49 protein-coding genes and 1 pseudogene (1 of these 50 cut by a window edge) are annotated in these 57209 nt (G+C 72.3%); 25 read left to right on the top strand and 25 right to left on the bottom strand.

What is annotated here, in order from left to right; translation table 11 throughout:
* Nucleotides 1–307, bottom strand: partial view of a DUF2637 domain-containing protein gene (locus HDC93_RS13985; protein ID WP_185010649.1) — the start only. Its footprint begins 734 nt before the window's first position; the window shows 307 of its 1041 coding nt (coding positions 1–307); the start codon lies at nt 305–307; its stop codon lies off the left edge, out of view.
* Between the two features lie 304 nt (nt 308–611).
* Nucleotides 612–1463 carry a (2Fe-2S)-binding protein gene (locus HDC93_RS13980; RefSeq protein WP_185010647.1) on the bottom strand — a complete coding sequence of 284 codons (852 nt, stop codon included), beginning with the start codon at nt 1461–1463 and terminating at the stop codon, nt 612–614.
* 176 nt (nt 1464–1639) lie between these two features.
* Between HDC93_RS13980 and HDC93_RS13975 the strand changes: the two genes are divergently transcribed.
* Nucleotides 1640–2509, top strand: a complete 870-nt coding sequence (locus HDC93_RS13975; RefSeq protein WP_398984982.1) for a GntR family transcriptional regulator — start codon at nt 1640–1642, stop codon at nt 2507–2509.
* 415 nt (nt 2510–2924) lie between these two features.
* On the opposite strand, the gene HDC93_RS13970 is transcribed toward HDC93_RS13975, so the two are convergent.
* Together HDC93_RS13970 and HDC93_RS13965 are read right to left on the bottom strand one after the other, a co-directional pair.
* Complete coding sequence (locus HDC93_RS13970; protein WP_221516676.1) at nt 2925–3692, bottom strand: hypothetical protein; 768 nt, start codon at nt 3690–3692, stop codon at nt 2925–2927.
* Between the two features lie 164 nt (nt 3693–3856).
* A complete protein-coding gene (locus tag HDC93_RS13965; RefSeq protein WP_185010641.1) occupies nt 3857–5530 on the bottom strand; it encodes a PucR family transcriptional regulator ligand-binding domain-containing protein in 1674 nt (557 codons plus the stop codon).
* 378 nt (nt 5531–5908) lie between these two features.
* Here HDC93_RS13965 and HDC93_RS13960 point away from each other — a divergent pair, with 378 nt between their 5' ends.
* From HDC93_RS13960 to HDC93_RS13940, 5 genes are all read left to right on the top strand, one after another.
* The gene (locus tag HDC93_RS13960) at nt 5909–6799 is read left to right on the top strand and encodes a xanthine dehydrogenase family protein subunit M (RefSeq protein WP_185010639.1); all 891 of its coding nucleotides are present in this window, start codon (nt 5909–5911) and stop codon (nt 6797–6799) included.
* Nucleotides 6799–7407: a (2Fe-2S)-binding protein gene (locus tag HDC93_RS13955; RefSeq protein WP_185010637.1), complete on the top strand. Its 609-nt coding sequence runs from the start codon at nt 6799–6801 to the stop codon at nt 7405–7407. Before HDC93_RS13960 ends, HDC93_RS13955 begins: the two co-directional genes overlap by 1 nt.
* 2 nt (nt 7408–7409) lie before the next feature.
* Complete coding sequence (locus HDC93_RS13950; RefSeq protein ID WP_185010635.1) at nt 7410–9809, top strand: xanthine dehydrogenase family protein molybdopterin-binding subunit; 2400 nt, start codon at nt 7410–7412, stop codon at nt 9807–9809.
* A 109-nt stretch (nt 9810–9918) separates the two neighbouring features.
* The gene (locus HDC93_RS13945) at nt 9919–11376 is read left to right on the top strand and encodes an NCS2 family permease (protein WP_185010633.1); all 1458 of its coding nucleotides are present in this window, start codon (nt 9919–9921) and stop codon (nt 11374–11376) included.
* Between the two features lie 37 nt (nt 11377–11413).
* Entirely contained in the window at nt 11414–12565 is a 1152-nt protein-coding gene (locus HDC93_RS13940) for an XdhC/CoxI family protein (protein ID WP_185010631.1), read from the top strand.
* 33 nt (nt 12566–12598) lie between these two features.
* On the opposite strand, the gene HDC93_RS13935 is transcribed toward HDC93_RS13940, so the two are convergent.
* Entirely contained in the window at nt 12599–13039 is a 441-nt protein-coding gene (locus HDC93_RS13935; protein ID WP_185010629.1) for an SRPBCC family protein, read from the bottom strand.
* Between HDC93_RS13935 and HDC93_RS13930 the strand changes: the two genes are divergently transcribed.
* A complete protein-coding gene (locus tag HDC93_RS13930; protein ID WP_185010627.1) occupies nt 12959–13330 on the top strand; it encodes an HAD hydrolase-like protein in 372 nt (123 codons plus the stop codon). The genes HDC93_RS13935 and HDC93_RS13930 overlap by 81 nt on opposite strands.
* A gap of 9 nt (nt 13331–13339) precedes the next feature.
* On the opposite strand, the gene HDC93_RS13925 is transcribed toward HDC93_RS13930, so the two are convergent.
* From HDC93_RS13925 to HDC93_RS13915, 3 genes are all read right to left on the bottom strand, one after another.
* Entirely contained in the window at nt 13340–13660 is a 321-nt protein-coding gene (locus tag HDC93_RS13925) for a DUF3040 domain-containing protein (RefSeq protein WP_142158080.1), read from the bottom strand.
* Between the two features lie 103 nt (nt 13661–13763).
* Nucleotides 13764–14690 carry a polysaccharide pyruvyl transferase family protein gene (locus tag HDC93_RS13920; protein WP_185010625.1) on the bottom strand — a complete coding sequence of 309 codons (927 nt, stop codon included), beginning with the start codon at nt 14688–14690 and terminating at the stop codon, nt 13764–13766.
* A 61-nt stretch (nt 14691–14751) separates the two neighbouring features.
* Entirely contained in the window at nt 14752–16194 is a 1443-nt protein-coding gene (locus HDC93_RS13915) for a family 43 glycosylhydrolase (protein ID WP_185010623.1), read from the bottom strand.
* A 458-nt stretch (nt 16195–16652) separates the two neighbouring features.
* On the opposite strand from HDC93_RS13915, the gene HDC93_RS13910 reads away from it, so the two are divergent.
* The gene (locus tag HDC93_RS13910; protein ID WP_185010621.1) at nt 16653–16802 is read left to right on the top strand and encodes a hypothetical protein; all 150 of its coding nucleotides are present in this window, start codon (nt 16653–16655) and stop codon (nt 16800–16802) included.
* A gap of 9 nt (nt 16803–16811) precedes the next feature.
* On the opposite strand, the gene HDC93_RS13905 is transcribed toward HDC93_RS13910, so the two are convergent.
* Nucleotides 16812–18341, bottom strand: coding sequence for an MFS transporter (locus HDC93_RS13905; RefSeq protein ID WP_185011055.1), 1530 nt, complete (start codon nt 18339–18341; stop codon nt 16812–16814).
* 299 nt (nt 18342–18640) lie between these two features.
* Here HDC93_RS13905 and HDC93_RS13900 point away from each other — a divergent pair, with 299 nt between their 5' ends.
* The 3 genes from HDC93_RS13900 (at nt 18641) to HDC93_RS13890 (ending at nt 22044) form a co-directional block, all read left to right on the top strand.
* On the top strand, nt 18641–20197 hold the full coding sequence (locus tag HDC93_RS13900) for a Re/Si-specific NAD(P)(+) transhydrogenase subunit alpha (protein WP_185010619.1): 1557 nt from the start codon (nt 18641–18643) through the stop codon (nt 20195–20197).
* Between the two features lie 6 nt (nt 20198–20203).
* Entirely contained in the window at nt 20204–21637 is a 1434-nt protein-coding gene (pntB, locus tag HDC93_RS13895; RefSeq protein WP_185010616.1) for a Re/Si-specific NAD(P)(+) transhydrogenase subunit beta, read from the top strand.
* A gap of 65 nt (nt 21638–21702) precedes the next feature.
* A complete protein-coding gene (locus HDC93_RS13890) occupies nt 21703–22044 on the top strand; it encodes a hypothetical protein (protein ID WP_185010614.1) in 342 nt (113 codons plus the stop codon).
* Nucleotides 22045–22144: 100 nt separating this feature from the next.
* Here the strand turns inward: HDC93_RS13890 and argG are convergent, their stop codons facing one another.
* The 4 genes from argG to HDC93_RS13870 all read right to left on the bottom strand — a co-directional run bounded on the left by argG (nt 22145) and on the right by HDC93_RS13870 (nt 28647).
* Nucleotides 22145–23599 (bottom strand): argininosuccinate synthase, encoded by a 1455-nt coding sequence (argG, locus tag HDC93_RS13885; protein WP_185010612.1) that lies wholly within the window; start codon nt 23597–23599, stop codon nt 22145–22147.
* A 73-nt stretch (nt 23600–23672) separates the two neighbouring features.
* Nucleotides 23673–24665, bottom strand: coding sequence for a methylmalonyl Co-A mutase-associated GTPase MeaB (gene meaB / locus HDC93_RS13880; protein WP_185010610.1), 993 nt, complete (start codon nt 24663–24665; stop codon nt 23673–23675).
* Nucleotides 24662–26836: a methylmalonyl-CoA mutase gene (scpA, locus tag HDC93_RS13875; protein ID WP_185010608.1), complete on the bottom strand. Its 2175-nt coding sequence runs from the start codon at nt 26834–26836 to the stop codon at nt 24662–24664. The genes meaB and scpA overlap by 4 nt, the downstream gene beginning before the upstream one ends.
* Nucleotides 26836–28647, bottom strand: a complete 1812-nt coding sequence (locus HDC93_RS13870; protein WP_185010606.1) for a methylmalonyl-CoA mutase family protein — start codon at nt 28645–28647, stop codon at nt 26836–26838. Before HDC93_RS13870 ends, scpA begins: the two co-directional genes overlap by 1 nt.
* Before the next feature lie 531 nt (nt 28648–29178).
* Between HDC93_RS13870 and kdpF the strand changes: the two genes are divergently transcribed.
* From kdpF to HDC93_RS13850, 4 genes are read left to right on the top strand one after another with little or no spacing between them, the layout of a single operon-like run.
* Nucleotides 29179–29268 (top strand): K(+)-transporting ATPase subunit F, encoded by a 90-nt coding sequence (gene kdpF, locus HDC93_RS13865; RefSeq protein WP_037672136.1) that lies wholly within the window; start codon nt 29179–29181, stop codon nt 29266–29268.
* Nucleotides 29269–29276: 8 nt separating this feature from the next.
* Nucleotides 29277–30941 carry a potassium-transporting ATPase subunit KdpA gene (kdpA, locus tag HDC93_RS13860; protein ID WP_185010604.1) on the top strand — a complete coding sequence of 555 codons (1665 nt, stop codon included), beginning with the start codon at nt 29277–29279 and terminating at the stop codon, nt 30939–30941.
* Nucleotides 30938–33043 carry a potassium-transporting ATPase subunit KdpB gene (gene kdpB, locus HDC93_RS13855; protein ID WP_185010602.1) on the top strand — a complete coding sequence of 702 codons (2106 nt, stop codon included), beginning with the start codon at nt 30938–30940 and terminating at the stop codon, nt 33041–33043. The genes kdpA and kdpB overlap by 4 nt, the downstream gene beginning before the upstream one ends.
* A gap of 24 nt (nt 33044–33067) precedes the next feature.
* Nucleotides 33068–33700, top strand: coding sequence for a potassium-transporting ATPase subunit C (locus HDC93_RS13850; RefSeq protein WP_185011053.1), 633 nt, complete (start codon nt 33068–33070; stop codon nt 33698–33700).
* 11 nt (nt 33701–33711) lie between these two features.
* Here HDC93_RS13850 and HDC93_RS13845 read toward each other — a convergent pair.
* Nucleotides 33712–34308: pseudogene (locus HDC93_RS13845) on the bottom strand (DUF5937 family protein); the annotation flags it as partial.
* 51 nt (nt 34309–34359) lie between these two features.
* Between HDC93_RS13845 and HDC93_RS13840 the strand changes: the two are divergent.
* Both HDC93_RS13840 and HDC93_RS13835 read left to right on the top strand, forming a co-directional pair.
* The gene (locus tag HDC93_RS13840; protein WP_185011051.1) at nt 34360–34713 is read left to right on the top strand and encodes a hypothetical protein; all 354 of its coding nucleotides are present in this window, start codon (nt 34360–34362) and stop codon (nt 34711–34713) included.
* A gap of 165 nt (nt 34714–34878) precedes the next feature.
* Entirely contained in the window at nt 34879–35364 is a 486-nt protein-coding gene (locus HDC93_RS13835) for an ATP-binding protein (RefSeq protein WP_185010599.1), read from the top strand.
* Between the two features lie 28 nt (nt 35365–35392).
* Here HDC93_RS13835 and HDC93_RS13830 read toward each other — a convergent pair whose 3' ends face one another.
* Nucleotides 35393–36766, bottom strand: coding sequence for a hypothetical protein (locus tag HDC93_RS13830; protein ID WP_311774551.1), 1374 nt, complete (start codon nt 36764–36766; stop codon nt 35393–35395).
* Nucleotides 36767–36882: 116 nt separating this feature from the next.
* On the opposite strand from HDC93_RS13830, the gene HDC93_RS13825 reads away from it, so the two are divergent.
* Nucleotides 36883–38124, top strand: a complete 1242-nt coding sequence (locus tag HDC93_RS13825) for a molybdopterin-dependent oxidoreductase (RefSeq protein ID WP_185010597.1) — start codon at nt 36883–36885, stop codon at nt 38122–38124.
* Nucleotides 38125–38437: 313 nt separating this feature from the next.
* Here the strand turns inward: HDC93_RS13825 and HDC93_RS13820 are convergent, their stop codons facing one another.
* The 3 genes from HDC93_RS13820 to HDC93_RS13810 are packed head-to-tail and all read right to left on the bottom strand — an operon-like array spanning nt 38438 to nt 40532.
* Entirely contained in the window at nt 38438–39190 is a 753-nt protein-coding gene (locus tag HDC93_RS13820) for a bifunctional 2-polyprenyl-6-hydroxyphenol methylase/3-demethylubiquinol 3-O-methyltransferase UbiG (RefSeq protein ID WP_185010595.1), read from the bottom strand.
* Nucleotides 39187–39840, bottom strand: a complete 654-nt coding sequence (locus HDC93_RS13815) for a DUF2064 domain-containing protein (protein WP_185010593.1) — start codon at nt 39838–39840, stop codon at nt 39187–39189. Before HDC93_RS13815 ends, HDC93_RS13820 begins: the two co-directional genes overlap by 4 nt.
* On the bottom strand, nt 39837–40532 hold the full coding sequence (locus HDC93_RS13810; protein WP_185010591.1) for a glycosyltransferase family 2 protein: 696 nt from the start codon (nt 40530–40532) through the stop codon (nt 39837–39839). Before HDC93_RS13810 ends, HDC93_RS13815 begins: the two co-directional genes overlap by 4 nt.
* A gap of 122 nt (nt 40533–40654) precedes the next feature.
* Between HDC93_RS13810 and HDC93_RS13805 the strand changes: the two genes are divergently transcribed.
* Nucleotides 40655–41419, top strand: a complete 765-nt coding sequence (locus tag HDC93_RS13805; RefSeq protein WP_185010588.1) for a response regulator transcription factor — start codon at nt 40655–40657, stop codon at nt 41417–41419.
* Between the two features lie 2 nt (nt 41420–41421).
* Nucleotides 41422–42531 (top strand): sensor histidine kinase KdpD, encoded by a 1110-nt coding sequence (locus HDC93_RS13800; protein WP_185010586.1) that lies wholly within the window; start codon nt 41422–41424, stop codon nt 42529–42531.
* Between the two features lie 283 nt (nt 42532–42814).
* On the opposite strand, the gene HDC93_RS13795 is transcribed toward HDC93_RS13800, so the two are convergent.
* Nucleotides 42815–43816: an NAD(P)-dependent oxidoreductase gene (locus HDC93_RS13795; protein ID WP_185010584.1), complete on the bottom strand. Its 1002-nt coding sequence runs from the start codon at nt 43814–43816 to the stop codon at nt 42815–42817.
* Between the two features lie 124 nt (nt 43817–43940).
* Between HDC93_RS13795 and HDC93_RS13790 the strand changes: the two genes are divergently transcribed.
* Entirely contained in the window at nt 43941–44672 is a 732-nt protein-coding gene (locus HDC93_RS13790) for a flavodoxin family protein (protein WP_185010582.1), read from the top strand.
* A gap of 122 nt (nt 44673–44794) precedes the next feature.
* Nucleotides 44795–45196, top strand: a complete 402-nt coding sequence (locus HDC93_RS13785) for a hypothetical protein (RefSeq protein ID WP_185010580.1) — start codon at nt 44795–44797, stop codon at nt 45194–45196.
* A 149-nt stretch (nt 45197–45345) separates the two neighbouring features.
* Here HDC93_RS13785 and HDC93_RS13780 read toward each other — a convergent pair whose 3' ends face one another.
* On the bottom strand, nt 45346–45915 hold the full coding sequence (locus HDC93_RS13780; RefSeq protein WP_185010578.1) for a cysteine hydrolase family protein: 570 nt from the start codon (nt 45913–45915) through the stop codon (nt 45346–45348).
* A gap of 484 nt (nt 45916–46399) precedes the next feature.
* Here HDC93_RS13780 and HDC93_RS13775 point away from each other — a divergent pair, with 484 nt between their 5' ends.
* Nucleotides 46400–47515, top strand: coding sequence for a winged helix DNA-binding domain-containing protein (locus HDC93_RS13775; protein WP_185010576.1), 1116 nt, complete (start codon nt 46400–46402; stop codon nt 47513–47515).
* Between the two features lie 103 nt (nt 47516–47618).
* Here the strand turns inward: HDC93_RS13775 and HDC93_RS13770 are convergent, their stop codons facing one another.
* The 3 genes from HDC93_RS13770 to HDC93_RS13760 all read right to left on the bottom strand — a co-directional run bounded on the left by HDC93_RS13770 (nt 47619) and on the right by HDC93_RS13760 (nt 52488).
* Entirely contained in the window at nt 47619–48410 is a 792-nt protein-coding gene (locus HDC93_RS13770) for a trypsin-like serine protease (protein WP_185010574.1), read from the bottom strand.
* Between the two features lie 204 nt (nt 48411–48614).
* On the bottom strand, nt 48615–51464 hold the full coding sequence (locus HDC93_RS13765; RefSeq protein WP_185010572.1) for a LuxR family transcriptional regulator: 2850 nt from the start codon (nt 51462–51464) through the stop codon (nt 48615–48617).
* Between the two features lie 202 nt (nt 51465–51666).
* Nucleotides 51667–52488: a LuxR C-terminal-related transcriptional regulator gene (locus HDC93_RS13760; RefSeq protein ID WP_185010570.1), complete on the bottom strand. Its 822-nt coding sequence runs from the start codon at nt 52486–52488 to the stop codon at nt 51667–51669.
* Nucleotides 52489–52613: 125 nt separating this feature from the next.
* On the opposite strand from HDC93_RS13760, the gene HDC93_RS13755 reads away from it, so the two are divergent.
* Together HDC93_RS13755 and HDC93_RS13750 are read left to right on the top strand one after the other, a co-directional pair.
* Nucleotides 52614–54293 carry an AMP-binding protein gene (locus HDC93_RS13755; RefSeq protein WP_185010568.1) on the top strand — a complete coding sequence of 560 codons (1680 nt, stop codon included), beginning with the start codon at nt 52614–52616 and terminating at the stop codon, nt 54291–54293.
* Nucleotides 54290–55876 (top strand): AMP-binding protein, encoded by a 1587-nt coding sequence (locus tag HDC93_RS13750; protein WP_185010566.1) that lies wholly within the window; start codon nt 54290–54292, stop codon nt 55874–55876. The genes HDC93_RS13755 and HDC93_RS13750 overlap by 4 nt, the downstream gene beginning before the upstream one ends.
* Nucleotides 55877–55894: 18 nt before the next feature.
* Here the strand turns inward: HDC93_RS13750 and HDC93_RS13745 are convergent, their stop codons facing one another.
* A complete protein-coding gene (locus HDC93_RS13745; RefSeq protein ID WP_185010564.1) occupies nt 55895–56401 on the bottom strand; it encodes a GNAT family N-acetyltransferase in 507 nt (168 codons plus the stop codon).
* Between the two features lie 33 nt (nt 56402–56434).
* The gene (locus tag HDC93_RS38330) at nt 56435–57064 is read right to left on the bottom strand and encodes a hypothetical protein (RefSeq protein WP_311774550.1); all 630 of its coding nucleotides are present in this window, start codon (nt 57062–57064) and stop codon (nt 56435–56437) included.
* Nucleotides 57065–57209: the final 145 nt, after the last annotated feature.

Raw genomic sequence — 57209 nt, 5'->3', positions numbered from 1 at the left:
CGAACGGGACGAGGTACTGCCAGCCGCCGGAGAGCCCGAGGTTCTGCTCGCCGAAGCCGACCAGGCCGTGGAACGAGAGCAGGGCGGCGACGGCCGCACAGCAGAAGAGGAGGAGGTAAGAGAGGGTGCCGTAGAGGGCTTCCTTGCGTCTGCGGCGTTCCTCGCTGCGCTCCCAGGAGTCGTCCGCGCTCGTGTCCTTGACCGAGGAGCGCTTGCCGCGCGCGAGCACCGCCACCGCCGCCAGCATGCCCAGGAGAAGCACGGCGCCCGGAAGCAGCCAGTTCAGCGATATGTCGGTCAGTCTCATCTGGGGTCCCTTGCATTGGGATAGGGCGTAACGCCCGCCATAGTGGCCCAATCCCATCGGCCCTCAGGGGGTTTCGGGGCAAGAGGCCGCCAAGGAAGTGCAAGGGAATGCCCCAGGGCGGCGTTCTGCTCGAACTGCCGCTTGAGGGGCGGGAGTTGAGTTCGAACAAGACTACCCGTACGAGTGGTTCCCCGGAAAGTTCCCCTGACGCGTGAGGGTGATGTGAATCGCCGGTGGGCGTGCGGGTGTCCGGTTCCGTGATTATCCTACGGGACGGCGGCGGTCCATCCATCCCCGCCTGAGCTCAACTGGCCGTTGCCAGCAGCTTGGTGACGCGGTCCGTGTCGCAGGTGCGCGGGCAGGTGGCGCAGGTGTCCTCGGGGCGGAGTGTGTAGAACATGCAGCAGCTCGCGCGGTCCCGGGTGAGCAGGGGCTCGCAGCCGGGGCCGGCCAGTTCCCGGAAACCCGCCGTGCCGACGTACGGCTTGGTCGCGCCCGGCAGGAGCAGCTCCAGCTCGCGCATCGCGCGCCGCTCCTCGATCTCGCCGAGCAGCTGGGCGATGTACCAGACCCCTTCGACGATCTCGTCGGTCGCCATGCCCCACAGGGCGCGTCCGCGGCGCCGCATCCGGGGGCCGAAACCGGTCAGCACCGGCTCCAGGTGCTCGGCGACCGCCGACCGCACCTCCGCCCGCAGCGCCTCCTCGTCGGGGACGACCCGGGCGCCCGGCAGCGCGGCCGCCTCGTCGCCGGGCAGGCAGGCGAAGCCGGCGGGGCGGACGGCCATGCGTCCGAGGGCGTGGCCAGGGGCGGTGCGGTCGTACGAGACGTGCGTCACGGGGTAGCGGGGGACCCGGCGGTGCAGGAACCACGGCACGGTGATCAGCAGGCAGGCGGGCCAGGCGTAGCGGTGCAGGCCGAAGGTGGCGACGACGTCGGGGCGGGCCTGGCGGCCGTAGTCCCGTTCGATCTGGTCCACGTCCCACGCGAGGAAGCGGTCGAGGGCAGGGCCCGCGGTCGCGAGGGCGGCGGCCCTGGTCCAGCCGCCGCCGTGCGGGGTCTCGTCGTCGGCGCTCAGCTCGGTGACCGCCAGTCCCGGGAGGACCTCGGCCAGGCGGGCGTAGGCGCCGGAGACGGCCGAAACGGGCGCAGGCATGTGATCACCGATCCGTCGGATGAAACGGGGCTCTTGAAGGTAAGCCTAACCTTACTCAAAATCTCCGGAAAAAGAACGGGGATGTGAACTGGGGGCCGGGGCGCTTATGGTGCTTGACGGACGAGTAACAACCCCCCGTAATGACCCCAAGTACCGATACGTCCGGAGGAGGACCTGTGAGGCAGGGAGCGCAGGGCTCCGCGGAGGCGGGTGCTCCGTGGGCGGCGGTGGGTCGGACCGGGGCGGGTGTGCCGTCCGGGCGAGGGCAGGGCCAGGGGCAGGAGCAGGGCCGAGCGCGAGCGCAGGCTCGGGTGCCGCAGCAGGGCGGGGCGGTGCGGGGGGAGCACACGCACAGTGAGGCGCCCGTGCCGGTTGTGCCCGTCGTCCCCGTTGTTCCGCGGGCTCGGCCGGTGGTCCAGCGGGCCTCGGTGCGGGGGCAGATTCTGGACGCGCTGCGGGCCGCGCTGGTGGCGGGGGATCTTCGGCCCGGGGAGGTCTACTCGGCGCCGGTGCTGGGCGAGCGGTTCGGGGTGTCGGCGACCCCGGTGCGGGAGGCCATGCAGCAACTGGCCCTCGAGGGGGCCGTCGAGGTCGTGCCGAACCGTGGGTTCCGGGTGGTCGAGCGGGGCGCGCGGGAATTGGCGGAGCTGGCCGAGGTCCGGGCTTTGATCGAGGTGCCGGTGATGCTGCGGCTGGCCCGTACCGTGCCCGCCGAGCGCTGGGCCGAACTGCGGCCCCTCGCCGAGGCGACGGTCCGCGCGGCGTCCTCCGGCTGCCGCGCGACCTACGCGGAGTCCGACCGGGGGTTCCACCGGGCCGTGCTGTCCCTCTCGGCCAACGAGCAGCTGGTCCAGATCGCGGAGGACCTGCACCGCAGGGCGCAGTGGCCGCTGGTCGGGGGTGGGCCGGGGGTCCGGGGGCGGGCCGATCTGATCGCGGACGCGCACGAGCACACGGCGTTGCTGGACGCGTTGGTCGCCCGGGACCTGGATGTGGTGCGGGCGCTGGTGGGGGAGCACTTCGCGGGCGCGGCTGCTGCCGGCTGACGCCTGCGCCTTCGCGTGGGGTGTGGGCCGGGGCCGCGCCGGGGGTGTCCGTCCTCGGAACGGCGCGATGGGGTGCCATACCGACTGACTGTCCGTTGACGCGCCAACCGCTGCGGGCGGACACCCCCGACACGGCCCCTTACGTGGTCCGGCGGGTGCGGGCCGCCCTCGCTGCGGCATGCGTGCCGCTGGGGGCGATGGGGGTCCCCCCTGCTCGAGCGGAGCCGAGAGCTTGGGGGAGGGTGGGCGCGGCGGCACCTCGCTGCGCCGGGCTGCGGGCCCACCCGGCCCCGGCACCGAGGCAGCGGCACCTCGCTGCGCCGGGCTGCGGGCCCACCCGGCCCCGGCACCGAGGCAGCGGCACCCCAAGGCGCCGGGTCGCGGACCCACCCGCCCCCAGCCCCGACGCCGAGTGTCAAGCCGTCGCAGCCGGCGGTACCGGCGGAGCCAACTGGCGGGACAGCCACATCGGTACGCCCCCGAGCAGGCGGAACAAGCGGCGGGCCTCCTCCCGCAACCGGGACGCCTCCGGCTCCGTCTCCGTGTCGGCCAGGGACACCAACGCCGGGGCCGTGCCCACCAGATAGCCCAGCTCCTCCCGGATCCGCAGCGACTGAGCGAAACCGTGCCGCGCCTCTGCCAACTCCCCTTCCCGCAGGGCGAGTCCCGCGAGGTGACGCCACGTGAAGGACAGCAGCAGAGGGTCGGAGTGCGCCGTCGCGCCCGCGTGGGCCCGGCGGTACGCGGCGCGCGCGGCCTGGGGCGCGCTCGTCAGGTTCTCCGCCAGGAGCCCGCGACGGAAGTCCAGCAGAGCCCGCGCCGGAGCCCCCGGAGTGACCAGCGCCGCCGCCCGCCCGAGCGCGGCCCGCGCCTCGTCGGCCCGGTCCCGCACCGCGAGCAGCGTCGCCGCGTAGGCCAAGTACCCGCGTTCACAAGCGGCCGCGCCGCGTTCGTCGTCGCTGTGGGCCATCGCCTCGGCCGTGCGCAGCGCGTCCTCGGCCTCCTCCCAGCCCTGCTCGGTGTACAGACACCGTTCCACCAGCAGCGACGCGCGTTGCAGCGCCGCCGCCGGTGTGGTCGGCAGCAGCAGGGCGGCCGCGTCGGCCCAGCACCCGCGGGAGCGCAGCCGCCATACCGCGGTCTGGAGGGGATCGTCACCGGCGGTCGTTCCGTTACCAGACATGGCGGTATGCGCCACGTTGCCCTCCCCGAGCACGCCATCGAGCTGTTGAGTGGTGGCGGCATCTCAGCACGAATCGGCGGGCCGGGCCAAGGGGGTGGGTGAAGGATTTCACAAAGTCGTGGGACTCGGGGGTGGCCCGGGTTGCCGCCGGGACACCCCGCGTATCAGCTCATCCGCAGTGCCAGGAAGAAATCCAGCTTGTCCTCGAGCCGTGACAGATCACGACTCGTCAACTGCTCGATCCGGCCGACCCGGTAGCGCAGCGTGTTGACGTGCAGGTGCAGACGGGTGGCGCAGCGGGTCCAGGAGCCGTCGCAGTCGAGGAAGGCCTCCAGGGTGGGGATCAGCTCGGCGCGGTGGCGGCGGTCGTAGTCGCGCAGGGGGTCCAGGAGGCGGGCCGTGAAGGCCCGGCGCACGTCGTCCGGGACGAAGGGCAGCAGCAGGACGTGCGAGGCCAGTTCCTGGTGGCCGGCCGCGCAGACCCGGCCGGGGCGGGCCGCGGCGACGCGCCGGGCGTGGCGGGCCTCCTCCAGCGCGCCCCGCAGGCCCTCCGCCGAGTGGACGGCCGCGCTGACGCCGAGGGTGAGGCGGCCGTCGTCGTTCAGGCCGGCCGTGAGGGGCTCCCGTACCGACGCCAGGAGCGTGTCCGCGAGGACGCCCGTAGCCGAGCCGTCGTGCTCGGCGGAGACGGCCGGGAGGGGGACCAGGGCGATGGCCTCGCCGCCCGTGTGGGCCACGGCGATGCGGTCGAGGTGCTCCGGCCCGGCGACCGCGGGGTCGACGAGGACCTCCTCCAGCAGGGCCTGCGCCACCGGGCCGCCCTCGATCTCCTCGCCGTCCCAGTCGACGCGGGCCACCACGACCTGCCAGTGCGGCGCTGAGCCCAGGCCGGGCAGCAGCACCGGCGCGGCCACGCGCAGCCGGGCGGCGATCTCGGCGGGTGCCGCGCCCGTCCGGACCAGTTCCAGAACCTCCTGGGCCAGGCGGCGGCGGACCGTGCGGGCCGCGTCGCGGCGGTCCCGCTCGACGGCGATCAGCTGGGTGACGCCGTAGAGCAGGTCCAGGCGCTCTTCGGGCCAGTCCCCGGCGTCCGCCTCCACGGCCAGCAGCCAGTCCGACAGGACGGTCTCGCGGACGTCCCGGGCCGGCTGCGGGGATCGGCCCGTGGAGCGCACGGGGAACAGGGAGTACGTCGTGGCGCCCAGGGTGACGCGGTGGGGGCCGCGGCGGCCCGTGCGGGTGGCGGCCAGGTGCTCCCCGGCGAGCCGGGCACACGCCTCGGCCGGCAGGGCGGGTCCCGCCGTCTTCGAGCCGGCGATCGGGCGGCCGGTGGGGGAGAGGACCCAGGCGCGCAGGTCCAGGTCCGTGCCCAGCAGGTCCAGGACCACGTCGGGGCCACCGCCCGCGGGCCCCGAGGTCATCATCCGGCGGTGGCGGTCGACGACCGCCGCGAGATCGCCGGCGCGCTCGCCGGACACCTGCCGTACGACGTGCTCGGTGATGGTCGCGAACGCCACCGACTCGTGCACCGCGAAGAGCGGCAGACGATGCCGGGCGCAGGCCACGACCAGGTCCTCGGGGACGTCCCCGAGCTCGGCCTCGCCCGCGGCGAGGGCCGTCACGCCCGCCTGCACCAGGATCCGGACGAACGGCTCCGAGTCGTCGGCGTCCCGGCGCCAGGCCAGGCCCGTGAGCACCAGTTCGCCGCCCGTGAGGTAGCGGCTGGGGTCACGGAGGTCGGTGGTCATCACGCCCCGCACGGTGCGGTCCAGCTCGTCCTCGCCGCCGAGCAGCTTGAGGCCCAGCGCGTCGGTGTCCAGCAGTGCGCGCAGCCGCATTCTCGTCGCCGCCGTTCTTTGTCTCGAAATCTATGGTGGATCGTGGAGGGCTATGCGGAGAACGCCTGTTCGGTGGGCTGGTGAGCGATGCTCGCCGGCCTCCGGACCGTGTCCCGGCTGTGTTCCAGGTCACGCGGGTGTGTCGCGCGTTTCCACAGGAAAACGAGGAGGTTTCTGAGGACCTCCGTTCATACGAATCTACAAGATGCCTGTCCTGGCCAGCCAACTCCTTCATGGTTTCCGTGACTGACTCGCTTGGCGCAGCGCGCTGTGTACTGAGGCCACTACGCGTCAACAGCACATGAACGAGCCGGGACCGCCGCACACGGATTGGCTCAATCTGAACGCCCCACGAGAAGACGAAGAAGAGAGCCGGTCATGGACTTCCTTCGCCCCGCCAGCTGGGAGGAGGCGCTCGCCGCGAAAGCCGAGCACCCCACAGCTGTGCCGATTGCGGGTGGCACCGACGTGATGGTCGAGATCAACTTCGACCACCGCCGGCCCGAGTACCTCTTGGACCTGAACCGCATCGGCGACCTCTCCGAGTGGGAGGTCGGCGAGGACAGCGTGCGGCTCGGTGCCTCCGTGCCGTACACGAAGATCATGGAGAACCTGCGCGGCGAGCTGCCGGGTCTCGCCCTCGCCTCGCACACGGTCGCCTCCCCGCAGATCCGCAACCGCGGCGGTGTCGGCGGCAACCTCGGCACCGCCTCCCCGGCCGGTGACGCCCACCCCGCCCTGCTCGCCGCGGGCGCCGAGGTGGAGGTCGAGTCGGTGCGCGGCTCGCGCCGCATCCCGATCGACGAGTTCTACACCGGCGTGAAGCGCAACGCGCTGGCGGCCGACGAGCTGATCCGCGCCGTGCACGTGAAGAAGGCGGACGGGCCGCAGCAGTTCTCCAAGGTGGGCACCAGGAACGCGATGGTCATCGCCGTGTGCGCCTTCGGGCTCGCGCTGCACCCCGAGACGCGGACCGTGCGGACCGGCATCGGTTCGGCCGCCCCGACACCCGTCCGGGCCAGGGCCGCCGAGGAGTTCCTGAACGCCGCGCTGGAGGAGGGCGGCTTCTGGGACAACGGGCAGATCGTCACCCCGTCGGTCGCCAAGCAGTTCGCGGACCTGTGCTCGGCCGCCTGCAACCCGATCGACGACGTCCGGGGCACCGCGAGCTACCGCCGCCACGCGGTCGGCGTCATGGCCCGCCGCACCCTGACCTGGACCTGGGAGTCCTACCGCGGCACCCGCCGCCTCACCGAGGGAGCTGCGTGATGCGTGTCAACTTCACGGTCAACGGCCGTCAGCAGGAAGCCGACGACGTGTGGGAAGGCGAGTCCCTGCTGTACGTGCTGAGGGAGCGCATGGGCCTTCCCGGGTCGAAGAACGCCTGCGAGCAGGGCGAGTGCGGCTCGTGCACGGTCCGATTGGACGGTGTGCCGGTGTGTGCGTGCCTGGTTGCCGCCGGGCAGGTGGAGGGCCGCGAGGTCGTCACCGTCGAGGGCCTCGCCGACTTCGCCAGGCAGCGCGCCGAGGGCGGCTGCGCCTCCGGCGCCTGCGGTACGTCCCTGCAGAACGCCCAGCTGGGGGTCCCCCCGGGCGAAGCCCGGGGGAGGGAGGCCAAGGGCACCGACTCGCAGACCGGCGAGGGCACCGAACTGTCCGCCATCCAGCAGGCGTTCATCGACGCCGGCGCCGTCCAGTGCGGCTTCTGCACTCCCGGCCTGCTGGTCGCGGCCGACGAGATGCTGGAGCGCAATCCGACCCCGACCGACGCGGACATCCGCGAGGCCCTGTCGGGCAACCTGTGCCGCTGCACCGGCTACGAGAAGATCATGGACGCGGTCCGCCTCGCGGCCGCCAGGCAGTCAGAGGCGGTCTGATCATGGCTTCCCCCAGTGGCACCCCCACGAAGATCACCCAGGGCTCCCAGACCAAGGGCGGGATCGGCGAGTCCACGCTGCGCCCCGACGGCACCCTCAAGGTCACCGGCGAGTTCGCGTACTCGTCCGACATGTGGCACGAGGACATGCTGTGGGGGCAGATCCTCCGCTCGACCGTCGCGCACGCCGAGATCGTGTCCATCGACACGGGCGAGGCCCTGGCCATGCCGGGCGTCTACGCCGTCCTGACGTACGACGACCTGCCCACCGACGTGAAGAACTACGGCCTGGAGATCCAGGACACCCCCGTCCTCGCCCACGGCAAGGTCCGCCACCACGGCGAGCCGGTCGCCCTCGTCGCCGCCGACCACCCGGAGACCGCGCGCCGGGCCGCCGCGAAGATCAAGGTCGACTACCGCGAACTGCCCGTCATCACCGACGAGGCCTCCGCGACCGCCCCGGACGCACTTCTCGTCCACGAGAACCGCGACGACCACCACGCCGGTCACGTCCCGCACCCCAACATCGTGCACCGTCAGCCGATCGTCCGTGGGGACGTCACGGCCGCCCGGGAGCGGGCCGACGTCATCGTCGAGGGCGAGTACACCTTCGGCATGCAGGACCAGGCCTTCCTCGGCCCCGAGTCCGGCCTCGCCGTGCCGGAGGAGGACGGCGGCGTCCACCTCTACATCGCCACCCAGTGGCTGCACAGCGACCTGCGCCAGATCGCGCCCGTGCTCGGCCTGCCCGAGGACAAGGTGCGGATGACGCTCTCCGGCGTCGGCGGCGCCTTCGGCGGCCGCGAGGACCTGTCGATGCAGATCCACGCCTGCCTGCTGGCCCTGCGCACCGGCAAGCCCGTCAAGATCGTCTACAACCGGTTCGAGTCGTTCTTCGGGCACGTCCACCGCCACCCCGCGAAGCTGTACTACGAGCACGGCGCCACCAAGGACGGCAAGCTCACCCACCTGAAGTGCCGGATCGTGCTGGACGGCGGCGCCTACGCCTCCGCCTCCCCGGCGGTCGTCGGCAACGCCTCCTCCCTGTCCGTCGGCCCGTACGTGGTCGAGGACGTGGACATCGAGGCCATCGCCCTCTACACCAACAACCCGCCCTGCGGCGCGATGCGCGGCTTCGGCGCGGTCCAGGCGTGCTTCGCCTACGAGGCGCAGATGGACAAGCTCGCCGCGAAGCTCGGCATGGACCCGGTGGAGTTCCGCCGGCTCAACGCCATGGAGCAGGGCACCCTCCTGCCGACCGGGCAGCCCGTCGACTCCCCGGCCCCCGTCGCCGAACTGCTGCGCCGCGTCAAGGCGATGCCGATGCCGCCGGAGCGCCAGTGGGAGTCCAGCGAGGGCGCCGACGTACGGCAGTTGCCGGGCGGTCTGTCCAACACCACGCACGGCGAGGGCGTCGTCCGCGGGGTCGGCTACGCGGTCGGCATCAAGAACGTCGGCTTCTCCGAGGGGTTCGACGACTACTCCACCGCCAAGGTCCGCATGGAGGTCGTCGCCGGCGAGCCCGTCGCCACCGTGCACACCGCCATGGCGGAGGTCGGCCAGGGCGGCGTGACCGTCCACGCGCAGATCGCCCGCACCGAGCTGGGCGTCACGCAGGTGACGATCCACCCGGCCGACACCCAGGTGGGCAGCGCCGGTTCGACGTCGGCCTCCCGGCAGACCTACGTCACCGGCGGCGCGGTGAAGAACTCCTGCGAGCTGGTCCGCGAGAAGGTCCTGGAGATCGGGCGCCGCAAGTTCGGCTCCTACCACCCGGCCTGGGCGACGGCCGAGCTGCTCCTGGAGGGCGGCAAGGTCGTCACCGACGGCGGTGAGGTCCTCGGCGACCTGGCCGACGTGCTGGAGGGCGAGACCGTGGAGGTCGAGGCGGAGTGGCGGCACCGGCCGACCGAGCCCTTCGACCTGCGCACCGGGCAGGGCAACGGGCACGTGCAGTACTCCTTCGCCGCGCACCGGGCCGTCGTCGAGGTCGACACCGAACTCGGCCTGGTGAAGGTCATCGAGCTGGCCTGCGCCCAGGACGTCGGCAAGGCGCTCAACCCGCTGTCGGTGCTCGGCCAGATCCAGGGCGGCACCACACAGGGTCTGGGCGTGGCCGTCATGGAGGAGATCGTCGTCGACCCGAAGACGGCGAAGGTCAAGAACCCCTCCTTCACCGACTACCTGATCCCGACCATCCTCGACACGCCGACCATCCCGGTCGACGTCCTCGAACTCGCCGACGAGCACGCCCCGTACGGGCTGCGCGGCATCGGTGAGGCACCGACCCTGTCGTCGACCCCGGCCGTCCTCGCGGCGATCCGGAACGCGACCGGGCTCGAGCTGAACCGGACTCCGGTGAGGCCCGAGCACCTGACGGGCACCCAGCTCTCCGAGGGCTGAGCAGTCACGCCCCCTGGGGGCTTCGTCCCCCAGGGCCCCTTGTTCGTCTCGGGCCGTCCCCCGGGTCGTGAACATCCCAACCCCCTTTGAAACTTGGGAGACGGCACCCATGACCCAGCAATCACTGGAGCCGAGGGCCACGGCCGACGACGCGGGCGAAGGCACCCGCGTCCCGGCCGGACGGTCCTGGCTCGACCGGTACTTCCACATATCCCACAGAGGGTCCACGGTCGCCCGTGAAGTGCGCGGCGGCATCACGACCTTCATGGCGATGGCGTACATCCTGCTGCTCAACCCCCTGATCCTGTCCGGCAAGGACGCGGCCGGGGCCACCCTCGCCCAGCCGGCCCTCATCACCGCGACCGCTTTCGCGGCGGCCTTCACCACCCTGCTGATGGGCCTCGTCGGCAAGGTCCCCCTGGCCCTCGCCGCCGGCCTGTCCGTCTCCGGAGTCCTCGCCTCCCAGGTCGCACCCGAGATGACCTGGCCGCAGGCGATGGGCATGTGCGTGATGTACGGCGTGGTCATCATGCTGCTGGTCGTCACCGGCCTGCGCGAGATGATCATGAACGCGATTCCGCTCGCGCTCAAGCACGGCATCACCATGGGCATCGGCCTGTTCATCGCCCTCATCGGTTTCTACAAGTCGGGCTTCGTGCACCAGGGCAAGGCCACGCCCCTCGCACTCGGCCCGGCGGGCGAACTGGCCGGCTGGCCCGTGCTGCTGTTCGCCGGGACCCTGCTGCTGATCTTCATGCTCCAGGCCCGGAACATCCCGGGCGCCATCCTCGTCGGCATCGTCAGCGGCACGGTCGTCGCGGCGGTCCTGAACGCGGCGGGCGTCATCGACCCCCGGCAGTGGTCGGGTGGCGCACCCGAACTGCACGGCGGCGCGGTGTCCATGCCCGACTTCTCGCTCTTCGGGGACGTGCGGTTCGGCGGCTGGGGCGAGGTCGGCGCGATGACGGTCGGGATGATCGTCTTCACGCTGGTGCTCGCCGGGTTCTTCGACGCGATGGCCACCATCATCGGCGTCGGCACCGAGGCCAAGCTCGCCGACGACAAGGGCCGCATGCCGGGCCTGTCCAAGGCGCTGTTCATCGACGGGGCCGGCGGCGCGATCGGAGGCGTGTCCGGCGGTTCCGGCCAGACGGTGTTCATCGAGTCGGCCACGGGGGTCGGCGAGGGCGCCCGCACCGGTCTGGCCTCCGTGGTCACGGGCCTGTTCTTCGCGGCCTGCCTGTTCTTCACCCCGCTCACGGCGATCGTGCCGTCGGAGGTCGCGGCCGCCGCCCTGGTCGTCATCGGCGCCATGATGCTGATGAACGCCCGGCACGTGGACTGGGCCGACCGGGCCACCGCCATCCCGGTGTTCCTCACGGTCGTGCTGATGCCGTTCACGTACACCATCACCACCGGTGTCGCGGCGGGCGTCATCTCCTACGTCGCCATCAAGACCGCGCAGGGCAAGGGGCGCGAGATCGGCGCCTTCATGTGGATCCTCACGGCGGTGTTCGTCGTCTACTTCGCCCTCAACCCGATCGAGAGCTGGCTGGGCGTCCACTGACGCCCCGTCCGCCGCAACCCCGAGGAGACCGAGACAGATGCTGGACATCGCCGAGGAGCTGAACCGGTGGGTCGAGCAGGGCCGTGACTTCGCCGTGGCCACCGTGGTGGCCGTCGGCGGCAGCGCGCCCCGCGGGCCCGGCGCCGCGCTCGCGGTGGACACCGAGGGCACGGCGATCGGCTCGGTCTCCGGCGGCTGCGTCGAGGGCGCGGTCTACGAACTGTGCGAACAGGCGCTGCGGGACGGAGAAACCGTCCTGGAGCGCTTCGGGTACAGCGACGACGACGCTTTTGCCGTGGGCCTGACCTGCGGCGGCGTCATCGACATCCTGGTCACGCCGGTACGGGCCGCCGATCCGGTCCGCCCGGTGGTCGAGGCCGCGCTCACCGCCGCCGTACTGGGGGAGGCGGCGGCGGTGGCGCGGATCGTGTCGGGCCCGCGCGAACTGACGGGCCGGGCCCTCGTGGTCCGCCCCGACGGCTCCCGCGAGGGCGGCTTCGGCGCCCACCCGGAACTGGACCGCACGGTCGCCGCCGAGGCCGGCGCCTTCCTGGACGCCGGGCGCACCGGCACCCTGGAGATCGGCGAGCAGGGCTCTCGCTGCGGAGCGCCCCTCACGGTCCTGGTCGAGTCCTCGGTCCCGGCACCCCGCATGATCGTCTTCGGGGCGATCGACTTCGCCTCCGCTCTGGTCCGCATGGGCAAGTTCCTCGGCTACCACGTCACCGTGTGCGACGCCCGCCCCGTCTTCGCGACCCGGACGCGCTTCCCGGACGCCGACGAGATCGTCGTCGAGTGGCCCCACCGCTACCTGGAACGCACGGACGTCGACGCCCGTACGGTGTTGTGCGTCCTCACCCACGACGCCAAGTTCGACGTGCCCCTGCTGCGGCTGGCGCTGCGCCTGCCGGTGGCGTACGTCGGTGCCATGGGCTCCCGGCGCACCCACCTGGACCGCAACGCCCGCCTGCGTGAAGTGGGCGTCACCGAACTGGAGTTGAGTCGGCTGCGCTCGCCGATCGGCCTGGACCTCGGGGCCCGGACGCCCGAGGAGACGGCCCTGTCGATCGCGTCGGAGATCGTCGCCGGGAAGCGCGGCGGCAGCGGGGTCTCGCTGACCGGGGCGCACACGCCGATCCACCACGAGCCGGAGTCGAAGGCGGTCGGGCGGATCGGGTCGGTGGCCTGAGGTCCCGGGAACCGTCCCGGCCGCGGCGGCTCGTCAGGGCTGTCTGAGCAGGCGGTTCAGGGCCCGGCCGAACACGTACCGCGACGAGCCCCGCACCACGCCGTCGAAGAGCGACGGCAGGAACCGGATCCGGATCTCCTCCCGCCAGATCACCCGCGTACGGCCCCCCGGCCCCGGCCGTACTTCGAGTTCGGCCCACCCGAGCACCACACGGCCCCGCTTCTCCAGCCGGCACACCCCCGCGGTCCCGTCCTCCGGCGGCTGCCACACCGTGACCTCCATCGGGTCGTCGAAGACCAGCGGCCCGGCGCCCGAGCGGGCCACGACGAGCGATCCCTCACGCGTCGGGCCGGGCGGCTCCACCCTGACCACCGTCAACGGGACCGCCTCGCCGTGTCGCGGCCACCGTGTGATCCGCCGCCACGCCTCGTCGAGGGGGAGCGGGACGGTGCGTTCGAGCAGGAAGTTCGCCACCCCCCGATCGTAGGGAACCGGCGGGGAGTTATCGGCCGGATCTGCACCGGGCCCGCCGAACTCGTCGTGGTCGGCTCCACCGCCGCCGGCGCGGAGGCCGCGCGCCGGGCGGGCGCCCACGACATCCTCGTCCCGAACGGGCACACCCGCCCCGCGGAGACCGTCCGGGCCGACCACGTCGCCCCGGACCTGCTCACCGCCGTCCGCGCGGTGCTGGACGGACCGCCGAAGGGCCGTGTCCTCGCCGACGAACGCCCCATCCGGGAGGCGTTCACGGCCGACCCGGAGTGAAGGGGTGGCTCAGCTTCCGCACCACCGGCACATCAGCCGGAACGCGGCGAACATCGTCAGGGGCCATATCGCGGCGAACGCCCAGATCACACCCGGCTCGGACGTGACGATCCCGGCGACCATCAGCCCGGCCGACACCGCGACCAGGACCGCCACGGTCCAGACGCGGGGGCGGTAGGCGGCAAGGCGGGCCAGGACGCGGGCGGGGTCGGGGCGGCGGCTCACCCGGTGGGTGCGCAGCTTGCGGTCGAGGCGGCGGTCGCGGCGCAGCGCGCGTTCCATCTCGTCGAGGATGCGCTGCTCGTTCTCGGGAAGTCTGCCGATGGACACGCTCTCTCCTTCCGGGCAGCCGGACCGTCTCTCCTTCGGGGGGACGTGCGGCGGGGGAAGTACGGCGGGGACGTACAAGCGGGTGCCCCGTGGGGCCTCCGCGCTAACCGGGCACGGGCCGTGCCAGCGCCTCGACGAGCCGGTCCGCGCTGTCCGGCACGGTGCCCTCGCGGAACCCGTCACGGATCTGCCGCGCGGCCACCCTGCCGCCGGTCAGGCACCAGTCCCACCAGCGGTCCAACTGGCGCACGTCCAGCCGCTCGGCGGGCACCAGCGCCGGCCAGCCGCAGGCACGGGCCTGCGCGGTCAGTTTGGCACCGCCCGCGACCGGGTCGACGGCCAGCACCGGTGTCCCGACCCGCAGCGCGATCACCAGCCCGTGCAGCCGGTCGGTGACGACGAGGTCCAGCCGGGCCAGCACGGACTGCAGCTGTGCGGGCGTCGCGCTCAGGTGCCAGTCGTGCGTGTCCAGCCGGGTCTCCAGCTCCAGGCGGCCGCAGTCCTTCGCCGCCAGCCAGCGCGTCACCTTCTCGGCGACCTGCCCGTGCCGCCGCAGCTGCCCGTACTCGTGCTGCCCGTGCGCGAGGATCACCCCGACGACGGGCCGCGCCGGTACGTCCGGGGCGCGGGCCGCGAGGTCCTCCACCGGCTCGCTGTCCGGCCCGTCCCGGGGCAGCACCCGGTGGAAGCCGGTCACCGCCGAGCTGCCGGGGTCGATCACGGAGGTGCCGACGGCGATCCGCACGCAGTGCGCGAACCGCCGGTGCAGCTCCTCCACCTGCGGCCCGTGCAGCGGGCCGCACACGAACACCAGGTGGGTGTAGTCCTCGGGCCAGAGCCGGTCCAGGTGCAGCGCCTCCGGACGGAAACGGGGACTCCAGGCGACGTCGTAGGGGATGCCCGTCCCCCGCATGACGTCCTCCACCCGGCGCAGGGCCAGCACGTCCCCGGCGGTCGCCTCCCTGCCCCGGAAGCTGAACCACCCGGTGAGCAGCACCCTGCGCGGTCGCTTGCCCTCTTGTGTGTGCACATGCCCTGAGTGCCCGTCCCTCGGCAGGATATTCAGGGCATTACACGCATTTACCGTGCTGTCACTGGGCGTGGAAGGTGGCGTCCGCCCGGTCGCTCGCGGTGCTCACCGCCTGCAGATTCAGCAGGTACTCCCAGTGGCGGACGTATCGCCCCGGGTAGTTGGAGGACTCGTACGACACCCCGGCCGGGTCCGCAAGTCCGGCCCGCTGCCAGAAGGTCGCGTCGTTCGCGAACCGCGTGCTGCCGTCGTGCTTCTCCAGCCACACCTCGAAGTTCTTGTGCCGCAGGTAGAAGCCGGGGAAGTTGGCCGACTCCAGGGAGACGGTCCCGCTGCCGGCGAGGCCCGGCACCACGCGGAACTGCGAGTCGGCGAGCTTGGTGACACCGGCCTCGATCCGCGCCCGGTAGTCGTAGTGGCGCACGAAGCGGTCCGGGAAGTTGTACGAGGAGAAGCGCTGCGGAGTGACCCCGTCCGCCACGGGGATCCCGAAGTTCGGGGTGCCGTCGGCGTTCCAGTAGACCTTCTGCACGCGGGTGCGGCGGTTGGGGTCGTCGAGCGGGTCGCCGCTGATGTCCTTGTAGCCGCGGTCGTGGTAGACGAGGATGTCGCTCTTTCCGTCCTCGGAGACGGTGAAGGAGTTGTGCCCCGGACCGTACTGGCCGGTCGCAGCGCTGCTCGTGAACACCGGGGTGGCGCTCTTGCTCCACGACGCCTGGCTGAGCAGGTTCGCGCTCGCGGAGGCGGTGAGCATGCCCAGGCAGTAGTTGGCGTCGGTGGCGCTCGCGGAGTACGTCAGGAACACCTTGCCGCCGTGCTGGATGACGGCCGGGCCCTCGTTGACCTTGTAGCCGACGGTCTCCCAGGAGTGGGTGGGCCGCGACAGCATCACCGGAGTGCCGGTGATGGTCCAGGGGTTGGCCATCTTCGCGAGGTAGACGTCGGTGTTGTTGTTCACCGACGGGTCGCGCTGCGCCCAGGCCAGATAGCGCACGCCGTTCACGACGAACGTCGTGGCGTCCAGGGAGAAGCTCTCCCACTGGGTCCTGATCTGCCCCTTCTCGGTCCAGGCGGCGGTGAGCGGGTCGGCGCCCGTGCCCTCCAGGACGTACATCCGGATCGCCCACACGTCGTCGGTGGCGCCGGCGGCGAAGTACACGTACCACTTGCCGTCGATGAAGTGGATCTCCGGTGCCCAGATGTGGGCACCCATCACACCGCTGGTGTGCTTGGTCCAGATGGTCGTCTCGGGGGCCGACTTCAGCCCCTGGATGGTGGTCGCCCGGCGCAGCACGATGCGGTCGTACTCGGGGACGGTCGCGGTGAAGTAGTAGTAGCCGTCGGCGTGTTTGACGATGTGCGGGTCGGCCCGCTTCTCCGCGATCGGGTTGGTGTGGGTGACGGCGGGGGAGTCGGGCGCGGCGGCCTGCGCGGGCGCGCCCGTCAGACAGGTCGCGAGGGTCACGAGGACGGCCAGGAGCAGCCGTACGGGCACACGTCTCAAGGGATTTCCTGTCCGTTATTTCGAACGCAGTTCGTGTTCTCGGTCGTCAAGTGGGTCAGAAGATAGGGCGGGCTCCTGCCGTCGTCAACGGTCCGGGCGATGGTGCGCGGTCGTAGGCTGGCCGTATGGCTCGTACGGCTGGGGAGTCGCCCGTCGTGCTCACGATGCGGCCCTCGGTGCCCGCACCCGGGGCGGTGATCGGTGCGATGGGCTGTGTCGAGGCGCGGTTCGCGCACTCCGCCGAGCCGGCCCTGCCCACCGGCGGGGCGCAGCTGCTGGTGAACCCGGAGGGGGACGCCCTGTCCTCGTCGCCGGGGCGGCGTCGCGATCGCGGTCAAGGACGCCGACACCGCCGACCCGGCGCCGCCGTCCCTCGGCGGCGGCACGGTGATCATGGCGCTCGACGTGCCCGACGCCGACGCCGTGGCCGTGGCCATGCTGGGGGGGGCGGGGCGACGGTGGTGTACCCCGTCGCCGACCAGCACTACGGGCAGCGCGGGGGCCGCCTCGCCGACTCGTTCGGCCACCTCTGGAGGATCTCGCAGACCAGCGAGGACCTGACGCCGCAGCAGATCCAGGAGCGCACGGACGAGTCGTCCGCCTCCTGACGGGCGGCGTCAGTGGGCCTGGGTGGCCGGCTCCTCCACCTTCGCGTTCCCGTCCGCCTTGCCGCCCGGGTGCCGCAGGGCGCACAGGAAGCCGATGCCCAGGGCGATGGCCATGCCGTAGAACACCCACTGGTTCGCCTCGGCGAAGTCCATGCGGATCGCGGACATCGCGTCCCGGGTCGCCTCGGCCGCGGGGCCGGTGCCGGTGGGCGGCCGGGCGTCGCCGTTGCCCATGACCGATTCGGTGACGTCGCGCGCCGTGCTCTCCGCCGTCCCGGCGGGCACGCCGCGGGACTCCAGGGTGCCCGTGACGTTGTCGGTCGTGACATGCGTCAGGATCGTGCCGTAGATCGCCATGCCCACGCTGGCCGCGAAGTTGCGCACGGTCTGGGTGATGCCGGTGACCTCGCCGTAGGAGGTGCCGATGGCCCGGTTCACGGCGTCCGTCGACGCCGGCGCCAGGATGAAACCGATACCGGCCCCGGCGAGCGCCGCGTAGAGCCACTGGTCGTGCATGGTCAGGTTGGTGAGTTCGCCCGCCCAGAGCGCGAACCCGACGGCGCCCACCACCCCGCCCATTTTCAGCGCGGGCCTGGCGCCCTTCTTGTCGAGGATCCGGCCGCCCCACTGGGAGGCGATCGCGAAGCCCACGAAGATGTACAGCAGGAACAGCGCCGCCTGGTTCGGCGAGGCGCTCAGCGACACCTGGGCGTAGACGGAGGCGAAGAAGAACAGCGGGACGAACGCGAGCATCGCGAAGAACAACACCAGCGCGTCCACGCTGAACGCCTTGTCGCGGAAGACCCGCAGATCGATCAGCGGATGCTCCACCCCGCGCTCGAAGCGCACGAACCCGGCCAGCACCGCCAGGCCGCCCGCGATGCACACCCAGGTCGCCCAGCTGTCCCAGCCCCAGGACCATGCCTGCTGGAAGCCGAGCACGCTCAGCCCCATACCGGCCGCGATCAGGACTGCGCCCGGGACGTCCAGGGTGCCGGACCGCCGCCGGTCGGAGATGTGCGCCATCGCCGTGAGGACCAGCGCCACGATCGCCACGGGCACGTTGACCCAGAACACGGCCCGCCAGGTCCAGTTCGTCAGCCAGCCGCCCAACAGCGGGCCGATGGCGGTCAGCGCGCCGGTGACCCCGAAGAAGAGGGCGAGGGCACGCCCCCGCCGCTCGACCGGGAACACCGCCACCACCACGGCCAGGGCCGCCGGGAACAGCAGTGCCGCCCCGAATCCCTGGGTGCCGCGGAAGACGATCAGCCAGGCCTGCGCCGCGCCGCCCGCGGGGACGCAACCGCACAGCACCGACGACACGACGAACACCAGCGTGCCGATGACGACGACCCGGCGCGGCCCGTAGAGGTCCGCGAGACGGCCGCCCAGGGCGAAGAACGCGGCGAGGGCCAGCAGATAGGCGTTGACCACCCACTGCATGCCGGAGGACGACAGCCCCAGTTCGCGGACGATGTCCGGAGCCGCGATCGACACGATGGTCTGATCGATGAAGGTCATGGCGACGGCGAACATCATCGCCGCCAGCGCGACACTCTGATGCGGTGCGGAGGGGGAAGGGGTCGCGGCCTCGCCGCGCCCCGGGCGCGTGCTAGTCACGACAACAGTCTGCGCCCGGCCGTGTCGCGTCGCATCACAGGACTTTTCCGCCCCGCGCGGCACACTGATACCCCCGAACACGCCGTTCGGCAACCCCTCGGAGGTGTGAGGACGACCTCCTCGGCCATGTGACGACGGTCCGCCACGGATGCCGCGTCGAACGTGCAGGATGCGGGCACCAAGGAGGACAGGCAGTCGAACGACGGGAGAGGCAGACGATGGTCCCAGCGGAACCGCAACCCCAGGGGATCGGCATACCGGCCGAATCCACTGCGGGCGAGACCAGGGTGGCGGCGACGCCGGCCACCGTGGGGAGACTCGTCGCGCTCGGGTACGACGTGACGGTCGAACCGGGAGCGGGAGCCTCGTCCCGCTTCTCCGACGCGGCCTACGAGGAGGCCGGAGCCCGGCTCGGCGACCCGTGGCAGGCGGACATCCTGCTGAAGGTCAACGCCCCCTCGAGCGAGGAGATCGGCCGGCTGCGCGACGGGGCGACGCTGATCGCGCTGATCAGCCCGGCCCTCAACCCCGAACTGGTCGAGGAACTGGCACGCCGTCCGATCACCGTGCTCGCCATGGACGCCGTGCCGCGGATCTCGCGCGCGCAGTCCCTGGACGTCCTCAGCTCGATGGCGAACATCGCCGGGTACCGTGCCGTGGTCGAGGCCGCGCACGCCTTCGGGCGCTTCTTCACCGGCCAGGTCACCGCCGCCGGCAAGGTGCCGCCCGCCAAGGTGCTGGTGGCCGGGGCCGGAGTGGCGGGACTCGCGGCGGTCGGCGCGGCCCGCAGCCTGGGCGCGGTCGTCCGCGCCACCGACCCGCGGCCCGAAGTGGCCGAGCAGGTGCGGTCCCTGGGCGGCGAGTTCCTGGCGGTGACCGCCGAGCAGGAGGTGAGCACCGACGGCTACGCCAAGGCCACCTCGGACGACTACAACAGGCTCGCCGCGCAGTTGTACGCCGAGCAGGCCGCCGACGTCGACATCATCATCACGACCGCCCTCATCCCGGGCCGCCCGGCGCCGAGGCTGATCACCGCCGAGGACGTGGCGCGCATGAAGCCCGGCAGCGTGATCGTCGACATGGCGGCCTCCCAGGGCGGCAACGTCGAGGGCACGGTCGCCGGGAAGGCCGTCGTCACCGACAACGACGTGACGATCATCGGCTACACCGACCTGCCCGGCCGGCTCCCCGCCCAGGCCTCGCAGTTGTACGGCACGAACATCGTCAACCTGCTGAAGCTGCTCACGCCCGGCAAGGACGGCCGGCTCGTCCTCGACTTCGACGACGTGGTGCAGCGCTCGATCACCGTGGTCCGCGAGGGCGAGAAGACCTGGCCGCCGCCCCCGGTCCAGGTGTCCGCCGCACCCGCTCCGGGCGCGGCGAAGGAGCCGGAACCCGCCCCTGCCGAGACACCGGCGAAGTCCGCCCGCCCGGCCTGGTCCTCCTACGCCCTGGTCGGCGTGGGAGCACTCGCGCTGTTCCTGGTGACGGCCCTCTCGCCGAGCGAACTCCTCGGCCACTTCACGGTGTTCGTCCTGGCGATCGTGATCGGCTTCTACGTCATCGGCAATGTGCACCACGCGCTGCACACCCCGCTGATGTCGGTCACCAACGCCATCTCCGGCATCGTCGTGGTCGGCGCGCTGCTGCAGATCGGACACGGGGACACCGCCGTCACCGTGCTGTCGTTCGCCGCGATCCTGCTGGCGAGCATCAACATCTTCGGCGGATTCGCCGTGACCCGCCGCATGCTCGGCATGTTCTCGAAGGGCTGATCAGGGATGACCACAGACACGGCCGCCCAGGCCGCCTACGTCGTCGCGGCGCTGCTGTTCATCCTCAGCCTCGCCGGCCTCTCCCAGCACAAGACGTCCCGGTCGGGAGTCGTCTGGGGCATCGCGGGCATGGTCGTCGCCCTGGCCGCCACGGTCGGGCTCGCCTCCCGCAGCATCACCGCGAGCGGCCTCGTGCTGATCGTCGTCGCCACGGCCCTCGGCGCGGGCATCGGCCTGTGGCGGGCCCGGGTGGTGGAGATGACCGGCATGCCGGAGCTGATCGCCATCATGCACAGCCTCGTGGGCCTGGCCGCCGCGTTCGTCGGCTGGAACGGCTACCTCGACGTCGACGCCGAACTCTCGGGCTCGCTGCTGGGCATCCATCACGCCGAGGTGTTCATCGGGGTGTTCATCGGCGCCGTCACCTTCACCGGTTCCGTCGTCGCGTACCTGAAGCTCTCGGCGCGCATCAACTCCCGCCCGCTCACGCTGCCCGGCAAGCACGTCCTCAACATCGGTGCGCTGGTCGCCTTCGTGGGGCTGACCATCGCGTTCGTGGTCCGCCCGGGCATGGGCCTGCTCATCGCGGTCACCGTGATCGCGCTCGCCCTCGGCGCGCACCTGGTCGCCTCGATCGGCGGCGGCGACATGCCGGTGGTGGTCTCCATGCTCAACAGCTACTCCGGCTGGGCCGCCGCCGCTTCGGGCTTCCTGCTCGCCAACAACCTGCTCATCGTCACCGGTGCGCTGGTCGGCTCCTCCGGTGCCTACCTGTCGTACATCATGTGCAAGGCGATGAACCGCTCCTTCATTTCGGTGATCGCGGGCGGCTTCGGGACCCCGGCCGCCGCCGCCGACGACGACGAGCACGGCGAGCACCGGGAGATCAACGCCGAGGAGACCGCCGAACTGCTCCGCGACGCCACCTCGGTCATCATCACGCCCGGTTACGGCATGGCCGTCGCCCAGGCCCAGTACCCGGTCGCCGAGTTGGCGCGCAAGCTGCGCGACCGGGGTGTGGAGGTGCGCTTCGGCATCCACCCCGTCGCGGGCCGGCTGCCCGGGCACATGAACGTGCTGCTCGCCGAGGCCAACGTGCCCTATGACATCGTCCTGGAGATGGACGAGATCAACGACGACTTCGCCGCCACCTCGGTCGTCCTGGTCATCGGCGCCAACGACACGGTCAACCCGGCCGCGACCGACAACCCCTCCAGCCCCATCGCCGGGATGCCGGTCCTGCACGTCTGGGAGGCGGCCAACGTGATCGTCTTCAAGCGCTCCATGGCCGCCGGCTACGCGGGCGTGCAGAACCCGCTGTTCTTCCGCGAGAACACCCAGATGCTGTTCGGCGACGCCAGGCAGCGCGTGGAGGACATCCTGCGCGGTCTGGACTCCCTGGACGCACCGGTCCGGGAGATGGCCGGCACGTCGCGCTGAGCCCGATGCCCCGCCCGATCCTCGGGTTCCAATGAACGTCGCCACACCCGACCTCCGGGTAGGCGATGAAAGACAGAAGCACAGTCGGGGGGTGGGGCCATGCGATACAGAACCGCCTGGACGCCGAACCGCAGACGGCCGACGGTGAGTTGCAGGCGGACTGCCTGGCCGGCGCCGAACTCGAGGGTGCCGCCCAGGACGCAACGGTCGTCTTCGACTCGGGGGACGTCGACGAGCTGCACAGGGCCCTCGTCCGGGACGCCGACCAGACCCCCCGGACGAAGGAAGGGGACCACGGAAGCGCCTCCGAGCGGGTCGACGCCTTCGGCACAGGGCAGGAGTTCGGGGTCGAAGGGTGCCTGCCCGAAGAGGCGTCCACCGAGAACGCCTCGGCACTGAGCGGGTAGCGAGGGCCTCACAGGACAGGCGCGTTCGCCGCGCGGGCGGCGCGTGCGTCGAGGCCGGCCCGACGCGATGTCGGGCCGGCCTCGCGGCGGTGCAGCGGGGTCAGTCCGTGCCGGACTCCATCGCCGCGCGGTCCAGCCACGCGTCCTCCTCGGAGACTTCGCCCCGGGAGGCGATGGCCTCGGCGCCGCCCTGCGGCAGCTCCGGCATGGTGCCGATCAGCCCGGTCGCGGCGGCCTGGGAGGCGCCGATGGTGGGGCTGCCGGTGCCGATCAGGCCGATGCCGGCGTACTGCTCCAGCTTGGCGCGGGAGTCGGCGATGTCGAGGTTGCGCATGGTGAGCTGGCCGATCCGGTCCACCGGGCCGAACGCGGAGTCCTCGGTGCGCTCCATGGACAGCTTGTCCGGGTGGTAGCTGAACGCCGGGCCCGTGGTGTCGAGGATCGAGTAGTCCTCACCGCGCCGCAGCCGCAGCGTCACCTCGCCGGTGACGGCGGCGCCGACCCAGCGCTGGAGCGACTCGCGGATCATCAGCGCCTGCGGGTCCAGCCAGCGGCCCTCGTACATCAGCCGGCCGAGGCGCCGGCCCTCGGCGTGGTACTGGGCGAGGGTGTCCTCGTTGTGGATCGCGTTGACGAGGCGCTCGTAGGCGGCGTGCAGCAGGGCCATGCCCGGGGCCTCGTAGATGCCGCGGCTCTTGGCCTCGATGATCCGGTTCTCGATCTGGTCCGACATGCCCAGGCCGTGCCGGCCGCCGACGGCGTTGGCCTCCATGACCAGATCGACGGGGGAGGCGAACTCCTTGCCGTTGATCGACACCGGACGGCCCTCGGCGAAGCCGATCGTCACGTCCTCGGCGGCGATCTCGACCGACGGGTCCCAGAACCGGACGCCCATGATCGGCTCGACGGTCTCGACGCCGGTGTCCAGGTGCTCCAGGGTCTTGGCCTCGTGCGTGGCGCCCCAGATGTTGGCGTCCGTGGAGTACGCCTTCTCCGTGCTGTCCCGGTAGGGCAGCCCGTGCGCGAGCAGCCACTCGGACATCTCCCTGCGGCCGCCGAGCTCCGTCACGAAGGCCGCGTCCAGCCAGGGCTTGTAGATGCGCAGGTGGGGGTTGGCGAGCAGGCCGTAGCGGTAGAACCGCTCGATGTCGTTGCCCTTGAAGGTCGAGCCGTCGCCCCAGATCTGGACGTCGTCCTCGAGCATGGCCCGCACCAGGAGCGTGCCGGTGACGGCGCGGCCCAGCGGGGTGGTGTTGAAGTACGCCCGCCCGCCCGAGCGGATGTGGAACGCGCCGCAGGTCAGTGCGGCCAGGCCCTCCTCGACGAGCGCGGCACGGCAGTCGACCAGACGCGCGATCTCGGCCCCGTACGTCTTGGCGCGGCCGGGCACCGAGGCGATGTCGGGCTCGTCGTACTGGCCGATGTCGGCGGTGTAGGTGCACGGGACGGCGCCCTTGTCGCGCATCCACGCGACCGCGACGGAGGTGTCGAGACCGCCCGAGAAGGCGATGCCGACGCGTTCGCCGGCGGGCAGGGAGGTGAGGACCTTGGACATAGAAAGAGTATGTCTCACTTTGCATAGTCATGCAAGCTGGGTATGCGAAATCGCCGTCCCGGCTGCTCAGGGCTCAGGGACCCGCTGTCTCGGAACCCCCGAGCGCACCGAGGATCCGCTCCGCGGCCAGCGTCGGGGTGAGCTCGCCCTCCCGGACCCGCTGTTCCAGCACCGGCGCCAGCGCCCGTACCGCCGGGTCGGCCTGGAGGCGGCCGAGGAGTTCGTCGCGGACCATGGTCCAGGTCCAGTCGACCTGCTGGTCGCGCCGCTTCGCGGTGAGGCGGCCGGTGGAGTCCAGCAGGGTGCGGTGCTGCTCCAGGCGCTCCCACACCGTGTCCAGGCCGCTCGACTCGCGGGCGCTGCAGTGCAGCACCGGCGGGGTCCAGAACGCGTCCTTGCCGTGCATCAGGCGCAGCGCGCCCGCCAGTTCCCTCGCGGCAGCGCGGGCGTCGCGCTCGTGCGGCCCGTCCGCCTTGTTGACGGCGATCACGTCGGCGAGTTCCAGTACGCCCTTCTTGATGCCCTGGAGCTGGTCGCCCGTGCGCGCGAGGGTGAGCAGCAGGAAGGTGTCGACCATGTTCGCGACGGCGGTCTCGGACTGGCCGACACCGACCGTCTCCACCAGGACCACGTCGTAGCCGGCCGCCTCCATCACCACGATCGACTCGCGGGTGGCCTTCGCGACCCCGCCCAGCGTGCCCGCCGTGGGGGAGGGGCGCACAAACGCCGCCGGGTCCACGGCCAGGCGCTCCATCCGGGTCTTGTCACCCAGGATCGAACCGCCCGTCCGGCTGGAGGACGGGTCGACGGCCAGCACCGCCACCCGGTGTCCGAGCGAGGTCAGCAGCGTGCCGAACGCGTCGATGAACGTCGACTTGCCCACGCCCGGCACGCCGCTGACGCCGATCCGCCGGGCCCGGCCACTGTGCGGCAGCAGCGCGGTCAGCAGCTCCTGGGCCAGCGCCCGGTGCTGCGGCCGGGTCGACTCGACGAGTGTGATGGCGCGGGCGATGATCGCCCGCTTCCCGTCGAGCACACCCTTCACATACGCGTCGACATCGATCACAGGGCGTGCCCGAGACCGTCCGACAGCCGCCGCACCAGGTCGTGGGCCGCGTCCGGGATCACCGTCCCGGGCGGGAACACGGCCGCCGCGCCCATCTCCAGCAGCGTCGGCACGTCCTGCGGCGGGATCACCCCGCCGACCACGATCATGATGTCCTCGCGGCCCTCCTCGGCCAGCGCCTCGCGCAGCGCCGGGACCAGGGTGAGGTGACCGGCCGCCAGTGAGGAGACGCCGACGATGTGCACGTCCGCCTCGACGGCCTGCCGCGCGACCTCGGCGGGCGTCTGGAACAGCGGGCCGACGTCCACGTCGAAACCGAGGTCGGCGAAGGCCGTGGCGATCACCTTCTGGCCGCGGTCGTGACCGTCCTGGCCCATCTTCGCGACCAGGATGCGCGGGCGGCGGCCCTCGGCCTCCTCGAAGGCGGACACCAGGGTGCGGGTGCGGTCCACGCTCGGGGACTCTCCGGTTTCGTTGCGGTACACACCGGAGATCGTACGGATCTGCCCCGCGTGCCGGCCGTACACCTTCTCCAGGGCGTCGGAGATCTCCCCGACCGTGGCCTTCGCACGGGCCGCGTGCACCGCCAGCTCCAGCAGGTTGCCCTCGCCGCCGGCGGCCCGGGTCAGCGCGTCCAGCGCGTCCTGGCAGGCCCGCTCGTCCCGCTCCGCGCGCAGCCGGCGCAGTTTCTCGATCTGCTGCGCCCGCACGGAGGAGTTGTCGACCTTCAGGACGTCGATCTGCTCGTCGGTCTCCACCCGGTACTTGTTGACGCCGACGACCGGCTGACGGCCCGAGTCGATCCGGGCCTGCGTGCGGGCCGCGGCCTCCTCGATGCGCAGCTTCGGGATGCCCGCGTCGATGGCCTTGGCCATGCCGCCCGCGGCCTCGACCTCCTCGATGTGCTGCCAGGCCCGCCGGGCCAGGTCGTACGTCAGCTTCTCCACGTACGCGCTGCCGCCCCACGGGTCGATCACCCGGGTCGTGCCGGACTCCTGCTGGAGCAGCAGCTGCGTGTTGCGGGCGATGCGCGCCGAGAAGTCGGTGGGCAGCGCGAGCGCCTCGTCGAGGGCGTTGGTGTGCAGCGACTGCGTGTGGCCCTGCGTCGCCGCCATGGCCTCGACACACGTGCGCGTCACGTTGTTGAAGACGTCCTGCGCGGTCAGCGACCAGCCCGAGGTCTGCGAATGGGTGCGCAGGGAGAGGGACTTGGCGTTCTGCGGGTCGAACTGCTTCACCAGCTTCGCCCACAGCAGGCGCGCCGCCCGCAGCTTGGCGACCTCCATGAAGAAGTTCATGCCGATGGCCCAGAAGAACGACAGCCGCGGCGCGAACGCGTCCACGTCCAGGCCCGCTTCACGCCCCGCCCGGATGTACTCCACCCCGTCCGCGAGCGTGTACGCCAGCTCCAGGTCGGCCGTCGCACCCGCCTCCTGGATGTGGTAGCCGGAGATGGAGATGGAGTTGTAGCGCGGCATCCGCTGCGAGGTGTAGGCGAAGATGTCGGAGATGATCCGCATCGACGGCTTCGGCGGATAGATGTAGGTGTTGCGGACCATGAACTCCTTCAGAATGTCGTTCTGAATGGTTCCGGCCAGCTTCTCGGGCGGTACGCCCTGCTCCTCGGCGGCGACGATGTACAGCGCCAGCACCGGCAGCACGGCGCCGTTCATGGTCATCGACACCGTCATCTGGTCCAGCGGGATGCCGTCGAACAGCTGCCGCATGTCGTAGATGGAGTCGATGGCCACGCCCGCCATGCCGACGTCACCCGTCACGCGCGGGTGGTCGCTGTCGTAGCCGCGGTGCGTGGGCAGGTCGAAGGCGACCGACAGGCCCTTCTGGCCGGCCGCGAGATTGCGCCGGTAGAAGGCGTTGGACTCCTCGGCCGTCGAGAAGCCGGCGTACTGGCGGATCGTCCAGGGCTGGTTGACGTACATCGTCGGGTACGGGCCGCGCAGGAACGGCGCCGCTCCCGGGTACGTGTCCAGGAAGTCCAGGCCCTCCAGGTCACGCCCGGTGTAGAGCGGCTTGACGGCGATGCCCTCCGGGGTCTCCCAGAGCAGGTCGTCCCCGCCGGACGCGTTCTTGACCGCCGTACGCCACTCGTCGGCGCCGCCGTCGGGGGCCGGAGTGCCCAGCTCGATCCCGGAGAAGTCGGGGATTCCCATCAGGACACAACTCCCATGCGGTCGAGGGTGGCGGACAGCACGGCGACGGCGTCACAGCCCGCGAACACGTACGCGTCGACACCCGGGTACTCCCCGGGACGGCCTGCGAGGAACACATGCCGGGCACCGGCGGCCTTCAGGTCCCGGACGGCCGCCTCGGCCTGCTCCGCGTACAGCGCGTCGCTGGAGCACAGCACGGCCTCCGTCGCCCCGCTCTCCTCGAAGGTGCCTTCCGTGACCGGCTCGATGCCGCCGGCCTGGAAGAGGTTCGAGGCGAAGGTGAGACGCGCCGTGTGAGCCGCGGCCGGGCCCAGCGCGGCGAGGAAGACCCGCGGCCGGGAGCCGGTCGCCGCGAGGTGGGCGTCGGAGCGGGCACGCAGTGCCTCGTACGCCTCGTCACGCCGTACGCGCGGCAGGCCGCCGGGAAGCGGCTCGGGCGCGCTCGCGCGGACCACCGGCTTCTCCGCGAGGAACGGGAACTCGCTGACACCGGTGATGGGTTCGCGCCGCCTGGCCAGCAGACCCGCGCGGGTCTGCCAGGTCTCGGCGAGATCCCGCTCCAGGTCGCCCGAGCGCAGGGCGGCCGGCATGCCGCCCAGGCGCTCGATCCGCTGGAAGAACTCCCATCCCGCGTGGGCGAGTTCGTCCGTCAGCCGCTCCACGTACCAGGAGCCGCCCGCCGGGTCGATCACCCGGGCCAGGTGCGACTCCTCGATGAGGATCGTGGAGGTGTTGCGGGCGATGCGGCGCGCGAACGCGTCCGGCAGGCCGAGGGCGTGGTCGAAGGGCAGCACGGTGACCGCGTCGGCCCCGCCCGCGCCGGCGGCCAGCGTGGCGATCGTGGCGCGCAGCATGTTCACCCACGGGTCGCGGCGCGTCATCATCACCGGCGACGTCACGACGTGCTGGAGCTGTGCCCCCGCCCGGGGCGCTCCGCAGACCTCGGCCACCCGGGCCCACAGCCGGCGCGCGGCCCGCAGCCTGGCGATCGTCAGGAACTGGTCGGCGGTCGCCGCGTACCGGAACTCCAGCTGTGCACAGGCCTGTTCGACGTCCAGGCCGGCCCCGGACAGCTCCCGCAGGTACGCCACGCCGGTGGCCAGCGAGCAGCCCAGCTCCTGGGCGGCCGAACCACCGGCCTCGTGGTACGGCAGCGCGTCCACGGTCAGCGCCCGCAGCCCCGGGTACTCCCCGGCGCACAGCCGCGCGAGCTCCGCCGCCGGGGCGGTGTCGCACCGCTGGCCGGTACGGGCCTCGTGGCCGAGCGGATCCGCGCCCAGGTTGCCGCGCGCCGCGTTCCGGGCGACACCCCGCTCCTCGTACACCCGCAGCAACTCCCGCGCGGCGGGCTCGGTGTCGCGCCCCGCGTCGAGGACCACGGGCGCCAGGTCGAGGTACACGCCGTCGAGGACCCGGCCGAGGTCGGGCACCGCGATGCCGCCCTCCCCGACCGTCAGCCAGAGGGAGGTGACGCCGTTCTCCAGGTCCCCGAGCACCGCGTCACGGTCGGCCACCGTGTGCCGTTGCCGTACGTCCCAGCCGCCGACCGTGTTCCCCTCGGCGCGGGCGCCGCGCACAAAGGGGGCGAACCCGGGCAGGCCCGGCTCGGGCGCGGAGTCGTGGGCGGTGTAGAGGGGGCGGGTGCGCAACCCGTCCTCCAGCGCGGTGGACAGGGCTTCCTCGGCCGCGGCCCCCTCGACGTCCTTGCCCGATTTGCGCAGGACACCCGCCACAAGGCGCTGCCACTGCTCATGGGGCACGTCAGAGAACTCGCCGGCCAGCTCAAGCCCGTCGTCAGGCAGGACCGTCATGCTCGGATGTTAGGCCACGTTAACGAACGAGCAGCAGAGGGAACGGCTGTGACCTTGCCCTCTCCGGAAATGTGGCCCCGATCTCCCTCTGCCGCTCTTGAGGCCGGAGCCGGTCAGGCACCCCCGGGTCTCGCGATCAGCGGCGACCGCCGGGGCGACCTGCTGGTGTGGGACGTGTCGACCGGGGCGTGAGGTGGCGGCCACGGGATTCGTCGTCGCGCACGAGGCGGGGACGGCGAGCTTCACCTGGTGCGCGGAACTCCTCACGCCGTTGCCCGGGTGACGAGGCCCTCCCGATGGATCACAGGCGTCGAAAGGATCACGGGCGTCAAGGGGTCGTCAAAGGCGTGGCCCCCGCCGTAAGGGACCCGTCAACGAACGGTCCGATCCGGCCATCGGGGCGCTTTCCTCGAAGCGTCCGTTTCTCCGCACCTCACTACAGGAGTTCGCGATGGCCGATGTGGCCTTCGTCGTCGCCGTGCTCGCCGGTTTCGCGCTGGTGGCTCTCGTCGCCAAGGGGGTGACGAAGCTGTGACCGCCGAGAACGTCGTCGGCCTGGTCGTGGCCGTCTCCCTGCTGGGTTATCTCGTCCTCGCCCTGATCTTCCCGGAGAGGTTCTGAGACAAGAGATGGGTCCCGTCCTCGCCGGCGTCCTCCAGCTGCTCGCCCTCGTGGCGGCGCTGGCACTGGCGTACGTCCCCGTCGGCACCTACATGGCCCGCGTGTACTCCTCGAAGCGGCACCTGCGGGTGGAGAGGTGGGCCTACCGGGCCATCGGCGCCGACCCCGACACACAGATGACCTGGACCGCGTACCTGCGCGGCGTCCTCGCCCTCTCGGTCGTCGGCGTGCTGTTCCTCTACCTGCTCATGCGGCTCCAGGGCGTCCTGCCCGGCTCGCTCGGCTTCGCATCGGTCGGCCCGGCGCAGTCGTTCAACACGGCCGTGTCGTTCGTGACCAACACCAACTGGCAGTCGTACTACGGCGAGCAGACCATGGGACACGTCGTGCAGACCGCCGGGCTCGCCGTGCAGAACTTCCTCTCCGCGGCCGTCGGCATGGCCGTCGCCGTGGCCCTCGTCCGGGGCTTCGCCTGCTCGCGCACCGGCGACCTCGGCAACTTCTGGGCCGACCTGGTGCGCGGCACCGTGCGGATCCTGGTGCCGGCCGCGGCGATCGCCGCCGTCGTGCTGGTCGCCTGCGGCGTGATCCAGAACTTCTCCGGGATCCACGAGGTCGGCCAGTTCACGGGCGGCCCGCAGCAGTGGAACGGCGGCGCGGTCGCCTCGCAGGAGGCCATCAAGGAGCTGGGCACCAACGGCGGCGGCTACTTCAACGCCAACTCCGCCCACCCCTTCGAGAACCCGACGCCCTTCTCCAACCTCTTCGAGATCTTCCTGATCCTTCTCATCCCCTTCTCGCTCACCCGCACCTTCGGCGTGCTCGTCGGCAACGTGCGGCAGGGCCACGCGATCCTCGCCACGATGTTCACCATCTGGCTGGGCTTCGTGGCCCTGATGATGTGGACGGAGTTCGCCCACCACGGCCCGGCCCTGCAGGCCGCCGGCGGCGCGATGGAGGGCAAGGAGGCCCGCTTCGGCATCGGTGCGTCCTCCGTCTTCGCGGTGTCGACGACCCTCACCTCGACCGGCGCGGTCGACTCCTTCCACTCCTCCTTCACCGGCCTCGGCGGCGGCCTCACCATGCTCTCGATGATGCTGGGCGAGATCGCCCCCGGCGGCACCGGATCCGGCCTCTACGGCATGCTGATCCTCGCGGTCATCGCGGTGTTCGTCGCCGGCCTGATGGTCGGCCGCACCCCTGAGTACCTGGGCAAGAAGATCGGCGCGCGGGAGATGAAGCTCGCCGCCTGCTACATCCTCGTCACCCCGGCCCTGGTGCTGATCCTCACCGCGGCCTCCGTGGCCCTGCCCACCCCGCCCCACTCGACGCTCAACCCGGGCGCCCACGGCTTCTCCGAGATCCTCTACGCCTTCACCTCCGCCGCCAACAACAACGGCTCGGCCTTCGCCGGACTGAACGCGAACACCGACTGGTTCAACACCACGACCGCACTCGCGATGCTGCTCGGCCGCTTCCTGCCCATGGTCTTCGTCCTGGCCCTGGCCGGCTCGCTCGCCGGGCAGCGGCCGGTCCCGGTCACCGCGGGCACCCTGCGCACCGAGAAGCCGCTCTTCACCGGCCTGTTGGTCGGCGCCGTACTGATCGTCACCGGACTGACGTACTTCCCGGCCCTGGCGCTCGGCCCGCTCGCCGAGGGGCTGGCGTCATGACCACCCGCACCGAACCCCGTGAGGACTCCATGTCCACTCCCACCCTGGCGCCCCACCGGGACGCGCCGACGGGCCGCAAGACCCCCGAGGGCCGTGCCGGAACGGGCCTGTTCGAGCCCCGTCAGCTGCTCCGGTCGCTGCCGGACGCGTTCCGCAAGCTCGACCCGCGGATCATGGTCAAGTCACCCGTCATGTTCGTGGTGTGGACCGGCTCGGTCCTGACGACTGTGTTCTCCTTCACGGACCCGGGCGACTGGTTCGGCTGGACGATCAGCGCCTGGCTGTGGCTGACCGTCGTCTTCGCCAATCTGGCGGAGGCGGTCGCCGAGGGCCGGGGCAAGGCGCAGGCCGACACGCTGCGCAAGGCCAAGACGGACAACGTGGCCCGCCGGACCGACGGCACGCTCGTCCCCGGCACCGAACTGCGGATCGGCGACCTGGTCGTCTGCGAGGCGGGCGACGTCATCCCCGGCGACGGGGACGTCGTCGAGGGCGTGGCCTCCGTCGACGAGTCGGCCATCACCGGCGAGTCCGCCCCGGTCATCAGGGAGTCCGGAGGCGACCGTTCGGCCGTCACCGGCGGTACGAAGGTGCTGTCCGACCGGATCGTCGTCCGCATCACCACCAAGCCGGGCGAGACCTTCATCGACCGGATGATCGGCCTCGTCGAGGGCGCCGCACGGCAGAAGACGCCCAACGAGATCGCGCTGAACATCCTGCTCGCCTCGCTGACGACCGTCTTCCTGCTCGCCTGCGCCACCCTGCCGCCCCTGGCGCACTACGCCGGCACCCGGCTGACGACGGTCGTGCTGGTGGCGCTCCTGGTGTGCCTGATACCCACGACCATCGGCGCGTTGCTCTCCGCGATCGGCATCGCCGGCATGGACCGCCTGGTCCAGCGCAACGTCCTGGCGATGTCCGGCCGCGCGGTCGAGGCCGCCGGTGACGTCTCCACCCTGCTGCTCGACAAGACCGGCACCATCACCCTCGGCAATCGGCAGGCCGCCGCGTTCGTGCCGGTGAACGGTGTCACCGAGGCGGAACTCGCCGACGCGGCCCAGCTGTCGTCGCTGGCCGACGAGACGCCCGAGGGCCGTTCCGTCGTCGTCCTGGCCAAGGAGAAGTACGGTCTGCGCGGGCGGGAGCTCGCCGGCGCCGAGTGGATCGCCTTCACCGCGCAGACCCGGATGTCCGGTGTCGACGCCGACGGCCGCAAGGTCCGCAAGGGCGCCACGGCATCGGTGACCGCCTGGGTCGAGGGGCGGGGCGGCGCCGTGGCCGAGGACGCCGAAGCCCTCGCCGCCCGGATCTCCGAGGCCGGCGGCACCCCGCTGCTGGTCGCCGTCGAGGACGCGGACGGCGCCCGGGTCCTCGGTGTCGTCCACCTCAAGGACGTCGTGAAGGACGGCATGCGGGAGCGGTTCGCGGAACTGCGCCGCATGGGCATCAGAACCGTCATGATCACCGGCGACAACCCGCTGACGGCCAGGGCCATCGCCGAGGAGGCCGGTGTCGACGACTTCCTCGCCGAGGCCACCCCCGAGGACAAGATGGCCCTCATCAAGCGCGAACAGGCGGGCGGCAAGCTCGTCGCGATGACCGGCGACGGCACCAACGACGCCCCGGCGCTGGCCCAGGCGGACGTCGGCGTGGCCATGAACACCGGCACGTCGGCCGCCAAGGAGGCCGGCAACATGGTCGACCTCGACTCCGACCCGACCAAGCTCATCGAGATCGTCGAGATCGGCAAGCAACTCCTCATCACCCGGGGTGCGTTGACGACGTTCTCCATCGCCAACGACGTCGCCAAGTACTTCGCGATCATCCCGGCGCTGTTCGCCGCGGTCTACCCGGGCCTGGACAAGCTCAACATCATGGGGCTGTCCTCGCCCGCCTCCGCGATCCTGTCGGCGGTCGTCTTCAACGCGCTGATCATCGTCGCGCTGGTGCCGCTGTCCCTGAAGGGCGTGCGCTACCGGCCGCTCAGCGCCGACAAGTTGCTCCGCCGCAACCTCACGGTCTACGGCCTCGGCGGGCTGATCGCGCCCTTCCTCGGCATCAAGCTCATCGACCTGATCGTCTCCCTCGTCCCCGGGCTGTAATCCTCCGAAAGCGTGCTGACCGTCATGAACAACTCCGTCACGAACACCGCCCGGTTGCTCGGGGCGGGCCTGCGCGCCCTCCTCGTGCTGACCCTGGTGACCGGCGTCCTCTACCCCCTGGCCGTCACCGGCATCGCCCAGGGACTGTTCCCCGGCAAGGCGAACGGCTCCGAGGTGCGGGCGGACGGCCAGGTCGTCGGCTCGTCCCTGATCGGACAGCAGGGGTACAGCCTGGACTACTTCCAGCCCCGCCCCGCGAACGGCCTGGGCGAGAACACCGTCAACACGCAGTACAAACTGATCCTCTCCGGCGCCACCAACCTCTCCGCCGACAACCGGAAACTGGTCGAGTCGGTGCGGGCGGCCAAGGCCGAGGTGGTGAAGGACAACTCCACCGCCGGCTACCGGGTGAACCCCGCCGACGTCCCCGCCGACGCCGTCACCTCCTCCGGCTCCGGCCTCGACCCCGACATCTCCCCGCGGTACGCCGCCCTCCAGGTCCACCGGGTCGCCGCACGCAACCACCTCTCCGTCACCGAGGTCCGGCGGCTCGTCGACCGCCACACCGAGGGCCGCACCCTGGGCTTCATGGGCGAGCCCCGCGTGAACGTCCTCGCGCTCAACATCGCGCTCCGGGACCTCGTGACGAAGCACTGAGCAGCAGCTCGGCGCAGCACGGCCGTCAGCAGGTCGGTGCCCAGGGCCGACAGCGCGGGCAGGTCGAGGGTGTTGCGGACGTAGCGGCCGTGCCGCCGGGTCGTGAGCAGGCCCGCGTGGCGCGGCACGGCGAGATGGCGGGAGACCTCCGGAGGCGTGAGCTCCCGGGCGTGGGCCGGCTCGCCGGTGGTGCGGGGACCGCGCGCCAGGGTGCGCAGCAGCCGCAGCCGTACCGGATGGGCGAGTGCCTCCAGCCGCAGCGGCACCGTCTCCAGCGGCACCGGCTCCGGCGGACCCGGCTCGGCCACCGGGTACTGCACCACCGGCTGCCAGCCGGGCGCGTGGACCGCCACCAGATGAGGACGGCCGAAGACACTGGGGATGAAGGTGACCCCGGAGCCGGCGGTGGTCGCCTTGTCCTGCAGCTTGTCCACGACGATGACGTCGCCGTCCGGCGCCAGGGTGGCCGCCCCGGACACCGAGGCGAGGTCCGCACCGATGCCCTGACGCCTGATATTTTCGCTTCCCGGTGGCGGGGTGTAACGCGGCGGCAATCGCAAGGCGCTGTAGGGGGCAGAAAGGGCCGGCCGAAACGGAATCCCACTCCAGGTGAAACTCCCGTGGGGGTCGGCACGTCATCACGGCAGATGGGATTTCACGTGAACGGTACAGATCCGGCCTCCGCATACCAGCCCTACGACCAGCCCCCGCCGCCGGACCGCACGGCCCGCAACCAGGCCACCGCACGGCGGACGGCCCTCACGCTCTGCACGATCGCCGACATCGCGGCCGGTCTTCTGGGGCTGTGGATCGTGCTCTATCTCCTCGACGCCAATCAGGGGAATCCGTTCGTCGGATTCGTGCACGGAACGGCCGACTGGCTCTCCGGATGGGCGCAGGACATTTTCACCATGGACACAGAAGGATTGCGGGTCGTCCTCAATTACGGACTTCCCGCGGGAATCTATCTGCTGCTCGGGCACGGAATCGCCGCCCGTATCAACAGGGCCTGACGAAGACGTCGACGGCCCGCCCCCGTCGTTCATCCCCCGGCTGCGGGTCATGCGGCGCAGAGCACATCACAACGGCGGGCCGTCGGCAGTATGGGCGCTCCGCAGCGGGGTAAACGACGTCCGAAAGGCCACTGAGCAACACGAACAACACCGAAAGAGCCCCATATGGTCATCCCGCTTATGAAGCAGGCGGCAGATGAGCCGGGCACGGACGAGCAGGTCCCGCTGCGCTGCGGCGCGGTCTGGGACGACGGCGCAGCGTGCGCCGTCGAAGCGCGCCGGGCGCTGCACGCGTTCCTGGCGCACGCACCGTGCACCGGCCGCACGCCCGTGCCGGCCCCGCTGGCGATCGACGCCGAACTGGTCGTCAGTGAACTGGTCACCAACGCGATCCGGCACGCTCCCGGCCCCTGCGGGATGATGCTGCGGCTCTCCGGCGACGAACTCGCCATCACGGTGTGGGACACCTCCACCGAGCAGCCGGTGGTCAGGAAGCGCGACGGGCAGCGCTTCGGCGGCCATGGCATGCACGTCGTACACACGGTCAGCAGCGAGGTCGCCGTCAAGCCCCTCAGCCGCGGCAAGCAGATCACCGCCTACCTGCGCCCCGCCCCCGGCGGTGGTCCCGGCGCGGTCGGCCCGGCCGCCTGACGCCCCCGACGAGACCCTCCGGCCCAGGTCACCACCCGGTGAGCAGCAGATGGTTGAGGAGCAGCGCGAGCACCGCCTGGGCGGTGAGCCAGGAGCGGGGCCGGGTGAGGAACGCGCAGGCCGGGAGCAGCCACAGGGCGAACGGGAGCCAGATGCGTTCCGTCTCCGCCTTGCTCATGCCGGACAGGTCGGCGACCAGCAGGGCCAGGAGCGCGGCGGACACGAGGAACGCGAGGCGGACGCCCGCCCGGGGCGCGGTACGGCGTCGGACCAGTACGGCCCCTGTCCTCCGCAGCCCCGCCGCCGTTGCCAGCCCCGTGATGAGCACCGTGCAGGCCAGGTTGGCCCACACCCAGTAGCCGTAAGGGCGGATGCCGCCCGCGCCCTGGGTGTAGCGCGTGACCAGCAGACGGTAGGCCTCCCACCAGTCGAAGCCCGCGAGGGTGAACACCGCGGGGACCACGGCCAGCCCGGCGAGCAGCGGCACCAGCAGGGCCGGGCGCTCCCGGACCCCGTGACGGCCGAGCACCAGGACCGCCGCCGCGATCAGTGCGACGAGGGTCAGGCCGTACGACAGGTAGCAGGTCAGGCCGAACAGCAGCCCGGACGCGCCCGCCCACCCCGGCGATCTCCGGGTGACCGCCAGGGCGAGCAGGGCCACCGCCCACGCCGCCACCGCCGCGAAGTACGCGTCCGCCGAGGTGCCCATCCACACGGCCGCCGGGGCCAGGACGAGGAAGGGGGCCGCCCGGCGGGCCAGTGCCTCGTCGGACAGGGCGCGGATCGTGATCAGCACGGCCACACAGGCCGTCGCGCCGACGGTGACGCACCACATCCCGGCCCAGCCCCCGCCCCGTAGCCCGATCCGGTCGAGCAGCACGAAGGTGAGGGTGGCGCCGGGTGGGTGCCCGGCGATGTGGGCGGGCCAGTTGTCGGGCGAGTCGAGCAGGATGTGCCGGGTGAAGTCCCGCAGCGTTTCCGGGATGTCGTGGAAGCGGTCGATGACCTGGAGGTACTCGTAGCGGGTGGTGAGCCTGCGCGCGACGCCCCGGCCCCAGCCGTCGATCAGCGCGAGGGAGAGGATCCAGGCCGTCGAGGCACCCCAGGTCACCGGCAACAGGGCCCGCCAGGGCAGGCGGGCCGCGAGGACGGGGCCGTACGCCACGACGGCGACCGCCACGAGCACGGCCACCGGGGTGCCGGGGCCCACGTGGGGCCCCCACCAGGCGAGGAGCGGGGGCCAGCCGACGAACAGCGTCCCGCGGGTGTTCTCGATGTGGCGGCCGGCCACCACGGCCACCGTCACGAGCACCGCGGCGGCCCCGGCGGCGTACAGGTCGCGGCGCAGACGGCCGGGAGGCTCGGACTCGCGGGTCCGTGCGGGGGAGGGCAGGGTGCGGATCACACCGGCACGCTAGGCCGCGCGGCCGGTCACGGGCCGCCGACCGGGCCCGATGTCAGCGTTTCGTCATGGGTCGCGCACCCTTTCGCGGGGCTCTCGCGGCCTACCGTCGGCTCATGCGAGACGATCCACACGATCCGCGGCTTCCCACGTCCCCCGGCTTCTGGCGCAGTCCTCTGCGCGGCCCCCGGTTCACCTCGGTGCTGGGCCTCGTCCTCCTGGCCGGCATCACGGTGCTGTTCGTAACGGGACTTCTCTCGTACGCCGCCTACAACCCGAACCTCTCGCCGGTCAACGACAAGACACCGGACAAGGGGATCCTCGGCTTCTACCTCTTCGCCTGGCCGACCGACCCGCACTGGCTGTACCGGCTGAACCAGGGCGTCCACGTCACCCTCGGCATCACCCTGATCCCCGTCCTGCTCGCCAAGCTGTGGTCCGTCGTGCCGAGGCTGTTCACCCTGCCGCCGGCCCGCTCGCTCGCGCACGCCCTGGAGCGGGTCTCACTGCTGCTGCTGGTCGGCGGCGGACTGTTCCAGTTCGTCACCGGCGTCCTCAACGTCCAGCTCGACTACGTCTTCCCCGGCTCGTTCTACCCCCTGCACTTCTACGGCGCCTGGGTGTTCTTCGCGGCCTTCGTGGCCCACGCGCTGCTGAAGACGCCCACGGCACTGCGCAATCTGCGGCGGCTGCGCGAGGAGAAGGACGATCTGGTCTCCCCGCGCCCCGCCGAGCCGACCGTCTCCCGGCGGGGCGCCCTGTGGTTCGTCGGGGGCGGCTCGCTGCTGCTGTTCGTCACGACCGTGGGGCAGAATTTCGGCGGCCCGCTGCGGCGCACCGCCCTCCTCGCCCCGCACGGCGGCGGGGACCCCGGCAGCGGCCCGAACGGCTTCCAGATCAACAAGACCGCCGCGTACGCCGGGGTCGGCACGGCGGAAACAGCCGAGGACGCCTGGCGTCTCGTCGTGACAGGGCGTACGGGCACGGTCCGTCTCAGCCGCGCCCAGCTCGCCGTACTGCCCTTGTACAGCTCGGCGTTGCCCATCGCCTGCGTGGAAGGCTGGTCCACGCCGGACCAGTGGTGGCGCGGGGTGCGGCTGCGCGACCTCGCGGCCCTCGTCGGGTACGAGGACGACCCGCCGGACGTGTTCGTCGAGTCCCTCCAGCGCCACGGAGCCTTCCGGAAGGCCGCCCTGCGCGCCAACCAGGTGGCCGACCCGCGTTCCCTGCTCGCCCTGTACGTCAACGGCGAGGAACTGTCCCCCGACCACGGCCACCCGGCCCGGATCATCGTGCCCGCGGCCCCCGGAGTGCTGAACACCAAGTGGGTGGCCCGGATGACGTTCGGAGACCTGTGATGCGAGGACGCCTCGCCGTCGGCAGCCCCCTGCAGATCCTGCTGCTGTCCTGCTCGTTCGCCCTCGTGGTCTACGCGGGGGTGCGTCTCCTCGCCGGCGACTGGCTCGGCGTGGCGCTGTGGGTCGTGGGCGCCGCGGTGCTGCACGACCTGGTGCTGCTGCCCCTGTACGCGGCGGCGGACCGGGTGGTCGTAGGGGGACTCGGCCGGGTCCGCCGCCGGGAGTGGACGATGTACGTGCGGGTACCGGCTGCCCTCTCCGGGCTGCTGCTCCTCGTGTGGTTCCCGCTGATCAGCGGCATGGTGGAGGAGCGCTACCGGTCCGCTACCGGCCTGCCGCCGGAGGTGTTCCTCACGCGCTGGCTGCTGATCACGGCGGTCCTCTTCGCGGGCTCGGCGCTGCTGCTGGCGCTGCGGCTGCGCAGCGCGGCGAAGCGCCGTCCGCCGGCCGTCCACTGACCGTCCGGCTCCCAGTGGCCCCGTGCGTACCGGAGCAGCGCGCGGGTGCCGAGCCGGGCCCAGGGGAAAGGGGCGCCCGAGGTGGCGTGGGCGTCGGTGATGTGGACGCGCACCCGTTCGTCGACGTCCGTGGGGGCGGTCTCGGAGATCAGCAGACCGCCGGGGCGCAGGAGCCCGGCGACCCGCTCCAGCAGGGCGCTCGGGTCGCCCCCGATGCCGATGTTGCCGTCCATGAGCAGAACGGTGTCCCAGCGGCCCTCGCCGGGCAGTGGCTCGAACACCGACCGCCGCAGCGCCTGGCCCCCGAGCCGGACGGTGTGCTCCACCGCGGCCTCGCTGACGTCGATGCCGAGGGCGGCCCGTTGCCGGACGGCCAGTTCCGCCACGAGCCGGCCGGGCCCGCACCCCACGTCCAGCACGGACCCCTCGCACCGGTCCAGCACGTCCCGGTCGACGGGGTCGGCCCGGGCGCACCAGCGTTCCACTTCCAGCGGCAGCAGCCAGCCGTCGGTGCGCCGCAGGAACAGGGGGCCGCGGCCGGCGCGCAGAGCGGCGTCGTAGGGATCGGCGGCGGCCCAGGCCAGGGCGGTGGCGGGCGGGGCGCTCATCGGGGGCCGACCGGAGGCGACACCGGCTCGGCGACCGGCTCCGCAGCCGGCGAACAGCGGGCCAGCCGGGCCGCGAAGCGACCTCGCGGGGCGAGCGCGGCGACCGCGTGGGCGTCGGGGGCGGTGTCGACGTCCCGCAGCGTCGGCAGGTCGCGCACGCGCAGCCCCGCGGCGACCAGCCGCTCCCGCTGCACGGCGCCCGTCACCGGCGTCGACATGGGTACACCCCGCAGCAGGGCGGGGTCCGGGCAGGCCAGGCCGAGGGCCCAGAAGCCGCCGTCCTCCGCCGGGCCGAACCAGGCGTCGCAGTCGGCGAAGTCGACGGTCAGCAGTCCGGGGGTCACCTGCGGGGTGTCCATGCCGATGAGCAGGGCCGGACCCGCGCAGCGCGCGAACGCCTGCGCCAGCCGCTCGTCCAGACCGCCCGCGCACTGGGCCACGACGTCGAAGCCGGGCGGCAGCCAGGGGCCGGGGGCGCCGTCGAGCACGAGGACGCGCCGGGTGGCGGGGGTGGCGGCCACGGCGTGCAGCGTGTCCGCGAGGGCCGCTTCCGCCAGTTCGGCCGCCTGTCCGGGCGTGAAGGGTGGCGTGAGCCGCGTCTTCACCCGGCCCGGCCGCGGCTCCTTGGCGATGACGAGAAGCGTGGTCAACGGACGGTTCCTCCTTCGGGCGCGGGCGTTTCGGCCAGCACACGGCTCATGTCCCGAACGGCCTGCCAGGTACCGCGCCACGTGCCCGTCACCTTCGAGGCCCCGGTGCGCGGCAGATACGGCACGTCGTGCTCGGCGATCCGCCAGCCCGCGTCGGCCGCGCGGACGACCATCTGGAGCGGATAGCCGCTGCGCCGGTCGCTGAGACCGAGGCCGAGCAGCGGCTCCCGGCGGGCGGCGCGCAGGGGGCCGAGGTCGTGCAGACGCAGCCCGGTGCGGCGGCGCAGCATCCTCGCGAGCGCGAGATTCCCGGCCCGGGCATGCGGCGGCCACGTGCCCCGCCCCTGCGGACGCCGCCGCCCGAGCACCAGGTCGGCCGCGCCCTCGCGCACCTCGCGCACGAAGGGGACCAGGAGCCCCGGGTCGAGGGAGGCGTCGCAGTCGCAGAAACACACCACCTCGGCGGTGGCGGCCGTCAGCCCGGCATGGCAGGCCGCGCCGAAGCCCCGCCGCGGCTCGTGCACCACGGTCGCGCCCCACGCGCGGGCTACCCCGGCCGACCCATCAGTGGAACCGTTGTCGACGACGAGCGCGCGCCAGCCCGGCGGAATCCGTTCGAGCACCCAGGGAAGGGCCTCGGCCTCGTTCAGGCAGGGCAGCACCACGTCGACGTCAGAGGGTGTCGTCGTCACGGTTTCACCCTACGAACGCGAACCGGGCAAACCGGACCGCCGCTCCTTACGAAACGCGGACGTCGGAGTCCGGAGCGGTGCCCGGGCCCCCGCCGGTGGCGGCGCGGTGCCAGGCTGAAGGCATGCACCGACAGCCGTACGAACTCCCCGGGGCCGCGGACGGGTCCCCCAGGATCCTGGTCGTCGACGACGATCCGACCGTCGCCGAGGTCGTCGCCGGATATCTGGATCGCGCCGGTTACGCCGTGGACCGCGCCGACGACGGCCCGACCGCCCTCGCCCGCGCCGCCGCGCACCGGCCGGACCTGGTCGTGCTCGATCTGATGCTGCCCGGCATGGACGGTCTGGAGGTGTGCCGGAGGATCCGCGGCCGAGGGCCCGTACCCGTCATCATGCTGACCGCCCGGGGCGACGAGGACGACCGCATCCTGGGCCTGGAGGTCGGCGCCGACGACTACGTCACCAAGCCCTTCAGCCCCCGCGAACTCGTCCTGCGCGTGGAGTCGGTGCTGCGCCGCAGCCGCCCCGCCGTCACGGGGCACCGCTTGGGAGCGGCCGGTCTGACGATCGAACCGGCGGCCCGCAGGGCCACCAAGAACGGCACCGAACTCGCGCTCACCCTGCGGGAGTTCGACCTGCTCTCCTTCTTCCTGCGGCACCCGGGGCGGGCCTTCGGGCGCGAGGACCTGATGCGGGAGGTCTGGGGATGGGACTTCGGCGACCTGTCGACCGTCACGGTCCACGTCCGCCGCCTGCGCGGCAAGGTCGAGGACGACCCCGCCCGGCCCCGCCTCATCCAGACCGTCTGGGGCGTGGGCTACCGCTTCGAACCCGGTGAACCCGGTGAACCCGGTGATCCCGGTGAACCCTGTGAGGGGGGCGACTGACCATGCGCGACAACCTCCTCATCGCCCTGTACGCCTTCGCCGGTGCCGCCGCGACGGGACTGGCCGGAGCGGGTGCACTGCGCCTGATCCGCCGCCGCTCGCTGACCGTCTCGCTCGCGGTGGTGGCGGCGGTCGGCGTCGTCGCGATGCTCGCGGGCACACTCATCGTCGCCTGGGCGATGTTCCTGTCACCGCACGACCTGACGGTCGTCACGACCGTCGTCGCCATGGCGGCCGTCGTCTCCCTGGCCACCGCGCTGCTGCTGGGCCGCTGGGTCGTGGCCCGCAGCCGTGAACTCGCCGCGGCCGCACGCTCCTTCGGCGACGGCGGGAACTTCGCAGCGCCCGGCGGTCCCGCCACGGCCGAACTCGCCGCGGTGAGCCGCGAGCTGGCCGCCACCAGCGCCAGGCTCGCCGAGTCCCGGGAACGGGAACGCGCCCTGGAGACCTCCCGTCGCGAACTCGTCGCCTGGATCTCCCACGACCTGCGGACCCCGCTGGCCGGTCTGCGCGCCATGTCGGAAGCCCTGGAGGACGGCGTCGCGGCCGACCCGAACCGCTATCTCCGGCAGATGCGGACCGAGGTCGAACGCCTCAACGGCATGGTCGGCGACCTCTTCGAGCTCTCCCGCATCCACGCCGGGACCCTGGCCCTGACGCCCACCCGGATCTCCCTGTACGACCTCGTCGGCGACGCCCTCGCCGGAGTCGACCCGCTCGCCCGCGAGCACGGGGTACGGCTGGTGGGCGGCCGCATCGAGCCGGTGCCGGTGGAGGTGGACGGCAAGGAGATGAGCCGGGTGCTGGGCAACCTGCTGGTCAACGCGATCCGCCGGACCCCGGCCGACGGCACGGTCGCGATCGCCGCCGAGCGTTCTGCCGAGGGCGTCGTGCTGTCGGTGACGGACGGCTGCGGTGGCATCCCGGAGGAGGACCTGCCACGCGTCTTCGACACCGGCTGGCGCGGCACGCACGCCCGGACGCCCCCGGCGGGCGCGGGCCTCGGCCTCGCCATCGTCCGCGGCATCGTGGAGGCCCACCAGGGCCGGACGGGCGTACGCAACATCCCGGGGGGCTGCCGCTTCGAGGTGGTACTGCCGGCGGCGTCGTGAGGACGAGCTGAGCTCGCGCCTCATCCGTTGCGGTGTGCGTGCGCCGGCGAGCCCAGCGCTTCGGTTTCGCGGCGGGCCCGCTGCCACGTGCTGACGTCCGCGGCGCTTCGGCCTCGCGCCGGCGCTTCGGCCTCGAGCCGGAACGCGCGGGCGCCTGGAGCCTTTCGGTTCCGTGCGCGACCGCTGCTGCGTGCGGGTGCTTCGGCCTCCGCGGCGGAACGTCCGTCGCGTGCCGGCGCACGCGAGCGCCCAGGCTTCGCGGCGGCCGCCGCGGCCCGACCGGCTACGCGCCCCGCATCCCCGCTCGTGCGAACTCCGTCATGCCCTCCTCGAAGCCGGACTCCGGCTTCCACCCCAGCTCCGCCCGCAGCCGTGACGAGTCCGCGGTGATGTGCCGGACGTCCCCGAGTCGGTACTCACCCGTGACGACCGGCTCGGGCCCGCCGTACGCGGCGGCCAGTGCCCGCGCCATCTCGCCGACGGTGTGAGGGTCGCCGCTGCCGGTGTTGTACGCGGTGAGCGCACCCGGTGCGCACTGAGCCTCCAGCGCCACGGCGTTCGCCGCCGCCACGTCCCGGACGTGCACGAAGTCCCTGCGCTGCCGCCCGTCCTCGAACACCCGCGGAGCCTCGCCCCGGGCGAGCGCCGAGCGGAAGAAGGAGGCGACTCCGGCGTAGGGCGTGTCCCGGGGCATGCCGGGCCCGTACACGTTGTGGTAGCGCAGCGACACCGCAGACCCGCCGGTACATCGGGCCCAGGAGGCGGCCAGATGCTCCTGCGCGAGCTTGGTCGTCGCGTACACGTTCCGCGGATCGGCCGGGGCGTCCTCACGGACCAGCCCGGGGGCGAGGTCCTCCCCGCACACCGGGCACGCGGGCTCGAACCGGCCCGCGTCGAGATCGGCCACCGCCCGCGGCCCGGGCCTCACCACCCCGTGCCGCGCACACACGTACCGCCCCTCGCCGTAGACGACCATCGACCCGGCGAGCACGAGGGTCCCCACACCCGCCTCCGCCATGGCCGCGAGCAGCACGGCCGTCCCCAGGTCGTTGTGCGAGACGTAGTCCGCCGCGTCGGCGACCCCGTCGCCGAGCCCGACCTTCGCGGCCTGGTGGCACACGGCGTCCACACCGGCCAGGGCACGGCGCACCGCCACGGCGTCCCGCACGTCGGACGCGGAATCCTCCCGCACGTCGAACACGACCGCCTCGTGCCCCCGCTCCCGCAGGGCGGTGACCACATGGGACCCGATGAACCCGGCACCGCCGGTGACCAGTACGCGCATACGGGCACGCTAGGCGCCCACGGCCGCCGCCTCACGCGAACGCGGCCGTACGTCATGACTCCGTAAGACGGGCGTAGGTGCGCCGAACCGCGACAAACCGGGCCCGCCGCGAGACCCTGCCCCCATGACAGCTCCCTCCGCACCCGATGCGGCCCCCCGCTTCGACGACCTGACCGCCCTCTACATCAACTGCACCCTCAAACCGTCCCCGCAGCGCAGCCACACCCAGGGCCTGATCGACAAGAGCCGGTCGGTCATGGAGAACGCCGGAGTGACCACGGACCTGATCCGCGCCGTCGACCACGACATCGCAACCGGCGTCTACCCGGACATGACGGAGCACGGCTTCGCCACGGACGCCTGGCCGGCGCTGTACGAGAAGGTCATGGCGGCGGACATCCTGGTCCTGGCCGGACCCATCTGGTTGGGCGACAACAGCTCCGTCACCAAGCAGGTCATCGAGCGCCTCTACGCCTGCTCCTCGCTGCTCAACTCCCAGGGCCAGTACGCCTACTACGGCCGCGTCGGCGGCTGCCTCATCACCGGCAACGAGGACGGCATCAAGCACTGCGCGATGAACGTCCTCTACAGCCTCCAGCACCTCGGCTACACGATCCCGCCGCAGGCGGACGCCGGCTGGATCGGCGCGGCCGGCCCCGGGCCGTCGTACCTGGACCCCGACTCCGGCGGCCCGGAGAACGACTTCACCAACCGCAACACCAGCTTCATGACCTGGAATCTCATGCACATCGCGGCCCTGCTGAAGCGCGCCGGAGGGGTCCCTGCCCACGGCAACCAGCGCTCGCAGTGGGACGCCGGCTGTCGCCCCGGTGCGGACAACCCCGAGCACCGCTGACCCGCGGGGCGGCGCGGGGGTGCCAGTTCTTACGCGATGGTGACGCGAGGCCGGATCCAGTGGTCGCCCTCCGTCCCAGCGGCCACGGTGTTCCCACCTGACACAGGAACGGAAGGATCACCATGGACCAGGGACACAGGCGCAACCGGAAGCGGCGCAACGCGATCGTCCTGGACGCCGGGCCGGCCGCGGGCGGGGTCGGACTCGCGCTGGTCACCATGCAGGCCAACGCGACCGAGGCCCCCCCCGCGCCACCACCCGCGCGGCCTCACCCCTGTCCTGCCCCTCGGTGGCGGACCGCCTGCCGGACGTGCCCCGGCGGGCGCGTGCGGAGGTCGACCGCAATCTGCGACTGGCTGCAGTCCCAGATCACCGAGGCGGGCGACCGGCTGGCCGCCACGCGCGGCCAGTCCGGTTTCGCCGTGGTCGGTGACGGGCTTGTGCAGCGACTCGGGGAAGCGATGCCCGAGCGACTGATGAAGAAGGCGGTCACCTGCATCAACTCCGGCCGCCGCTGCGGCTGACCCCACGAGCACCTGCTGTCCACAGCCGCTTCTCGACCCAGCGGTGGGCGTACGGCTCGTCGCTGAGTGTGAGGCGGGCGCAGCCCACCGGCTCGCCGTGCAGCCCGCCGGAGCAGCCGTCAGGCAAGGGCGCAGGGGCGAGGCAGGCCTCAGGCATCGGGCGGTGCGAACTCGGTCTCCTTCGCCGTGATGATCCGGGCGCCCATGTTGCGCTCCATCATCTCCAGGGCCGCGGACGCCAGGTGCGGATGGATGGAGGCGACCGCGTCCCTCGGCACCGTCACCTCCAGGTGGCGGATGTGCGCGTCCAGGGCGGAGTAGAGGACGCACTGCTCGGTGACCTGGCCGGTCATCACCACGTGCCCGACGCCCAGGCTCCACAGCAGGTAGGACAGGGGCGTCTCGAAGAACACCGAGTGGCGGGCCTTCACGACGAAGAGCGACCGGTCGTCGGGCCGGATCGGCTCGATGAGGTGGGCGTGCCGCTGGGACAGAGCCGCGTCCAGCAGCTCTCCGTGGTGCGAGCGCCACGCCCCGAAGTTGTCGTTCACGTAGATCACGGGGACGTCCGCCTCCCGGGCCCGGCCGAGCAGCTCGGTCAGGACCGGCACGACCTGCTCCACGGACGGCACGAGGAGCTCGGCGTCCTCGTGCTCGTACGTGTTGATCATGTCGATCACGATCAGAGCCGACCGCCTCGGGTCTGTACCTCGTTCCATGCCCTCCGCCCTTCCGTCCGATGCTGCCGTTCAGCGCGTGCGGGGGCGTTCTGGTCGCGGAGGAAGTCGGAGCATCGGATCTCCCGTGTGGTGCGTGTGGTGCGGGTTCCGGGAACGCACAGCTGAGTACCCGGTGACGCGGCGGGCCTAACAACCTGCGCGGATGTCGTCAGTCGGTGAGGACGGCGTCGCGGTGGACCACTCGGGGGCGTGGGCCGCCTCGAACAGGAAGTCGGTGACGTCCGCGCGGCTGATCGTCGGGTTGCCCTTGCGCCATCCGAGGGTCCGCGCGGCCGGGCGTACCCGGAGCAGCCCCCGACGCCCCGCCCGGCGTCGCGGCCAGACCTGTCCGCAAGCCACCACCCGAAGTCGCGGCCAGACCTGTCCGCAAGCCCCCGCCCGGCGTCGCGGCCAGACCTGTCCGCAAGCCACCACCCGAAGTCGCGGCCAGAACCTGTCCGCAAGCCCCGCTACCGTGCATCGCATGACGAACACCAAGCGGAGCGTCACCGGCACGGCACCCCTGCTCGGCACGCGTGCCCTCAACCGCGCGACCCTCGACCGGCAGCTGCTCCTGCGCCGCGCCCGGCTCTCCGTCGCGGCGGCCGTCGAGCACCTGCTCGGGCTGCAGGCGCAGAACGTCAAGCCTCCGTACTACGCGCTCGCGGCCCGGCTCGACGGGTTCACCCCCGAGGCGCTGTCGCAACCGATGGCGGACCGCGAGGCCGTTCGGATCGTCACGATGCGCTCCACCATCCACACCCACACCGCGGACGACTGCCTCACCCTGCGGCCGCTGGTGCAGCCCGCCCGGGACCGGGAGCTGGTCACCTTCCGCGCCGGACTCGCCGGTGTCGACCTGGACCGTCTCGCCGTGCTCGCCCGCGATCTCGTGGAGACCGAGCCCCGCACCATGAAGCACCTGCGCGAGGCCCTGCTCCAGGAGTGGCCCGACGCCGATCCGCAGGCCCTGGCCGTCGCGGCCCGCTGCCGTCTCCCGCTCGTGCAGGTGACGCCGCGCGGCCTGTGGGGGCGGAGCGGACAGGTCAGTCTCACCACCGCCGAGCACTGGCTCGGCCGTCCCTCGGAACCGGCCCCCACCCCCGACTCCGTCGTCCTGCGCTACCTCGCCGCCTTCGGCCCGGCCGGCGTGAAGGACATGCAGGCCTGGGCCGGCATGACCCGCCTGCGCGACGCCTTCGAGCGCCTCAGGCCGCAGCTCCTGACCTTCCGGGACGAAGCCGGCGTCGAACTCTTCGACCTCCCCGACGCCCCCCGCCCCGACCCGGAGACCCCGGCACCGCCGCGCTTCCTCCCCGAGTTCGACAACCTGCTGCTCTCGCACGCCGACCGCACCCGCGTCGTCCCGCCCGAGCACCGCGGCCGCTCCTGGAAGGGGAACATGGCCTACTGCACGCTCCTCGTCGACGGCTTCCTCGCCGGGCTGTGGCGACTGGAGGGGGACGCGCTCGTGATCGAACCCTTCGGCCGCCTCACCCGGAGCCGGCGGGACGACGTCACCGCCGAGGGGGAGAGGATGCTGCGCGTCATGCACCCGGGGTCGTCGTACGACATCCGGTTCGGTGCCGTACGGACCTGAAGGCCGCTCCACGACCTGGAGAGGGGGCGTTGCGGGCCGCTCGTGGAGGCCCGCAACGCCCCCTGGTCTTTCACCTGAGGGTTACTCAGGAGCTAGTACGCGATCACGAGTTGACCTGCGTCGTGACCAGGCTGGAGAAGGTGGTCAGCCGGGTGTAGACACCCGGGTATCCGGCCTGGGCGCAGCCTTCGCCCCAGGAAGTGATGCCTGCCAGGACGCCCCCGATGAGCAGGGGGCCGCCGCTGTCGCCCTGGCAGGTGTCCACGCCGCCGGAGGCCTTCCCGGCGCACACCATGTCGCTCTGCACGAAGTCGGAGCCGTAGGAGCTCGCACAGCTGGAGTCGGACACGGTGGGTACGGTCGCGGTGCGCAGCTGGTTGGAGCTGCTGCCGCCCGAGGAGGTGGTGCCCCAGCCGAGGATGCGGGCCGTGGTGCCGGCCGCGTACACCGAGGTCTGGGAGGAGGAGACGTACTTCGCCGGGGTGTACGGCATCGACGTCGACAGCGTCAGCACGGCCACGTCGTCGCCGTTGGTGGCGTCGGTGTAGCTCGGGTGGATCCATATCTTGCTGACTCTGGCGACCGTGCCGTTGGTGCCGTTGAGGTAGGTGCGGCCACCGACGACGCGCACACTGCTGGTGGTCTCGCCGACCATGCAGTGCGCGGCGGTGACGACCTTCGTGGGCGAGACCAGGGTGCCGCCGCAGAACTGGTTCTGCGAGGCGTCCGTGATCTGCATGACGAACGGGTACGCGGACGTCGTGGTCGTGGTGCCGCCGACGATCGGCTGGGGCGCGGCGACGGCCGTGGGGGCGGCGAGCAGCGCGGTCGTGGCGGCTGCGGCGGTCGCCGCGGCGACGGCGGCGGCCTTCTTGGCAATGCTGAGCCCGAACATGGGTCTCCTTGGGGAGTTGCCGGTGGGGGGTCGCGCGGGTGGTGGTGCACGGGGACCCTGACGCCGTTGTTCGGATCTCCGTGTGCCCCGGCGAGCGGCACGCCCCAAAGCTAGAGCCCGGACGAGGGGACGCCCAATGAGGGAACCCCCTAAGGGAGTTGGGCAGGGATAACCCTCGGTCCGGTCGAATAAACCCAGGTGGGGTCAGGTCGTTCGGCGGCCCGCCGCCAGCCGGACGATGTCCACCCGGGAGCGGATGCCGAGCTTGCGGTAGACCCGGGTGAGGGTCGCCTCGACGGTCTTGACGCTGATGAACAGGCGCGCCGCGATCTCCCGGTTGGTCGCGCCCTCCATCACCAGCGAGGCGACCTGACGCTCCATCGTGGCGAGGCCCTCCAGCGCGTCGAGGGCGACGGCCGGCGTGGCGGCGGCCGGTTCCACCGCCGCGGGACCCGCTGTGGCGGCCGCGTCGACCTGCCGCAGCCAGGGCAGCGCGCGGCAGCGCCGGAAGAGCCGGGCGGCCTCGTCGTACGACACCGGTCCCGGCAGGGGCCTGGCCCCGGCACGCGGGGCGGCGGCCTGGGCGCGCAGCCGGGCCAGCGCGTAGGCGGCCCGGGCCTCCTCCAGGCCGTACCCGAGGCGGCCGAGCCGGTCCTGCACGGACGTCAACCGGACGACGGCGGCCTCGTGTTCGCCGCGTGCCGCCCGCACCAGCGCCTCGGCCCGGTCGAGGACGGCCAGCACGCTCTGCCGGCCCAGCCGCAGCGCGTGCGCCCGGGTCGTGTCGATGACGTCCTGCGCCTCGCCCGGTTCGCCGATGCGGACCAGGGCCTCGGCGAGGTCGCCGTGCCAACGGCCGCGCCCGGGGTCGTTGATGCCGAGGCCCTGCTCCAGCTCCCGCACCCGGCGCAGCGAACGGACGGTGGCGGCCGGGTCGCCGGCCACCAACTGGGCGTAGCCCAGCGCCGCGAGGGCCCGGGAGAGGTACATCTGGTCGCCGTCGACCTCGGCGTGGTCGGCCGCTTCCCGGGCCAGGGCCAGGGCCCGGTCGACGTCGCCGGCTGAGGCCTCCGCGAGGGAGGCGAGCATGGCCGAGGCGCCCTCGCCGATCCCGGAGTCCCGGGCGAGCCGCAGGCTCTCGCGGGCCAGGTCCAGGGCCCGGCCGCAGTGCCCGGAGCGCAGTTCCGTGTCGGCGAGGAAGCGCAGGAAGTGCACCTCGCTCTCGACCATGCCGCGCCGGCGCACCTCGCGCAGCAGCGCGGTGATCGTCGCCCGCGCCTCGGGCAGCTGGTCGCTCATGATCAGCCAGCGGAACCGGGCCGATCCGGCGCCGTTGTGGTGGCAGGCCACATAGGGGTCCTGGGGTTCCCTCAGCGCCCGTTTGACGGTCACGGGGGCGTCCGGGTGCCCCATCAGGGTCTCGGTGGAGGCCTGGAAGGACAGCGCCATCAGCTCGGTGCGCCGGTCCCCGCCGCGGGCGGCCAGCTCCGCCGCGTGCGCGGCCTCCTGGCGGGCCTCGGCGAAGTCGCCCTCGACGACCAGGCCGCGCCAGGCCAGCTGGTAGTGGACCTGGGCGAGCAGGCGCGGGTCGTCGCCCGCGTCGGCCAGGACCTGCGGGAAGACGGCGTCGACGTCGCCGAGGGCCTGGCCGGCCGCCTCGATGACCACCATCCAGGCCCGGACCCGCTCGGTGGGCACGGTGGCACGCGTCAGGACGTCACGTGCGATGTCCCGGGCGAGATCGGCCTCGCCGGCGGTGATCGCGTCCTCTGCGGCGTGCAGACGGCGCTCGTCAGGGCTCGGGGCGCTGTCCGCCGGGGTGTGCCGGGCGGCGAGCAGCCCGAGCGAGGCGGCCACGGAGGGTGCGCCGCGGTCCCGGGCCAGCGCACCGGCCTCGGCGAGCCGGGCCGCCACGTCCGGGTCGGTGCCGGTGGTCGCCAGGGCCAGGTGCCGGGCCCGCTCGATCGGGTCGGAGGCCGCCGTGGACAGCGCGGCGTGCACGGCCCGCCGCTCCTGTGCCGGGGCCTCCGCGTACAGGGCCGCCGAGATCAGCGGATGCGCGAACCGCAGGGCCGGCGCCTCGGGGTCCGTGGCCAGCAGGCCGAGCGCCGCCGCCTGGGCCGTCTCGGCCTCGGCGTGCTCGCGCCCGGCCGCGTGCAGCAGGGCCAGCGTGGGGCGGGCACCGGCACTGGCGACGAGAAGGGTGCGGCGCGCCTCGTCGGACAGCATCTCCAGCCGGCTCAGCACCAGGGCCCGCAGCGAGGTGGGCACGGGCAGCGGCTCGCCCGGCCGGGGCCGGGCCGGGCTCTCGGCCAGGGCCCGGCCCAGCTCCAGCGCGAAGAGCGGGTTGCCGCCGCTGGTGCGGTGGATGTCGCGGACCGTGGAGCGGGACAGGGGCGTGTAGCCGCGGTGGTCGAGCAGCGCCGAGACCTGCGTACGGGTCAGCGGGCCCAGCCGGACGGCGAGCGTGTCGGGCGGGGACGCCGGCAGGTGGCGGTCGTACTCCTGGCCCTCGGTCCGCACCGCGCACAGCATCTGCACGGGCGTGTCGCCCAGCCGGCGGGCCGCGAAGCCGAGCAGTTCCGCACTGGCGGCGTCCAGCCACTGGAGGTCGTCGGCGACCACCAGCACCGGCCCCTTCGCGGCGAGGACGCGCAGCGCCGAGAGCACCGCCAGGCGCAGCGCGAGCCCGTCCCGCTGGAGCGTGGACTCGCCGCGGCCGGTGAGCGCCGACTCCAGGGCGGTGCGCTGGGCGCCGGGCAGCGCACCGGACACGTCGTCCAGGACCAGACCGAACAGGTCGGCCAGCGCCAGGAAGGGCAGGTGCGATTCGGACTCGGTCGCCGAGCAGCGCAACACCGTCCGGTCCGCGCCCCCGTAATCCGCGGCCAGCGCCCGCAGCACCGTCGACTTTCCAATTCCGGCGGGGCCGTGGAGCAGCACACTGCCCCCTCGGCCGAGCTGCTCACGTGCCGACGTGAACAGGTCCTCCCGGCCGATGACCAGGTCGGGGCGGCTCCTGGGGGGCTCCTGGAAGTCCCGTCGTACGGTCACCGCTCCCCTCCCTGTGTCGTGTCCTGGCCAATATTAGGCAACAGTTCTTTGAATTTCGGAGGGACGGGGTCGTGAGGGAAACAACAACGCGTACCGGCGGACGAATTCATCGGACTCCCGAATGCGGCGGAACACCAGGCCGGCACCCCGTCGGGAACCTCGGCGGATCGAACGAGCGGGCAGGGCGGAAAACATCACAAAACTACGGCAACCACCCCGCCCGGCGCGCGGCGACCACGGCCTCGCCGCGGGTGCCGGCCCGCAGCTTCCGCATGGCCGACCGCAGGTACCCCTTGACGGTCTCCGGCGTCACACCCAGGCGCTCCGCGGCGACCGCGTTCGTCGCCCCTGCCGCCACACACGCCAGCACGTCCACCTCGCGCGGCGCGAGCCGGACCCGGGGCGATCCGGCGGACTCGGCCGTCAGCAGCGCACACGCGCCGAGCAGCTCAGCGCGCAGCTCCGGGTCCGCGATCCGCGGCGCCAGTGCCCGAAGGGCCGTGTGCGCCTCCCGCACCTGTTCCCACCCCGGGCCCGTCCCGTCACCGCCCGCGGCCTCGGCGGCGAGCGTACGGGCCTCGTCCCGGACCACCAGCGCCCGCTCCAGGTCCCGCGCCGCCTCCACGGCCACGTCCAGCATCCGCGCGCCCAGCGGCAGGGCCGTGCGCAGCGCCCCGTACAGCACCCCGCGCACCCGGTGGCGCACCACCACCGGCACGGCCAGCACCGAACGCAGCCCCTCCGCGGCCACCGGGGCGTCGTACTCGTGGCTGATCTGCCGCGACGCCGAGTAGTCCGTCACCACGCACGGCCGGGACAGCGCCACCGTCTTGCCGCCGAGGCCGGTGCCGGACGTCACCGCCAGCGAACGCAGGGCGTGCGTCGCCGTGCCGCTCAGTTCGCTGATGCGCATCCGCTGCCCGGCCTCCATCAGGCCGCCGAACGCGACCGGAAGGCCGGTGCCCCGCCGCAGACGCAGCAGCGCGTTCCGAATCTCGACCGCGTCGGACGCGTCCGTCGTCACCTGATCGCCCCTTCACTACGGCTCCTGTGCGGGCGCACCCCCCGTTCGGGGGTAGTGAGACCTGCATCACGGATTACACGATGGCTCAGAGCCGCCCGGCAATGGTCCGGTACCCAGGAGGACAGATGACATCGGCGACGGAACTGTTCCGCAAGGCGCGGGATTTCCTGCTGGAACACCGCGACGACTACCCCACTGCCTACGCGGGCTTTTGCTGGCCCCGCCCCGAGTACTTCAACTGGGCGCTCGACTGGTTCGACGTGATCGCCGACGGCAACGCCCGCACCGCCCTGCACCTGGTCGAGGAGGACGGCCGCGAGACCCGGCTGTCCTTCGGGGAGATGTCGGTACGGTCGGCGCAGTTCGCCGGCTGGCTGCGCGAGAGGGGCGTGCGCGCCGAGGACCGGATCCTCGTCATGCTCGGCAACCAGGCCGAACTGTGGATCACCGCACTCGCCGCGATGAAACTGCGCGCGGTGGTCATCCCGGCCACCCCGCTGCTCGGCCCGGCCGACCTGCGCGACCGCGTCGAGCGCGGCCGGGTCCGGCACGTCATCGCGCGCCCCGAGGACACCGGCAAGTTCGCCGAGGTCCCCGGCGACTACACGCGCATCGCCGCGGGCGCCGCCGGCGCGGTGCCGGACGGCTGGCTGCCGCTGGACGACGCCTACGAGGCCTGCGCCGACTTCACCCCCGACAGCCCGACCCGGGCCGACGACCCGCTGATGCTCTACTTCACCTCGGGCACCACCGCCCGGCCCAAGCTCGTCGAGCACACCCACACGTCGTACCCGATCGGCCATCTGTCGACCATGTACTGGATCGGCCTGAAACCCGGCGACGTGCACCTGAACATCTCCTCACCCGGCTGGGCCAAGCACGCCTGGTCCAATCTCTTCGCCCCGTGGAACGCCGAGGCTACGGTCTTCCTGCACAACTACACGCGTTTCGACGCCGCTCGTCTCATGACGGAGATGGACCGGGCGGGCGTCACCACCTTCTGCGCCCCGCCGACCGTGTGGCGCATGCTCATCCAGGCCGACCTGACCCAGCTGCGCACCCCGCCCCGCGAGGTCGTCGCGGCCGGCGAGCCGCTCAACCCGGAGGTCATCGAGCAGGTCCGCCGCGCCTGGCACCTCACCATCCGGGACGGCTTCGGCCAGACCGAGACGGCCGTCCAGGTCGCCAACAGCCCCGGCCAGCCGCTCAAGACCGGCTCGATGGGCCGGCCGAGTCCCGGCTACCGCGTCGCACTCCTCGACCCCGTCTCCGGCGCACCGGGCGCCACGGAGGGCGAGATCGCGCTCGACCTGTCGGACCGCCCCGTCGGCCTGATGGCCGGCTACCACGGCGACGCGGACCGCACGGCGGAGGCGATGGCCGGCGGCTACTACCGCACGGGCGACGTCGCCTCTAGGGATGGAGAGGGATATCTGACCTATATCGGGCGCAGTGACGACGTCTTCAAGGCCTCCGACTACAAGATCAGCCCGTTCGAGCTGGAGAGCGCGCTGCTGGAGCACGAGGCGGTCGCCGAGGCGGCGGTCGTGCCCGCCCCGGACGAACTCCGGCTCGCCGTCCCCAAGGCGTACGTCGTGCTGGCCGCGGGCTGGGAGCCCGGCCCCGGCACCGCCAAGGTCCTGTTCGAGCACTCCCGCGAGGCCCTGGCCCCCTACAAGCGCATCCGCCGCCTGGAGTTCGGTGACCTGCCCAAGACCGTCTCCGGCAAGATCCGCCGGATCGAGCTGCGTGAGGCCACGGCGGCCGGGTCGGACGCCGAGTACCGCGAGGAGGACTTCCGGTGAACTCCTACAGCCACGGCACCGGCCGGACGGCGCTGCTCGGCGACACCATCGGGGCCAGTCTGGACCGGGCGGTGGCCACCTGGCCGGACCGCGAGGCCCTGGTCGACGTAGCGTCCGGACGGCGCTGGACCTACGCCGAGTTCGGCGCGGCGGTCGACGAACTCGCCTCCGCCCTGCACGCCTCCGGTGTCGCCAAGGGGGACCGGGTGGGCATCTGGGCCGTCAACTGCCCCGAGTGGGTGCTCGTCCAGTACGCCACCGCCCGCATCGGCGCGATCATGGTGAACATCAACCCGGCGTACCGCACCCACGAGGTGGAGTACGTCCTGAAGCAGGCGGGCGTGTCCCTGCTGTTCGCCTCCCTCGGCCACAAGACGAGCGACTACCGGGCGATGGTCGAGCAAGTGCGCGGCGGCGTCCCGGAGTTGCGGGAGGTGGTCTACTTCGGCGACCCGGGCTGGGAGGCGCTGCTCGGCCGGGCGACCCCCTACGCGACGTACGACGAACTCTCCTGCGACGACCCGATCAACATCCAGTACACGTCGGGCACGACCGGCTTCCCCAAGGGCGCGACCCTCTCCCACCACAACATCCTCAACAACGGCTATTTCGTGGGTGAGTCGATCGCCTACACCGAGCAGGACAGAATCTGCATCCCGGTCCCCTTCTACCACTGCTTCGGCATGGTCATGGGGAATCTGGCCGCCACCTCGCACGGCGCCTGCATGGTCATCCCCGCCCCGTCCTTCGACCCGAAGGCGACCCTGGACGCCGTCCAGCAGGAGCGCTGCACCTCGCTCTACGGCGTCCCGACGATGTTCATCGCGGAGTTGAACCTCCCCGAGTTCGCCTCCTACGACCTCTCCTCCCTGCGCACCGGCATCATGGCGGGCTCGCCCTGCCCGGTGGAGGTGATGAAGCGGGTGGTCGCCGAGATGCACATGGCGGAGGTCTCCATCTGCTACGGCATGACCGAGACGTCCCCGGTGTCGCTGCAGACCCGCAGGGACGACGACCTGGAGCACCGCACCGGCACGGTCGGCCGGGTCCTGCCGCACATCGAGGTCAAAATCGTCGACCCGGCGACGGGAGTCACCCGACCGCGCGGCACGGCGGGGGAGTTGTGCACCCGCGGCTACAGCGTGATGCTCGGCTACTGGAACGAGCCGGAGAAGACCGCCGAGTCCGTCGACGCCGGCCGCTGGATGCACACGGGCGACCTCGCCGTGATGCGCGAGGACGGCTACGTCGAGATCGTCGGCCGCATCAAGGACATGATCATCCGGGGCGGGGAGAACATCTACCCCCGCGAGATCGAGGAGTTCCTCTACGGCCATCCCAAGATCCAGGACGTCCAGGTCGTCGGCGTCCCGCACGAGCGCTACGGCGAGGAGGTCCTGGCCTGCGTCATCGCCCGCGACCCGGCCGACCCGCCGACGCTGGAGGAGGTACGGGCCTTCTGCGAGGGGCAGTTGGCGCACTACAAGGTCCCGAGCGGGGTGCGGATCCTCGACTCCTTCCCGATGACGGTGTCGGGGAAGGTGCGCAAGGTGGAGCTGCGGGAGAGGTTCGCGGACGGCTGAGCGGCGCGACCGCGCCGGTCACAGCGCCTTTCGCATGCACACCCGCGGCCACCGGTCCAGGCCGTGCGCCGCCTCCGTCGCGCGGATCGCGCGGAGGCCGGGCGTCAGGTCCGCCTCGGGGAGGGGACGGAAGCCGAGGCGGGTGTAGTAGGGGGCGTTCCACGGGACGTCCGTGAAGGTGGTCAGCGTCAGGGCCGTCAGGCCCTCCTCGCGGGCGCGGCCGGCGGCGTGGGCCAGGAGGGCGCGGCCCACGCCCCGGCGTGCGGCGCGCGGGTGGACCGAGACCTGCTCGATGTGCACGGCACCGTCCACGGGTTCGGCGCAGAGATAGGCCGCCGGCAGGTCCCCCTCGTCCACCGCGACCCAGCAGCGGCCCGCCCGTCGGAAGCGTTCCAGCACGTCGAGCGCGGGCGGTTCGTCGTCGGCGATCTCCGGCATGCCGAAGTCGCGGAAGGGGGCGCCGGCGGCACGTTCGACGTCCTGGAGGGCCGGGAGTTCGGCGGGCGTGGCGGGTCGGATGCGCATGCGGTGAGTATGCGGTGCGCTGGGGCCGCGGGGTCAGGGCGCCCGCTTCCCCAGGCCGTCGGCGGCCAGCGTCTCGGCCGGGGCGTTCACCGGCCGGGGTGTGCCGGTGAGGTCCAGCACGAACAGCGGGACGCCGAGGGCGTCGGCGCGCGCCCGGGCGTCGTCGGCGTACCCGGCGAGGGAGAAGTAGAGGCAGTCCGCGGACTCCGTCATGGCCGTCAGCCACAGGCACTCCACGTCCCGCAGGCTCGCCGGGCGCACCGCCGGGTCCACCTGGGCGACGACACCGCGGGCGGCGAGACCGAAGCCGGAGGGCGGACGCTGGTCCGCCCTGCGCACGCCCCGGTAGCCGAGCCAGCGCAGATACAGGGCGGTGGCCGTGACGGCGTCGCGCGCGGTACGGATCGTGACGGACAGGAAGGGAGGCCGGGCGGAAGGCGCCTCGGCGGCGACGGCCGCGGCATCTCGCCGACGGTCGGGCCGGTGGGCTGCGCCCTGCTGGTCGGGAAGGTCGGCTGCGCCCTCCTGACCGGGCGGGCCCTCGTGGCCGGCCGCACCGCTTCGGTCGTTGCCCGGGTCCTGGGCGGCTGCCGTTCCGCGCGCCGTGCCGTCCTGGCCGGTGTTCGGCTGCCGGGCGGCTGCTGCCGTGCCGTCCCGGTGGATCTTCGGCTTCTGGGCGACTGCCGTGCCGTCCCGGTCGGTCTCCGGGCCGTGGGCGGCTGCCGTTCCGCGCGCCGTGCCGTCCTGGCCGGTGTTCGGCTGCCGGGCGGCTGCTGCCGTGCCGTCCCGGTGGATCTTCGGCTTCTGG

Origin of the sequence: Streptomyces sp. AK010 (genome assembly GCF_014207295.1) — a bacterium.
GTDB classification, from domain to species: Bacteria; Actinomycetota; Actinomycetes; order Streptomycetales; family Streptomycetaceae; genus Streptomyces; species Streptomyces massasporeus.
The sequence above is the reverse complement of the archived record's forward strand: the minus strand, read 5'-3'. Positions and strand labels throughout refer to the sequence as shown.

Excerpts from the sequence above, each read along its gene's own strand:
- HDC93_RS13980 (WP_185010647.1), bottom strand. The coding sequence starts at position 1,463 with ATGCCTGCGCCCGTTTCGGCCGTCTCCGGCGCCTACGCCCGCCTGGCC.
- HDC93_RS13970 (WP_221516676.1), bottom strand. The coding sequence starts at position 3,692 with ATGTCTGGTAACGGAACGACCGCCGGTGACGATCCCCTCCAGACCGCG.
- HDC93_RS13965 (WP_185010641.1), bottom strand. The coding sequence starts at position 5,530 with ATGCGGCTGCGCGCACTGCTGGACACCGACGCGCTGGGCCTCAAGCTG.
- HDC93_RS13960 (WP_185010639.1), top strand. The coding sequence starts at position 5,909 with ATGGACTTCCTTCGCCCCGCCAGCTGGGAGGAGGCGCTCGCCGCGAAA.
- HDC93_RS13955 (WP_185010637.1), top strand. The coding sequence starts at position 6,799 with ATGCGTGTCAACTTCACGGTCAACGGCCGTCAGCAGGAAGCCGACGAC.
- HDC93_RS13950 (WP_185010635.1), top strand. The coding sequence starts at position 7,410 with ATGGCTTCCCCCAGTGGCACCCCCACGAAGATCACCCAGGGCTCCCAG.
- HDC93_RS13945 (WP_185010633.1), top strand. The coding sequence starts at position 9,919 with ATGACCCAGCAATCACTGGAGCCGAGGGCCACGGCCGACGACGCGGGC.
- HDC93_RS13940 (WP_185010631.1), top strand. The coding sequence starts at position 11,414 with ATGCTGGACATCGCCGAGGAGCTGAACCGGTGGGTCGAGCAGGGCCGT.
- HDC93_RS13905 (WP_185011055.1), bottom strand. The coding sequence starts at position 18,341 with ATGATGTTCGCCGTCGCCATGACCTTCATCGATCAGACCATCGTGTCG.
- HDC93_RS13900 (WP_185010619.1), top strand. The coding sequence starts at position 18,641 with ATGGTCCCAGCGGAACCGCAACCCCAGGGGATCGGCATACCGGCCGAA.
- pntB (WP_185010616.1), top strand. The coding sequence starts at position 20,204 with ATGACCACAGACACGGCCGCCCAGGCCGCCTACGTCGTCGCGGCGCTG.
- HDC93_RS13890 (WP_185010614.1), top strand. The coding sequence starts at position 21,703 with ATGAAAGACAGAAGCACAGTCGGGGGGTGGGGCCATGCGATACAGAAC.
- argG (WP_185010612.1), bottom strand. The coding sequence starts at position 23,599 with ATGTCCAAGGTCCTCACCTCCCTGCCCGCCGGCGAACGCGTCGGCATC.
- scpA (WP_185010608.1), bottom strand. The coding sequence starts at position 26,836 with ATGGGAATCCCCGACTTCTCCGGGATCGAGCTGGGCACTCCGGCCCCC.
- HDC93_RS13870 (WP_185010606.1), bottom strand. The coding sequence starts at position 28,647 with ATGACGGTCCTGCCTGACGACGGGCTTGAGCTGGCCGGCGAGTTCTCT.
- kdpA (WP_185010604.1), top strand. The coding sequence starts at position 29,277 with ATGGGTCCCGTCCTCGCCGGCGTCCTCCAGCTGCTCGCCCTCGTGGCG.
- kdpB (WP_185010602.1), top strand. The coding sequence starts at position 30,938 with ATGACCACCCGCACCGAACCCCGTGAGGACTCCATGTCCACTCCCACC.
- HDC93_RS13850 (WP_185011053.1), top strand. The coding sequence starts at position 33,068 with ATGAACAACTCCGTCACGAACACCGCCCGGTTGCTCGGGGCGGGCCTG.
- HDC93_RS13835 (WP_185010599.1), top strand. The coding sequence starts at position 34,879 with ATGGTCATCCCGCTTATGAAGCAGGCGGCAGATGAGCCGGGCACGGAC.
- HDC93_RS13825 (WP_185010597.1), top strand. The coding sequence starts at position 36,883 with ATGCGAGACGATCCACACGATCCGCGGCTTCCCACGTCCCCCGGCTTC.
- HDC93_RS13820 (WP_185010595.1), bottom strand. The coding sequence starts at position 39,190 with ATGAGCGCCCCGCCCGCCACCGCCCTGGCCTGGGCCGCCGCCGATCCC.
- HDC93_RS13805 (WP_185010588.1), top strand. The coding sequence starts at position 40,655 with ATGCACCGACAGCCGTACGAACTCCCCGGGGCCGCGGACGGGTCCCCC.
- HDC93_RS13800 (WP_185010586.1), top strand. The coding sequence starts at position 41,422 with ATGCGCGACAACCTCCTCATCGCCCTGTACGCCTTCGCCGGTGCCGCC.
- HDC93_RS13795 (WP_185010584.1), bottom strand. The coding sequence starts at position 43,816 with ATGCGCGTACTGGTCACCGGCGGTGCCGGGTTCATCGGGTCCCATGTG.
- HDC93_RS13790 (WP_185010582.1), top strand. The coding sequence starts at position 43,941 with ATGACAGCTCCCTCCGCACCCGATGCGGCCCCCCGCTTCGACGACCTG.
- HDC93_RS13785 (WP_185010580.1), top strand. The coding sequence starts at position 44,795 with ATGGACCAGGGACACAGGCGCAACCGGAAGCGGCGCAACGCGATCGTC.
- HDC93_RS13780 (WP_185010578.1), bottom strand. The coding sequence starts at position 45,915 with ATGGAACGAGGTACAGACCCGAGGCGGTCGGCTCTGATCGTGATCGAC.
- HDC93_RS13775 (WP_185010576.1), top strand. The coding sequence starts at position 46,400 with ATGACGAACACCAAGCGGAGCGTCACCGGCACGGCACCCCTGCTCGGC.
- HDC93_RS13770 (WP_185010574.1), bottom strand. The coding sequence starts at position 48,410 with ATGTTCGGGCTCAGCATTGCCAAGAAGGCCGCCGCCGTCGCCGCGGCG.
- HDC93_RS13755 (WP_185010568.1), top strand. The coding sequence starts at position 52,614 with ATGACATCGGCGACGGAACTGTTCCGCAAGGCGCGGGATTTCCTGCTG.
- HDC93_RS13745 (WP_185010564.1), bottom strand. The coding sequence starts at position 56,401 with ATGCGCATCCGACCCGCCACGCCCGCCGAACTCCCGGCCCTCCAGGAC.